Below are 41,219 nucleotides of genomic sequence, written 5' to 3' on the forward strand. Positions count from 1 at the left end.
CTCCCTTTTTACGTGCACCGGGCGAGAGTCAACCGCAAGGCAGCGCCCACTCGCTCCGAGGAGCTATCCGCTGGCAGGAGCACATAATCATTTTCAGTCAACCCCTCTCCGCTCCAAGCTTCCAGCTTTTCATGATGGCTAGGCTGCATTACATATGCCCCCCCCACCAATTCCACCGAACAACTCTTCATATCCTTGAACATGGACCGCTTGGTTTTATACCCAAACCTCTCCATCATTTCGGATACCCAATCTTTGTATTTTGGAACGACCCGCCCAGCAATATCAAAAAAGTTCGGATCATTTTTTGGATCAATTTGGCGACTCGCAGAAATTGCTGCAATCGCAGCTGAACCTAGATCAGCATCGGAAGAAGAATGCGACAACAAGTACCGCTCCCCTTCTGAATCCGGTAGAAAATTCCAATACCCGGAGTACGTTTCCAAGAAAATGAATTCATTATTTGACTTAACGTAGATACAAGGTTTTTTGGCAGGTCCGCTCATTCTCAATCACTTTATCAACGTTATGATTAATTTCACACCCTGGGAATGACCATAGTCGATCGCCCTATTTATTTGATCCCATTGCGCGGATGTCGTCTTCGCAGGAATGGCAACATGAAGCTCTCGTGAATTGATCATGCCGCTATTCAAGGGAACGTCTGCAAGCTTATATGATTCAAATTTGGCAGCAGCGTTGATGTTTCCTTTCAACGAGGAATATATCTGAGCAGGATTCGTCAATCTCGCAACTGTTGTCGTATCCAGCGTTTTGGCACTAATTGCAGTACCCGTCGAGGCCTCATAAAAGTCGAAAGTCTTGAATTTGGCTGGCAGCCGGGACCCCGAGGGCAATTGGGTCGCCAAGTAATTTTCCCACGGTAGCCCCTGCCCCTGAATGCCTTTACCCCATTCAATGCCTGTCGTAGCTCGATTCAGGACCTTCGTTCCTTTTGCCCCGGCGGCTATTTCCGCCACGCCAGGTCTAAATAAGCCTCGGATTGCTGAGCCAACGCCCATCAGCGCCCCGCCACCACTATCAATCGCCAGTCCCTCAGCAACACTGGCGGCGATCGTGTAATGCCAACTTCCATCGCGAGGATCGGGCGTCGCTTGAATCATAGGAGAATCAGCCGGCACGGCAAAAGGCACACCGTGCTGATCGAAGAACACAACGTTACCGCTCGTTGTTGCCAGTTGGATTGCCACGCCGCACAGGGGAGATGTCCGATCCGCGCAGGCGCTTGCCAGGTCTTTGTCGCGTTGCGCCGATATGCCTCCCAGTTCTCGCGCCCGATTGCAGGCATCTGGATTCCCGGGACCGCAAGAAGCGATTGCCGCGTCGAATTGGCGCTGTTCGGCAGCCCAGAACCCCTCGGGTTTCTGCCCGAGATAGTTGTTCTCGGTCTCGATCTGGGCGGCCAACGTCGCGACAGCGCTATCTCCACCCAATGCAACAGTAAGGCCAGCGACAAGGCTAGCGACAAGGTTGACGCGTGCTTCTTTCTGCTCGGCCGTCAACTCTTTCGCGTCTTGAGCAGAGAGCCCCTGGATGAGGTTGTTGAGGACCACGCTCGCAGCCGCCCCTGCCGCGGCAGCACTACAACTACTTCCTTGACCTGCAGCTCCAGCACAACCCACCAAGCCTTGTAACGCTGTCCGAGCCGCCTCGCTATCCAACGCATCAGCAATCTGCTTCACCTTGCCTGCGCCTAACGCCTGCAGATAGTTCGCCGCGGCGGACTGCAGGAATTGACCCGCGCTTCCAGTGACGTTTCCTCCCGCAGCGGCCGAAATTGCGGTCAACCCAATCCGATACGAGCCGTCCGGCCCCCATTTGGCTGCTTCTTCATACCGAGCCTTGAGATCTTTCTTTAGCGCAGGGTCGGTCTCGTCATCCATTGCCTTCTTGAGCGCATCAGCCTCTTTAGCCCGATTCGTCAAGAACTGTCCCGTCTGCCGACTGGCTTCCGACACGATTTCAAACCCCGCCTCGATCTTCTCCTTGTCAAAGATCGGCTTTAGCGTGTTCAACGTATCCGACGTATCCCGATTCAGCGCCGCAATCATCTCCGCCGCAGTCTTGCCTGTCAGCGCCCGCTGTCCTTCTTCATCGCGGATGATGATGGTGCCGCCACTGATGGCGCTTTGGGTCGTGGAACTGCTATTGCCGCTGGCCGCAACCACGGTCGGTAGATTGGCGGAAAAGCCCCCACTCGACGCCAAGGAAGTGCCTGCGTCCTTGGCCGCGCCGCCCGCCACCTGGTTGCCCTTGGTGGTGCCCAGCCCCGCCGACCCCTCTTTCGAGGCCCCGCCGCCAAACCCGAAGCCACCGCCTACCGCAATCTGATTGGCGCTGTAGCTGGCGGAGTTCTTGATGTCCTGCGTGACCAGGGTGCCCGTGCTGAGCTTGTTCAGGCCCTCCGCTACAGCCTTGTCACTGCTGGCGATGACGCTGCCGATCAAGGTCGTGTTGTTCTTGACGTCGATCAGGAACCCGCCGTCGCCCGCCCACAAACCCGTCTGTTCAGTGACAGACTTGAAGTTGCTGTTCATCTTGCCGGTGCCGAAGTTAGCGGCAGCCGTACTCTGGCCATAGCAATATGGCGGAATGCACAACGTGATATTCACGCCAGCGCTGGTCTGTTTTGAGGTGTACGTGCTTGTATCTTGCAGGCTCTCCAGCAACAGGTTGCCTCCGACCGAGGCCAGAATCTGCTCCGCCTTTCCGGATGCGCCTCTTAGCGTCGTGTCTCCGCCTGATTGCAATGCGAGCACGTTGCCCGCGGTGATGGAACTGTTGGTCCAGCTGTCGTCCCGGCCGTTCTCCTTGCCCCGTGCAATGGAGGCTCCCAACTCCACCGTCAAGCCGTTGGATGTGCCGGTGCTGTAGCCGATACCTATACTGAATCCGCTGCTCTTGCTATCCGTCTTCTGCTCGTAGAAATTCTTGGCCGCCTGCAGCAGGATATCGCCATCGGCCTTCAGAACGGCATTGTTACCCGCCGACAGGTTGGAACCTGAAACCGTGATGTCCGATGCGCTCCCCGCACCCTTTGCGACAATCGTCAGATCCCTGCCCGCGGCAATGTTCGAGCCGACCGAGGTGGACGAGCTTCTATCCGTAGTGCTGCTGCTCTTGCTGCTGCCGAAGCTAATCTTGATGCTGCCGCCGCCCATCTTGTCGATGGCACCGGCGTCCTTTACCGCGCCGGCGGCCTTGACTGCGTCATAGGCGTTACTGGCCGCAAGCGCTGTGGTTCCACCCGCCAGCGCGGTCATGACAGGATTGCCGGACTTTCCGGATGCTTCCGCCATACGTCCGGCCGTTTGCATGGCGCTGACCACAGGTGTGCTGGCCGTGACACTGAAGCCAGACTGCTTCATCTCGTGCACTTCACGCTGGCGCATCGTGTCGAAACTGCCAACGATACTGACGTCCCGGCCGATCATGGTGATGTCGCCTTGCCGTGCCAGGACATCGCTGCCAAGCACGTTCAACGAACCGCCCGCGTTGATCAGTACGTCCCCCGTCACACTGCCGATGGTGCTACCAGTATTCAGGCCACGCTTGGTGTCCATCCAATCCGTCGTCTGACGGGATCCGTAGCTGAGGCCTCCCAGTCCACCAAAGCCGGACTTCTTGATCTTCTCGTACTGGTATTCGTTGGCGGAGTTCTTTTCGGCAACGATATTGACATTGCGATCCGCCGACATAACCAAGTCGTTCTGTGCCGCCACATTGGAACCCAGCACATTCAGATCACGCCCAGCCACCATCACGGCGCTATCGCCGGTGAAGGTGGAAGACACCGCCTGGGTCCAAGACGCTTCCTTGACGCGGTGCGTCGTCTTACTGGAAAGGAACCCCTTCGTCTTGTAGTAAATCTCGTTATACGTATACCCGCTGGAATCCCCCGCCAGCACATTGATGTCGCGCCCCGCTCCCACCGCCAACTGCTTGTCGGAAGACACTTGCGCGGCAATGGCATTGATATCCTGCGCGGCCATCAACGTCAGATTTCCGGCAGCGGCAATGCGGGTTCCCACGTCTTCCGTCGTACGCATCTCCGACCGGTTCTTCTTGCCGAAGTTGAAGGATTCCCCATAGCTCGTCCCCGCGGCAATCAGATTGATATCGTTGCCGGCGCGAATGCTCGCGTCACCGCTGGCGACGATGGCGGCGGCCTGGGCGTTGACGTCGCGGCCCGCCTGCGCATTCAGCGTTCCGGCGTCGATACGGGCAACCCCGTCAACGATGGTGTTGCTGATTCCGCCACGCACGTTCGATTGGGTGCTGGCCGTGAGGTTGATGTCGCGGCCCGCGGTCAGCGTGACGCCGTCACCCTTGAGCAGCCCGGCCAGGTTGTCGATGTCGTTGCGCGCATTCAGGTTAACGGTCTTGCCCTGGATCGTGCCCACGGTGTTGCGCACGTTCTGCGCATCCACCACCAACGCGTTGCGCGCGCCGAGGGTGCCGCTGTTGTCCACGTCGCCCGTCGCGCTGATCTGCGTGTCGCGACCGGCGATCAGCGTGCCATCACCGCGCAGGTCGCCCGGCTTGACGGCCAGGTAGACCTGCGGCGCCAGCACCTTCTGCTGCGTGCCGTCGGGCAGCGTGACGGTCTGCTCCACCATCCAGACGATGTCGCTGGTCAGATGGCGCATCTGCTCTTCGGTGAGCGCGGTGCCCACGGCCAGGCCGAACTGGTTGGCGAAGTCGGCGCCGGCGGTAAGCAGCGCCTTGTACTGGGTTTCGTTGTCGGTGTAGTCGCCGACAAAACGCTGGCCGGTGGCCAGCATGACCTGCTCGGCCACCAGCTTCTGCTCGTAGAAGCCGTCGCCCAGGCGCTTGAGGATGTGGCCCGGGTCCTGCTTCAGTTTCTCCAGCAGGAAGTCGCTGGACACCACGGCGCGCGAACCGACGAACTGGCTGTCGGTGGCGATCAGGTAAGGCGCGTTGGGCGCCGTGATGACCTGGTACAGCTTGCTGGTCGGGATGGTCGGCGGCAGCACGACGACGGCAATGGTCTGGTTGCCGGGCAGCGTGATGCGCGTCAGCGTTGCCGGCGGCAGCGCCTGGACGACGGTGCTGGCCCCGGGCGCCGGGACGGAGGGCGTGACCGCGACGCCGCCCTTCGCGTCGCCCAGGCCGGTCTCGATGCGTTCGGCCAGGACGGTGGCGTTGTAGTCGGAACGGTTGTACTTGCGGGAGTCGTTCTTCTCGTAGGTGTAGGCCATGGTGCCGACACGATCGACCGTGCGCAGCCCCTCGGCGCCGACGTTGCTCAGCGCGCCGCCCTCGGTTTTCAGGGTGCCGCCGGCGAGAATGCGGCTCTTGTCGTTGACGATGTTGCCGGAAAAGCGCGCGTTGCCGCCGACGATGATCTTGCCTGGATCGCTCTCCGTGATGCGGGTCTCGCGCGTGATCTCGGTCACCTGGTAGAAGGTGAAGTCCTTGATCATGCGGCTGCCGCGGAAGTCGGCGTTGAAGGCCTTGATCTTCTCGTTCAGCGTGTCGTACAGCACCAGGTCGTGGTCGTACTGGGCCTGTTGCTGGGCCAGATCCGCGGGGCAACGCCAGCCGCAGTCATCGGGCGACGGCGGCCGCCGGATTCCGCTGGGGCGCTCCACTTCGAATACGGACCAGATCTTGGCGTCCGGCTTGTAGAGAAACTGGGCAGGATTCGTGTAGCAGTTGCCCGCGTCACCGCCACTGCAGTCATAGATCTCCGGAATGTACGCCAGGCCGATCGGCGCGCTGACACCCGCGCGCCCCTGCTGGTCCTCCTGGATGTTGCTGTAATCGAACGGCGGCCCATACTGGCTTTCCGGATAACGCGCGGACGGCATCAGCAGGCGCCGCTCGTCGTACTGCCCCATCCAGCTGGGGTCGCGGCCGCAGATGGACTTGACGGTGTTGCAGAACCACATGCCTTCGCCGTCGACGATGTCGGTGGTGCCGTCCAGGCGATAGAACCATTTGGCTTCGCGGCCGACCTCGACGCTTTCGCTGGCGAAGTGCAGGTTGCGGTTCTGGATGCTGGCCGCGGCGATGTCGGCGTTGCGCTCGACCTCGATGGTGGCGGACTCGTTGGACAACAGCGCGGCCTGGCCGGTGGCCTGGCCGGTGGCGTCCAGCGTGCCGCCCAGCCGCAAGTCGCCCGCGGCGTAGATCAGCGCGTGCTCGCGATTGGTCAGCGTGCCCACGCCCAGGTCCATGTCGCCGCGCGAGGCGATGACGGCGTTGGGTTCGTTCTGCAGCAGCGGCGTCTTGATGCCGATGCGATCGCCATAGATGCGGCCGGTGTTGAGGAGATTGCCGGCATTGATGAGCGTGTAGCCGCCGTCGATCAGGCCGGCGTTGGCCAGCAGGCCGCCGATGATCAGTTCGTTGTTGCGCACCGCGATCAATTCGCCGCCGGCGCGGTTGGTCAGCGTGTCGGCGGTGATCTTCAGGTCCTGGCCCGAATGGATCTTGCCGTCGTTGTCGAGGTTGCCGGTGACCAGCTCCAGCGAGGCGCCGGCGGTCAGCGCGCCGCCGCCGTTGGCCAGGCTGCTGAACGCGAGCTTGGCATTGGCGTCGGACGACACGTTGCCACGCGCGTTGTCGAGCGCGCCGGTGGTCAGGCCAAGGTCCTGGCCGGCGCCGATGCGGCCGGCCTGGTTGTCGATGGAACCGGCGTTCAGCGTGACCTGCTTGCCCATCAGTCCGAGGGCGCCGGCGGCCGTGCCGCCCGCGCCGGCGACGCCGTTGGCGAGGGTGTCGCGATTGCTCAGGCTGCCGGCGTTGAGGACCAGCGCGTTGTCGGCCTGGATCAGGCCGGCGTTGTTATCCAGCAGGCCCTGCGTCTTGAGCGTGAGGCCATTGGCGGCGACGATGCCGCGACGGTTGACGAGGCGCTGCGCGTCCAGCGAGGCCAGGCCTTGGGCGGCGATGGTGCCGCCGGTGTTGTCGATCGCGCCAGGGGTGGTGACATCCAGCGCGCCGCCGCTGGCGATCTTGCCGTCGGCGTTGGCGAGGCTGCCCGCCTTGAGATCGGCCGTGCCGCCATACAGGCCGCCGCCCTGGTTCTGCAGGGCGCCGCTGTTGGTGACGGCGAGCTTGCCGTCGGCTTGGGCGATACCGCCGCGGTTGTCGAGGCTGGCCGACTGGATGTCGGCGCTGCCGCCAAGCAGCTTGCCGCCCCGGTTGTCGAGCGCCCCCGCCGTCTCGACGCGCAAGGCGTCGTTGGCCTGCACCGAACCACCCTGGTTGTCGATGCCGTCGGCGCCGCGCAGCGCCACGCTCTGGCCCGAAACCACGCCGCCGGCCGCGTTGACCACGGAGCGGCCGCGCAGGTCCACCGCGCCGGCGCCGGCCAGCGTGCCGCCGGTGTTGTCGATGGCGCCCGCCACCTGGCCGTCGAGCGCCGCGCCGCTGGTGAGCTTGCCGCCCGTGTTGTCCAGGCCGGCCGCGCGCAATGCCACGGAGCCGCCATAGACCGAGCCGCCGCGATTGGTGACCGCGCCCGTGGCGTCCACGCGCAATGCGCCGCCGGCGACAAGCTTGCCGCCCGACAGCCCCAGGACATTCGCGGTGATGGCGGCATCGCCGCCCGCCACCAGCGTGCCGGGATTGAGCAACTGGTCCACCTGCGCGCTCAACGCGCCGAGCGGGCTGATGGAGCCATCGGCCTGCAGGCCGGCCGTGAGTCCGCCGCGGTTTTCCAGCTGGCGCGCCACGACGCTGGCGTTGCCCGCCGAGGACATGGCCTGGTTGTTGATGACCGTGGCGGCGGCGTTCAAGCCCAGCGCGCCGCCCGCGGCGACCGTGCCGTCGTTGACGATGTCGCGACCGCTTTGCACCGACAGGTTGGTGGCGGCCTGCAGCCGGCCCGACGGCTGGATCCGGACGTCGCCGTTGGCGCTGACCGTCAGCGTGCCGGTCAACGCCGCCAGGTTGCCGCCGATGTTCACGCCCACCCCGGCTTCCGTGCCGATCAGGCGGATGCTGTTGGCGTACATGCCGCCCAGCGCGGCGACGTCCAAGGCCACGCCGGTGCCGACGCCGGCGCCGGTCAGGGCGGAGACGTCGATGCCGTCATAGCCCACGCGAGCCGCGCCCGCGACCACGTTCAGGTCGTTGGCCCAGATCTGCGCGTTCAGTTCCAGCGTGCGCGCCATCAGGTTGAGCTGGCTGAGGTTGGCGCCGTACAGGCCCGCGCCTTCGATGCCCAGGCGGCCGCCCGTGATATCGAAGCCCAGCGTGCCATCCGGACCGATGACCGGCTTGCCGGTGGTCAGCGTGGCGCGGTTGGCGTTCAGGAAGCCGCAGCCGTTGCAGGTGATGCCGGCCGGGTTGGCGACGATGACGTTGGCCCGGTTGCCCGCCACTTCCAGCATGCCCATCAGCTGCGACGGGTTGGGCGCCGTCACCTGGTTCAGGATGGTGGCGGCGCGCTGGTTGCCCAGCATCGGGTTGCCCGCGACCTGCCCCGCCAGCTGCGTCTGGCTGGCCGCGCCGCTGTTGTTCAGCACCACGCCCGAAGGGCCGACGTTGAACTGGGTGTAGCGGTTGTTCGAGACGCCGCCGGCCGAAGGCGGCGCGATGTTGACCACCGGCACGCCATTGGTCACGCCCACCACGGGCTTCTGGCCCGGCACGCTCTTGTCGACGGAGATGGGCAGCGTCTGCGCCAGGACGGGCGTCCAGATCTGCGTGTACAGGACCAACCAGACAACTGCGGAGCGAAGCTTGGACATGGCGAGGCAACTCCCGGTAAGCGTGAAGCAACTTGTCGGACGGCGGGCGGGGCGCACGGGCCCCGCCCGGTCTAGAACTCGAACATCAGCGTGGCGGCGAAGACCGTGCTTTGGGTCTTCAGGTTGTCGGGCTTTTTCAGCGGCCAGCCGGCCGACAGGTCGTAGCTGGCGTTGACCGCATTGGCAACCCCGGGCACGGCGATGCGGCCGCGCAACCCCGCGACCGCGCCAACCAGGGTGCGGCTGGCCAGGTACTGCGCCGCCGGGCCGCCAACGCGGCCGGCGTCCAGGCCGGCGTACAGTTGCTGGCCCAGGTTGCCCAGGTTCAACGACAGGTCATTGCGCAGGGTCCAGCCGTCTTCCGCGGCCAGCGTCATCTGGCCATCGAAGCCGCGCACCGCGTAGCGGTTACCGATGGTGAAGTAGTCGGCGGGCACGATGGGCGTCTTGGCGCGCTGGATCTGCCAATTGGCTTGATAGGCGAGCTGCTGGCCGGCCACCTTGAAGGGCAGGTACAGGCCGGCATTGGCCGTCAGGATGGTGCTGCGGCCGTTCCAGTCGGGATCGCCGTAGACGTAGCCGGGCTGGTCGGAGAACTGGGGCAGCGTGCCGCGCACGCCGCCGCCGAGGTCCAGCACCATCTGGTCGATATAGTGGCGATGGCCATAGCTGAACTCGTAGCCGACCACGTCGCGCCGCTGCACCTCGATGTCGATGTCGTTGAGGGTGCTGTTGGCGCGCTTGCGCAGGAACTTCAGCATGGCGGTGCCCTTGTAGCTGGCGCCGCGGTAGGGCACCACCGATACGCCCGCTTCCACCTGCTTGCTGGTGCCGCCGTAGACGATGGGCTCGTCGAAGCCGGCCACGGTCTGGCGGTAGCGCGACTTGCTGGCGCCGGCGAATAAAGTCCAGTAGCCGAACGGGATGCTGTAGTTGATGGAAGCGGCGCGCGAGCCGGCGTCGCTGTTGCGCAGGTCGGCGTTGCTGTTCCAGGAGACCGACAACTGGTCGTACAGGAACAGCGGCGAATCGAGCGTGAGACCGGCGTTGACCTGGTTCTTGCCGGTGGACTCCATGCCGGCGTTGTCCCCGCCCACATAGGCGTGCCAGCGCTTGCCGGTGCCGGGCTTGATGATGATGTCCGAGTCGCCCAGTTCGGGACCCGGCGCCACGTCGATGGAAGCGTCGGCCTGGCCGGCCAGCCGGCGGATGTTTTCCAGCGCCTGGTCGAGGTCGCGCTGGTTGACCTCGCCGCCCGGCCAAGTGGGCAGCGCGGTGCGCCACCAGCCGGGCGCGCCCTCGCTCTTGACGCCCGAAACGCGGCCGGGCACGTAGCGCAGCGTCAACGTGCCCGTGGCCAGCGATTGCTCCGGCACCAGCACGCGGGCGGTGATCTGGCCGCGGTCGATCAGGCGCGCCATCAGGTGTTCCTGCAGCACGCGCAGCCCCTGCCCGCCGATGCACTGCCCCAGCGTGGTCTCGGCGTCGCGGCGCAACGCGGTCGGCGGGCCGGCGCCATCCCAGACCACCTGGCCGATCGTGAAGCAGGGCGATTCCTCGGGGAAGACGAGCGGTCCCTCGCCGGCGACGGCGGGCGGCGCCGACAGCACGTCCGGCCGTTCGGCGGCGCGGGCGCGCTGGGCGTCGAGCTCCTGCTCCTGGCGGCGTTGGATCTCGCTGGCGCGCGTGGCGGCCTCCACGGGCAGGGATTGCGCGGCCAGCGGGGGCAGGAAGGTCAGGAAGGCGATGGACGAAACGGACAGCGCCAGGCAGGGAAGCAGCCTCTGCCGGAGGCGGCTTCGCGATACGATGGTATGCACGTGTTTCTTATTGAAATTACCGGTTTCTTCCCATAACGGAGAGAAATCGGATTAATTAAGCGCATATTTCAATTTATGCCAGCTTTTTCACGGATTTTCTGGCGACAATCGAGAATATGCAACGCCGGAACAATGGTCATGCAGTTACATACCATTACGTCGACAAGTTAGCGTTCCGGGCGGCGGCTGGCGATGGGAACAGTCTGAAATCACCTGGAAACCCCACATTGCCGGCCACGCTGACGCAGCCCGCGCTGTGCCAAAATCGCGCCCATGCCAATCGACAACCGCCTGATTCCCTCCGCCCTCGCCGCCCAGACGGCGCAATTGCCCGCCGCCTGGCAGGCCGCCCTGCAGGCCCCGCGCGTCGCCGCGGCGCTGGAGGCCGTGACCGCCCATGTGGAAAAGCGCCTGGCCGAAGGCGCGGTGGTGTATCCGGCCGAACCGTTTCGCGCCTTGCACGGGCTGGCGCCATCGGATGTGCGGGTGGTGATCCTGGGACAGGATCCCTATCACGGTCCAGGCCAAGCCCAGGGGCTGGCGTTTTCCGTGCCCGACGATTGCAAGCGTCCGCCCAGCCTGCGCAACATCTTCAATGAGATCGCCCAGGAATATCCGGGCACGCCGCTGCCGGCCGGCAACGACCTCAGTCCGTGGACCGCACAGGGCGTGCTGCTGCTGAATACCGCGCTGACAGTGGAAGACGGCCAGCCCGCCTCGCACGCCAAGCGTGGCTGGGAAACGGTGACGGACGCCCTGATCGCCCGGGTCGCGCAGGATCCGTCGCCCAAGGTCTTCATGCTGTGGGGCGCGCACGCCCAGGCCAAGCAGGCGTTGCTTCCGGACAACAGTGGCCACCTGGTCCTGATGTCCAATCATCCCTCGCCGTTGTCCGCCCGGCGCCCGCCCGTGCCGTTCCTGGGCTGCGGCCACTTCCTGGCGACCAACCGGTGGCTGGCCGACCAAGGGAAAAACCCTATTGATTGGGGGCTGGACAAAAAAACAATTCCCCTGCAAGGCGAATTCGGGTTATGATCGCCGCACTGCACCAAACGAGTTCGGCATTTACCGCCTTGATTTAGCGGAAATTTCAGCAGTCTGCCGGGCAACCAAGCCCAGGCCCATGCCGAACATCATCGATTCCTGACCTCCTTTCCTTTCGCCCTGCGTTCCAAGCAGCATTACGGGAACGCGCCACGCGCACGGTTGATTCGGTCGGCACGATGCTCCATCAACCGTCGCCTGGATCCGGCCGCCTAATCCCCTGGCCCGACCAAGCACTGCGTCGCATTTGATCGCGGCAAGGGAAAGTTATGTCTTTCGAAAACCTGGGCCTCGCGCCCGCTCTGTTGTCGGCCCTGCAAGAAGCTGGCTTCAGCACCCCCACCGCCGTGCAAGCCTCGGCCATTCCGCAAGCGCTGGCCGGCCACGACCTGATGGTGTCCTCGCAGACGGGTAGCGGCAAGACCGCGGCCTTCATGCTGCCGGCCCTGCACCGCATCGCCCAGATGCCCGCCAACAAGGGCGTCGGCGTGCAAGTGCTGGTGCTGACCCCGACCCGCGAGCTGGCCCTGCAGGTCACCGACGCCACCGCCACCTACGGCCGCAAGCTGGCCGACCTGCGCACCGCCACCGTTGTCGGCGGCATGCCCTACGGCGCGCAACTGAAGGCGCTGTCGCGCCGCGTCGACGTGCTGGTCGCCACCCCCGGCCGCCTGATCGATCACCTGAACTCGGGCCGCGTCAAACTCAACACCGTTCACACGGTGGTGCTGGACGAAGCCGACCGCATGCTGGACATGGGTTTCATCGAGGATATCGAAACCATCATCGGCCGCCTGCCGGCCGAACGCCAGACGCTGCTGTTCTCGGCCACCCTGGACGGCACCGTTGCCAAGCTGGCCGCGCGCATGATGCGCGATCCGCAACGCATCGAGATCGCCGGCGCCAAGGAAAAGCACACCAACATCACGCAGAGCCTGCTGTACGCGGACGACGCCAGCCACAAGATGCAGCTGCTGGACCACGTCCTGCGCGACGCCTCGCTGGACCAGGCCATCGTCTTCACGTCGACCAAGCGCGGCGCCGATGATCTGGCCGACCGTCTGGCCGACCAGGGCTTTGCCGCCGCCGCCCTGCACGGCGACATGAACCAGCGCCAACGCACCCGCACGCTGTCGCAACTGCAACGCGGCCAGCTGCGCATCCTGGTGGCCACCGATGTGGCCGCCCGCGGCATCGACGTGCAGGGCATCAGCCACGCCGTCAACTTCGACCTGCCGATGCAGGCCGAAGACTACGTGCACCGTATCGGCCGTACCGGCCGCGCCGGCCGCAATGGCCTGGCGTTCACGCTGGCCACGCACTCCGAGCGCCACAAGGTGCGCCGCATCGAACACTACATCGGCCAGTCCATCACGCCCGAAGTGATCGCCGGCCTGGAACCCAAGCGCACCCCGCGTCCCTCGACCGGCGGCGCGCCGCGCGGCGGCAAGCCGTTTGGCAAGCGCCCGGGCGGCTTCGGCGGCGGCTACCAGGGTCACCGTGAAGGCGGTTCGCGTGAAGGCCGTTCGTTCGGCGGCCCGCGTGGCGAATTCAAGCCGCGTGAAGGCGGTTACCAGGGCGCCCGCGAAGGCGGCGCTGGTGGCTACCAAGGCAATCGCCCGTTCGGCGACCGCCCGGCCCGTTCGTTCAGCGATCGTCCCAGCTTCGGCGATCGTCCCCAGCGCGAAGGCGGCTACCAGGGCAATCGTCCCTTCGGCGACCGTCCGCAGCGTGAAGGCGGCTTCCGCGGCGGCGACCGTGATTCGCGTCCGAGCTACAACAACGACCGCGCCAGCTTCGGCGACCGTCCCAGCTTCGGTGATCGCCCGCAGCGCGACCCGCGCCCGTTCAACGAGCGCGGCCCGCGTGAAGGCGGCTTCCGTGGCGGCGACCGCGATTCGCGCCCGAGCTTCAGCGATCGCCCCAGCTTCGGCGACCGTCCGCAGCGCGAAGGCGGCTTCCGCGGCGGCGACCGCCCGGAAGGCGGCTTCCGTGACCGTCCCAGCTTCGACAAGCGCCCCGGCGGCCCCGCCAAGCGCTTCAACAAGCCGGCCGGCGCCCGCCGCGGCTAAGCCCTGAGGCTACCCAGCAAACCCCGCGCCTGTCGCGGGGTTTGTTTTTTGGGAAAATGCCTTATTCACGACGCCCTTCTTTCGCCATGCAACGCCCCGCTCCCGCCAACCTGCCCCCCCTCTCTCCCGCCGACCAGGCCCACAGCGACGCCGCCGCCGCGCACCTGCGCGCCGCGATCGCGGCCGCTTCAGGCTGGCTGCCGTTCGATCACTGGATGGCCGAGGCGCTGTATGCGCCGGGATTGGGCTACTACGCGGCCGGCAACGTCAAGCTGGCGCAAGCTGATGCACGCGCACCCGCAGGCGATTTCGTCACGGCGCCGCAATTGACGCCGCTGTTCGCGCGCACCCTGGCGCGCCAGGCAGCCCAGGTGCTGCGGCAGACCGATACCCAGGCGGTGCTGGAGTTCGGCGCCGGCACCGGCGCGCTGGCCGAAGGCGTGCTGCGCGAGCTGGACGCGCAGGGCTTGCCGGACACGCAGTACCTGATTCTCGAAGTGTCGGCCGACCTGCGCGCGCGCCAGGTCGAGCGGCTGGCGCCGTTCGGCGACCGGGTGCGCTGGCTGGACGCGCTGCCCACGGGCTTTCGTGGCTGCGTGCTGGCCAACGAGGTGCTGGACGCCATGCCGGTATCGCTGTTCCGTTGGAGCGACGACGGCGTGGTGCTGGAGCGCGGCGTGGCGCTGGACGCCGCACAGGATTTTGTCTGGGAAGACCGGCCAGCCCCGCCGCGCCTGGCCGACGCGGTGACGGCGCGCATGCCGGCGCTGCCGGGCTATGTGTCCGAGATCAACCTGCAGGCCGAGGCCTGGATCGACGGCTTGAACGGCTGGCTGGAACAGGGCGCGGCGCTGTTGATCGACTACGGTTTTCCACGCAACGAGTACTACCACCCGCAGCGCGCCGGCGGCACGCTGATGTGCCATCTGCGCCACCACGCGCATGGCGACCCGTTCACCGCCCCCGGCCTGCAGGACATCACGGCGCACGTCGACTTCACCGCCATGGCGGACGCGGCGCAGGCGGCCGGCCTGCAGGTGCTGGGCTATACGTCGCAGGCGCGCTTCCTGATGAACGCCGGGCTGATGGAATTGCTGGCGCAGCTGGATCCGACCGATGCGCAGGCCTACGCGCAAGCGGTGGCGCCCGTGCAGAAGCTGCTGTCGGAAGCCGAGATGGGCGAACTGTTCAAGGTGCTGGCGGTGGGCCGCGGCATCACGCAGCCGCTGATCGGCTTTGCGCGCGGCGACCGTCTCGGCAAGCTGTAGAAGAAGCGGCTTCAGGCGGCGCGCAGACGCTCCAGCCGCGCCTCGCGCACGCTCTGCTTGATGCGCGCCGGATCGCCGGCGCAGGCCCGGGCGATGGCGCCGGCATCCACGCCGCGCACCGCCTCGGCGCGTTCGCGCCAGGCGTCGATATCCACCGGCCGCAACACCGCCACCGTCTCGAGCAGATCGAAAAAGCGTTCGGGCTTGCGCAGCGCATCGACGCGCTCCATCAGCGCGAGCTGCGCGTCGGCCTGATCGGCGCCGGCGGCTTGCGCGGCCGCCAACCCCGTCAACATCTCGGGTAGAAGACGCGCGTAGTCGTTGCATTCGGTCGGCACGCGCAGGCGCCGGCCCAGGGCTTCCCGTTCGGGCGACAGGCGGCACAGCAGCGCATAGCGGCCGGGCAAGGACAGCTTGCGGGCGGCCGCGCGATCGACATCGCCGCCGGTTTCCTCGGACCCCTGCAATTCAGGCATCACGCGTTGCAGCGCGCCGGACTGCCGCAGCACGTCCAGCATGCGCGACGGCGCGGCGGCCATCAGGCCGCGCGACACTTCTTTCCAGACGCGCTCGGCCACCAGGGCATCGGCCTCGCCGGCCTCGACCATGCGGCGGCACAGCGCCAGGGTCTCGGGCGCGACGCTGAAATCGGCGAAGCGCGCGGCGAAGCGGGCCAGGCGCAGGATGCGCACGGGGTCTTCCTCGAAGGCCTCGCCGACGTGGCGGAACACATGCGCCCGCACATCGGCGGCGCCGCCGAGCGGGTCGACCAGCTCGCCGTTCTGCTTCTGCGCGATGGCGTTGACGGTCAGGTCGCGGCGGCGCAGGTCTTCTTCAAGCGTGACGTCGGCGCCGGTGTAGAAGGTGAAGCCCTTGTAGCCGCGGCCCGATTTGCGCTCGGTGCGCGCCAGCGCGTATTCCTCTTTGGTCACCGGGTGCAGGAACACCGGGAAATCGCCGCCCACCGGCATGAAGCCGCGCCGCGCCATGTCCTCGGGCGTGGCGCCGACCACCACCCAGTCGTGATCGCCGGGCGTCAGGCCGAGCAGCGCATCGCGCACCGCCCCGCCCACGATGTAGACCTGCAGGCCCGCTGTTGCCGCATCCCCCGTCATGGCAGGGTGGTGCTTTCCGCGCCCAGCGGCACCACGTTGCCCAGCCGCTCTTTCAGCGACTGCGACTGGCCGCTGAACATGGCGGCGTAGTAGACCGAGTTGGACATCACGTTCTTGACGTAGGTGCGCGTCTCGTTGAACGGGATGGTCTCGGCGAAGATCGCGCCTTCGACCGGATGGTTGAAGGTGGAGCGCCAGTTGTGCGGACGGCGCGGTCCGGCGTTGTAGCCGGCGCTGGCCAGCATCTGCGAGCCGTTCAGGTCGCGCAGCACCATGTTCAGGTAGTTGGTGCCCAGCTCGGTGTTGGTATCGAAGTCGTTGACGCTGTCGGGCGTGAAGTTGCTCATGCCGATCTTGCCCGCGACCCACTTGGCCGTGGCCGGCATCAGCTGCATCAGACCGGAGGCGCCGACGTGCGAGCGCGCGTCCATGATGAAGCGCGATTCCTGGCGGATCAGGCCGTAGACCCAGGCCGGGTCCAGCGCGATGGCGTTGGCCTTGGCGGCGACGCGGCCTTCGAACGGCGCGATGAAGCGCTGGCTGAAGTCGAATTCCTTCTCGGTGCGATCGGACGTGTTGACCACGCGGTCGTAGATGTTCTCGGCGCGCGCCAATTCGGCGGCGGCGAGCAGTTGGCGGTCGCTCATGCCGCGCAGCGCGTAGTTCCATTCGGGCACGGCTTCCTGGCGCCAGCCCAGGCGGAACAGCTGCACCGCGCGGCGCAGGCCCGGATTGGCGCGCGCCTCGGCGATCTCGCTATCGCTGATGGGCGCCGGACGCGGCGGCACGGTGATGCGGCGGCCCAATTCCTCGGCGGACAGCTGGCCGTAGAAGTCGAAGCGGTCGGCGATGGACGCGTAGGCCGCGTTGGCCTGGTCGCGGCGGCCGGTGGCGGCCATGCCGCGCGCCTTCCAGTAGACCCAGGACGGATCCTGGCGTTGCGCCTCCGGCATCTGGTCGATGGAGTCGATGACCCACTTCCAGTCGATCTTGGGCTGGCGCAGCGCGGCCCGCACCTTCCAGCCGGCGTTGTATTCCGTCATGCGGATGTGGCCGGCCTCGTGGTACCAGTCGTCGGCGCGGCTGTCCAGGTTGAGCGCGGCCACCAGCGCGTACTGGCCGCGGATCCAGGCCAGGTTCGACTTGGCCATGGACTTGGCCCATTCGCGCCGCAGGTAGGAATCGGCGACATTGATGTCGGAGCGGGCCAGGCGCGCCAGCGCGATGGTGACCAGCTCTTTTTCGTTGCGGCCCACCGGCAGGCGGTCCTGCCGCGTCAGCCAGCGCATCGGGTCCTTGATGAGGACGTCGTAGGTCTTCTGGTCGCGCGGCTCGAACATGTACTGCACGAACTTGCGCGCGTCGGTGGTCTTGTTGGCCTCGATGGCGTCGCGCAACTGCGGTTCGAGCTGATCCCAGCCCAGGACGTTGTCGGCGACCAGCTGGTCGTACAGCGTCCAGCAGGCGCCGCCCGGCGCGAACACGGCCATGGCCTGCGCGGCCGTGGCGCGCTGGCCGGTCATGTGCTTGGCGTTGAGGATGGCGCACTCGACCTGGGCGTTGCTGTTCTTGACCGGCGCGAGTTTGCGCACCAGGTCGAAATCGCCGCTGCGCGCTGCGGCCAGCAGCCAGTCGGCGCGCAAGCGGTCGGCCAGGTAGGCGTCGCCGTTGCCGTTGATGAATTTCTGCAGGTCGGTGTTGGGCCGGCCGCCCGCGGGCGGGCTCCACAACTGGTAGCGCAACAGCCAGTATTCCGGGTACATGCCGAGCGGGTCGGACTTGGCCTGGGGCACCAGCGCCCCCAGCACCGACCACTGCTTGCGGTTCATCGCTTCGCGCGCGGCCACCACCGCGGCCAGCGCCGGCGTATCGGCGGTGGGCGGCAGGCCCGCCAGCACGGCCGGCGGCACGGCGATGGCCGGCTGCGGCGCCTGCGCGGCGGGTTGCGGCTGGGGACTGACGGCCGCGGTGCGCTGCTGGGCGTCGACCGGCGCGCACGCGGCCGTGAACAGCGCCAGCAAGGGCAGCCAGCGGCGCAGGCCAGCGCGGGCGTCGGCGCCGCGCGGGGATTTCCCGCCGGTTTTCTGATACCGTCCGGATTGCGGGGCCCGGACTGCCGTCATGGAGTTGCGCGCGGCCTTCATGCGCGGACCTTGGCGGCGGCTTGCGGGTCGGCGCAGTGATAGGCGCAAAGACAGGCGTGGTGATACGCGCGGTCGTTGGCGCGGTTGCCGACGCGGTGGTTCGCGCGCAGGTTCGCGCCGTTATACGTGTTATCGCTGACCCGCATTGTCGCCTTCATTTTTCACCCCTGTTACAGCTACCGCATGACTACGCAAAATACTCCAGAGGATACCGCAAGCCAGCTACGCACGCGATTGCGGAAACTGCGTGCCGAACTGCCCGAAGACCAGCGCAGCCGCGGCGGCCTGCTGATGCGCGCGCGCCTGTTCACCTGGCTCAACGTGGCCCGCGACGAAGCCGTCCGCGCCGGCCGGCCCGCCCCCCGCACCGTGGCCGCCTTCTGGCCCATGGAAGACGAGCCCGACCTGCGTCCGTTGCTGGAGCAGTGGACGGAAAACGGTGTCACGGTGGCGTTGCCGGTGGTGCGTGAACGCAACGCGCCCCTGGCCTTCCTGCCCTGGACGCCCGACGCCGAACTGCGCGCCGGCCCCTACGGCATCCAGGAACCGGTGCACGGCGCCGAAGTGCTGCCCGACGTGCTGCTGGTGCCCACGCTGGGTTACACCGAATCCGCCGACCGCCTGGGCTATGGCGGCGGCTACTACGACCGCACCCTGGCGGCGCTGCGCGACCGCGGCCATGCCTTCACCGCCATCGGCGTGGCCTGGAGCTGCGGCGAGCTGGATGCCGACTACGCGCCGGCCGCGCACGACTTCCGCCTGGACGCCGTCATCACTCCGGACGGCTGGGTGCCGCATGTGCCCAACGAGCAACCGAGCCCGGGCGGCACCACGCTGCACCACTACACCCTGCGCTGACGCACCAGTCTCGCCCAAGGGCTTGCACCAAAACGGTGCAAGCCCTATGATCTGCCCCTGATATTGCCGATTGCCGCCTCGCGCGGCGTCCCCCGCGGGCGACCCCCGCGTCGCCCGCGCGGCCCGTCCGCCCTGCCGTCGTCACCCCTCGCCGCCAGGATTCCGACCCGTTTCACCCCGGCGTTGCCGCCATTCACCCCCAAGCGGGGCCTGCCGTCCCGCTTGCGCCATCGAACCCGCCGTTCATCCGGAGGGTAGCCATCCGCCGCCGACGAGAGGATATTTACCTCCAGGGCGGCCCCCGCGCGCCCCTGCCCAAGCTGGCATGCGGGTTGCTTATTCAGTCAGACCGGTCCTGTACGGACCGGACAACGGCCGCGCCCAAGCCGGCCGTCAGCATCTGCAACGGAGGAGCCATGAAGGACAGACCATCCCGTCCCGCCGCCTATGACGAAATGCGCGACAGCGCCGGCGGCATACGCTCCCATTACCAGGCCTTCGAGCGCTGGCACCAGGAGCAATCGGCGGAAGCCATGGCGGCGCGCCGCCTGGAGGCCGACCTGAGTTTCCGGCGGGTCGGCATCACCTTTTCGGTGGCCGGCGACGCCGCCGGCACCGAACGCCTGATCCCGTTCGACATGATCCCGCGCATCATCCCCGCCGACGAGTGGCGCGGCCTGGAAGCCGGCCTGAAGCAGCGGGTGCGGGCGCTGAACATGTTCATCCACGACATCTACCACGGCCATGACATCGTCCGCGCCGGCGTGGTGCCGGCCGAGCAGGTGTTCCTGAACGCCCAATACCGCCCCGAGATGCAGGACGTGGATGTGGCCGAGGACATCTACTGCCACATCGCCGGCGTCGACATCGTGCGCGCCGGCGCCGGCGAGTTCTACGTGCTGGAGGACAACCTGCGGGTGCCGTCCGGCGTGTCGTACATGCTGGAGAACCGCAAGATGTCGATGCGCCTGATGCCCGCCGCGTTCAGCCGCATCAAGGTCGAGCCGGTGGCGCACTACCCCGACCTGCTGCTGGACAACCTGCGCGAAGTGGCGCCGCATGGCGGCGACGATCCCACCGTGGTGGTGCTGACGCCCGGCATGTACAACTCGGCCTACTTCGAGCATGCCTTCCTGGCGCAGCAGATGGGCGTGGAGCTGGTGGAGGGCCAGGACCTGTTCGTCGAACAGAACACGGTGTACATGCGCACCACGCAGGGACCGCGCAAGGTCGACGTGATCTACCGCCGGCTGGATGACGACTTCCTCGATCCGCTGTCGTTCCGCGCCGATTCGGCGCTGGGCGTGCCGGGCTTGCTGTCGGTGTACCGCGCCGGCCGCGTGACGCTGGCCAACGCCATCGGCACCGGCATTGCCGACGACAAGTCCACCTACCTCTACGTGCCGGACATGATCCGCTTCTACCTGGGCGAGGAGCCGATCCTGTCGAACGTGCCCACGTGGCGCTGCGGGCGGCCGGACGAGCTGTCGCACGTGCTGGCCAACATGCATGACCTGGTGGTCAAGGAAGTGCACGGCGCCGGCGGCTACGGCATGCTGGTCGGCCCGTCGGCCACCCGCGCCGAGGTCGAGGCGTTCAAGGACCGCGTGCGCGCCAACCCCGCCAACTACATCGCGCAACCCACGCTGGCGCTGTCCACGGTGCCGACCTACGTCGAGTCGGGCGTGGCGCCGCGCCACGTCGACCTGCGCCCCTATGTGCTGTGCGGCAAGGACATCCGCACCGTGCCGGGCGGCCTGTGCCGCGTGGCGCTGACCGAGGGCTCGCTGGTGGTCAACAGCAGCCAGGGCGGCGGCACCAAGGACACCTGGGTTCTGGAGGAATAACGATGCTGAGCCGAACCGCCGACAACCTGTTCTGGATGTGCCGCTACACCGAGCGCGCCGAGAACACCGCCCGCATGCTGGACGTGAACCTGCAGATGTCGCTGCTGCCACAGGACGCACAGACGCGCGAAGGCTCGTGGAACGCCGTGCTGCGCATCTCCGAGCTGCAGCGGCTGTACCACGCCAAGCACGCCGTGGTGTCGCCGCAGGATGTGCTGCAGTACATGGTGCGCGATGCCGAGAACCCCTCGTCCATCTACAGCTGCATGCGCGCCGCCCGCGAGAACGCCCGCGCCGTGCGCGGCAGCCTCACCACCGAAGTCTGGGAGACCTACAACACCACCTGGCTGGAGCTGCTCAAGCACCTGCACACCGGGCTGCTGGAACGCAACCCGGGCGAGTTCTTCGAGTGGGTCAAGTTCCGCTCGCACCTGGCGCGCGGCGTCACCATCGGCACCATGCTGGAAGACGAAGCGCTGTACTTCCTGCGCATCGGCATGCACCTGGAGCGCGCCGACAACACCGCGCGCATGCTGGACGTGAAGTTTCACGAACGCGATGGCGACGGCACGCCGCAACAGCAGCAGGAAGGCCGCGGCGAGCAAGGCGCGTCCGGCTCGCTGCAAAGCGAGTTCTACCGCTGGTCGGCGCTGCTCAGTTCGATGTCCGGGCTGGAGATCTACCGCAAGGTCTATCGCGACGTGATCACGCCCGACCGCGTGGCCGAGCTGCTGATCCTGCATCCGGACATGCCGCGTTCGCTGCTGGCGGCGATGCGCGCGGTGGCCGACGACCTGGCGCGCGTCTCGAACCAGCGCTCGACCGAGACCGAGCGGCGCGCCGGCATGCTGTGCGCCGAGCTGCAGTTCGGCCGCGTCGAGGACATCCTGCACAACGGCCTGCACCAGTACCTGGAACACTTCCTGGACCGCATCAACGACCTGGGCAACCGCATCAGCCAGGACTTCCTGGTGCCGCTGTCGGCATGACAAAGGAGACAGGCATGAAACAGATCATCACGCACGTCACGCACTACCGCTACACCGCGCCCGTCACCTACAGCATCCAGACCCTGCGGCTGACCCCGCGCGACGACGAGCACCAGCGCGTGCTGCGCTGGCACATCGAGGCGCCCGGCGCGCTGGAGCAGCAGGTGGACGCCTACGGCAACATCACCCACACGCTGACACTGAACCGTCCGCACACCGAGATCGAACTGCGCGTGGTCGGGCAGGTGCTGGTCGGCTCGCTCGCGCAGGGCGCGCTGGGCGGCGAGGACAGCCGCCTGCCGGTGCACGCCTATTGCGTACAGACGCCGCTGACGCAGGCCGACGACACCATCCTGTCCTTCGCCCGCGACGTGCTGCCGGACGGCCTGAACGCGCCGGCGGACGTACTGACGCTGGCCAGCGCCATCTACGACCGGGTGGCTTACGAGCCGGGCACCACCGACGTCACCACCGCCGCCGGCCAGGTGCTGGCGCTGGGCCATGGCGTCTGCCAGGACCATGCTCACCTGTTCCTGGCCTGCGTGCGCGGCCTGGGCGTGCCGGCCCGCTACGTCAGCGGCTACCTGTACACCACCGCCGAACACGCCGCCAGCCACGCCTGGGCCGACGTCTGGCTGCCGGGCGTCGGATGGACCAGCGTGGACGTCACCAATCGCCAATTCGCGTCCGATTGCCACTGCCGCCTGGCGGTGGGACGCGATTACGACTCGGCCTCGCCCGTGCGCGGCGTGCGCAGCGGCGGCGGCGACGAATCCATGGAGATCAGCGTGCAGGTCCAGACCGCCTCCCAGCAATAAAACCCCGGCCGGCCGCGCCGCAATACAATTGCGGCGTGGTTTTCCTATTTTTCCGATCATGACCTACTGCGTAGCAGCCCGCCTCGATTCCGGCCTGGTGTTCCTGTCCGACTCCCGCACCAACGCCGGGGTCGACCAGATCAGCGTATTCCGCAAGATGACCGTCTTCGAGCGTCCGGGCGAGCGCATGATGGTGCTGATGACGTCCGGCAACCTGGCCGTCAGCCAGGCCGTGCTGAACGCGCTGGCGCGCCAGCACGACGAAGGCGGCGAAACCGTCTGGAACGCGCCCGACATGTTCGAGGCCACCCGCCGAGTCGGCGCCGCGGTGCGCGCGGTCTACCAGCGCGAGGCCGCGGCCCTGCACGAGCAGGGCGTGGACTTCAACGTCAGCCTGATCTTCGGCGGCCAGATCGGCGCCGAGCGCTGCCGCCTGTTCCAGGTGTATTCGGCCGGCAACTTCATCGAGGCCGGCTCCGAATGCCCGTACTTCCAGATCGGCGAGGCCAAGTACGGCAAGCCCATCCTGGATCGCGTGCTGCGCCCGGACACCACGCTGGACGAGGCCGCCAAGTGCGCGCTGATCTCGATGGACTCGACGCTGCGCTCGAACATCTCGGTCGGCCTGCCGCTGGATCTGCTGGTGTACGACACCAACGCGCTGCGCGTCACGCACTTCGCCAGCATCGACGAGCACAACGAGTATTTCCGCATGATCCGCGGCACCTGGGGCGAACGCCTGCGCCAGGTCTTCGCCGAGATCCCCGACCCGCTCTGGGCCAGCCCCGAGGACCCCGCCTCGCTGGTCCCCGCCAGCCGCGTCCACCAGCCCCTGCGCGCCGAACCCGTGGACGTGCCGCAGGCGGTCTATCCCGCGCCGCAGGTGCTGGCGGAGGATCCGGGGAAGGATCAGCCGAACTAGGGGACATAGCGGCTGCGTGCCAGACGCGCGAGAACCAGTCCTGCATTCTTGAAAATGCCCGCCTGCAATCGACGTTTTCCGCCATGATGCTTGCGGGCGCTCTCGGGCCGGCTTACACTTCTTTCAACGCATGTGAATTTTCATATGCCCACCTTCCGAAGCCCGCATGCAAGCAATTGCTGCGGGCTTTCGTGTTTTCTGCGAGCGCCTTTGACACCCTGCCAAAGGACTCGGAACGTGCATTACGTTGTTTATCTCGATGAATTCGGCCATGTCGGCCCTTTTCTTTCCCGCGACCATGCGCAGTACAAGACAAGCCCCGTGTTCGGCTTCGGTGGATTCCTGCTGCCGGCCGACGCGGTTCGCGAATTCGCCATCTATTTCTACAGGCTCAAATGCCGCCTGCTGCGATTCGAACTGGACCGGCAGGATCAGCCAGCCCATCGCTGGGAAAAAAAGGGCGCGCAACTCTACACGGTCCAGAATGTGAGCAGGTACAAAGAATTGCGGGTGTCGACGGGGCGATTGCTGAGCCAGATACGCAAGTCGGGGGGTTATGTCGTCTACGCCGGGGAATGCAAATCGGTCGAGGCACACGCCCACCGTGCCGCCGATCTGTTCAAGCGCCAATTGCTCCGCCTGATACGCATAGCAGACCACTTCTGCAGGGCGCGAAACGCCACGTTCCTGGTGATGTTGGATGAACAGCAGGCCGGCAATCTCTGGCGTGAACGCAATATGGAGGCCTGCACCCACGCCATGTTCGAAGACGAGAACGAGAAATGCAGAGCCATGATCGAGCCTCCGATCCAGGGTGAAAGCCATTTGTTCCAGACGCTGCAATGCGCCGACTGGATCTGCGGCTTGATGGGCAGGTTGCATGCCTACGAAACGGCCCCGGACCAGTATGAAGACTGGGCGATCTTTCATCGGTACTTCGATGCGCGGATGCGCGAAGCGACGCTTCCTGCCTGCGATCTGATCCGCCTCGACCGATGACACTGCAGGGCGCAGGACCCGTCCCACCGTATAAACCCGGCTTTCCCCTTCCCTAAGCCCGGCTTGTAAAACCGCAAATTCTCATCTTCCGGCTGGCGCGCCACACTGGCGCCAGCCCGCCATGCCTTGCCTTGCGGGTTGCGATAACACCGATAAGGACGAGACATGACCCCTATTTTCCCGCGCGCCTGGCGCCGCCTGGCCGGGCCGTTGCTGGCCCTGGGCTGCCTGGCCGGCGGTCCCGCCGCGGCCCAGAGCAGCTATCCCAACCACCCCATTTCGCTGGTCGTGCCGTTCGCGGCGGGCGGTCCCACCGACGTGGTGGCGCGCAGCCTGGGCGCCGCCATGTCGAAGACGCTGGGCCAGAGCATCGTCGTCGAGAACCGTCCCGGCGCGGGCGGCACGCTGGCAGCCACGCACGTGGCGCGCGCCGCGCCCGACGGCTATACCTTCCTGATCCACCACAATGGCATGGCGACGGCGCCGGCGCTGTACCGCAAGCTGCCGTTCAATCCGTTGACCGACTTCGCCTACGTCGGCCAGGTGGCCGACGTGCCGATGACGCTGCTGGGCCGCAAGGACCTGCCGCCGGGCGACATGGTCGAGTTCATCAAGTACGCGCGCGCCAACGGCAACAAGATCAACCTGGCCAACGCCGGGCTGGGCGCGGTGTCGCAGCTGTGCGGCATGCTGCTGCAGGAGGCGCTGGGCACGCAATTCACGACCATTCCGTACGCCGGCACCGCGCCGGCGCTGACGGCGCTGCTGGGCGGCCAGGTGGATGTGCTGTGCGACCAGACCACCCAGACCATTCCGCATATCAAGGCGCAACGTGTGAAGCTCTATGGCGTCACCACGCTGGACCGCATCAAGACCTTGCCGGATGCGCCGACCCTGCAGGAGAACGGCCTGAAAGGCTTCGAGGTCAAGGTCTGGCACGGCGTATACGGCCCCAAGGGCACGCCGCCCGAGGTGATCGCCAAGTTCAACGAGGCCTTGCGCGCGGCGCTGAAAGACCCGGCATTCACGCAGAAAATGGCCGAACTGGGCGCCGAGATCGTGCCTGAATCCAAGCAGACGTCCGCGGGGCTGCAGAGCTGGCTGCAGTCCGAAGTGGACAAGTGGGGCCCGGTCATCCGCAAGGCCGGGGTGTACGCGGACTGACCCGCCGGGCTCGCGCCATCGACGGGCGATGGCGCGATCTCGCCGATGGGCCGGGGCGGCAGGACGCGCCTGACGGCAGCCCCGTAGGGCGACCGTGACGACATCAAAAAAAAGGCCGGCATGCATGCCGGCCTTGCCGTTGCCGCGCGGTGCGCGGCGCGAGCATTACAGGCTCAGTTCCTTCCACACCGCCAACGGCGCTTCCGCGTGGTTGAGCGTGTAGAAATGCAGGCCCGGCGCGCCGTTGTCCAGCAGGTTCTGGCACAGCTCGGTGATCACGTCCACGCCGAAAGCGCGGATCGAGGCCTTGTCGTCGCCCAGTTCCGCCAGGCGCAGGCGGATCCAGCGCGGCACTTCGGCGCCGCACATTTCCGAGAAGCGCAGCAGCTGGGAGTGGTTCGTGATCGGCATGATGCCCGGCACGATCGGCACCCGCACGCCCTTGGCCTGGGCCCGGTCGACGAAGTCGAAGTAGGCATCGGCGTTGAAGAAGTACTGGGTGATGGCGGCATCGGCGCCGGCTTTGACCTTGGCCACGAAGCGATCCATGTCGGCCGACACGCTGGCCGCCTGGGGATGCATTTCGGGATAGGCCGCCACTTCGATGTGGAACCAGTCGCCGGTTTCCTCGCGGATGAAGGAAACCAGTTCGTTGGCGTAGCGCAGTTCGCCGGCGTCGCCGCCCATGCCCGAAGGCAGGTCGCCGCGCAGGGCGACCACACGCCGCACGCCTTCGTTCTTGTAGGCCTGCAGGATTTCGCGCAGGTCCTGGCGCGAGGCGCCGACGCACGACAGGTGCGGCGCCGCATCGCAGCCCAGGTTGCGCAGCGTGCGCACGGCATCGGCCGTGCCGGCGCGGGTGGAACCGCCCGCGCCGAAGGTCACGCTGACGTACTTGGGCTGGATCGCCAGCATCTGCTTGGCCGCGCGGACCAGCCGTTCCTGGCCGGCGAGGTCGCGCGGCGGGAAGAATTCCAGGCTGAATGCAGGGGAAGTCGAGTCGGACATATCGAATCAGTTATCCATAGCGCCACGCGCATCGCATGAAACAGGCGCCGCCCCCCCTCGGGGTGTCGCGGAGCCGGCTTTGCCGGTCCGCTGGCACGCCCCCTTGAGGGGGAGCGCGTAGCGCTCGGGGGTGGGAATTCAGGGGATCAGTTTGGTCAGCAGGCCCGAAATGATGCTGTACAGGATCGCACCGCCCACGGCCCACCAGAACCCGTTGACCTGGAAGCCCTTCAGCACGGAGCCGACGAACCAGAACAACAAGGCGTTGATGACGATGAGGAAGAGACCCAGCGTGACGATCGTGATGGGCAACGTCAGCAACACCAGCACCGGCTTGACCAGCATGTTGACCAGACCCAGCACCAGCGCGGCGATGAGCGCCGACCCGAAGCTGGCCACGGTGATGCCGGGCAGCAGGTAGGCCACCACCAGCAGGGCCACCGCGTTCAGGATCCAGACGAGTATCAATGCCATGTTCGACCTCCAGTATTGACGCTCCGCGGCCCCGTCATCGCCAGGCGAAACGGGGAACCCCCGCGGACCGGAAAGCCCGCGCCGACATGGCGCGGTACTTCCCTATTTTGCTACAAGCATCAGTAGCGGTAGTGATTCGGCTTGTAAGGACCTTCGACCGGCACGCTGATGTAGTCGGCCTGATCCTTGCGCAGCGTGGTCAGGTTCACGCCCAGCTTCTTCAGGTGCAGGCGCGCGACCTTCTCGTCCAGGTGCTTGGGCAGCACATAGACTTCGCCCGACTTGTAGGCTTCGTTGCGCGTGAACAGCTCGATCTGGGCGATGGTCTGGTTGGCGAACGACGACGACATCACGAACGACGGGTGGCCGGTGGCGCAACCCAGGTTCACCAGGCGGCCCTGGGCCAGCAGGATGATGCGCTTGCCGTCCGGGAAGATGACGTGGTCGACTTGCGGCTTGATCTCTTCCCACTTGCAGTCGGCCAGGCCGGCGACGTCGATTTCGTTGTCGAAGTGGCCGATGTTGCAGACGATCGCCTGGTCCTTCATGGCGTTCATGTGGTCACGCGTGATGACGTGGAAGTTGCCGGTGGCGGTGACGAAGATGTCGCCGTGGGCGGCGGCTTCTTCCATGGTCACGACCTTGAAGCCTTCCATGGCGGCCTGCAGGGCGCAGATCGGGTCGATTTCGGTGACCCACACCTGGGCGCGCAGGGCGACCAGCGCCTGGGCGCAACCCTTGCCCACGTCGCCGTAGCCGGCGACCACGGCGATCTTGCCGGCGACCATCACGTCAGTGGCGCGCTTGATGCCGTCGACCAGCGATTCGCGGCAGCCGTACAGGTTGTCGAACTTGGACTTGGTGACCGAGTCGTTGACGTTGATGGCGGCGAAGGCCAGCTCGCCCTTCTGCGACATCTGGTACAGACGGTGCACGCCGGTGGTGGTTTCCTCGGTCACGCCTTTGATCAGGGCGAGGCGGGTCGAGTACCACTTCGGATCACGCTCCAGCGTTTTCTTGATGGCGGCGTACAGCACGCGCTCTTCTTCGCTGCCGGGGTTGGCCAGCACCGAGATGTCCTTCTCGGCCTTGGTGCCCAGGTGCAGCATCAACGTGGCGTCGCCGCCATCGTCGAGGATCATGTTGGCGTTCTGGCCATTGGGCCATTCGAAGATCTTGTGGGTGTACTGCCAGTACTCTTCCAGCGTTTCGCCCTTGACGGCGAAGACCGGCGTGCCCGACGCGGCGATGGCGGCGGCGGCGTGGTCCTGGGTGGAGAAGATGTTGCACGAGGCCCAGCGCACTTCGGCGCCCAGGGCCACCAGCGTCTCGATCAGGACGCCGGTCTGGATGGTCATGTGCAGGCTGCCGGCGATGCGGGCGCCCTTGAGCGGCTGCTTGGCGGCGAACTCTTCGCGGATGGCCATCAGGCCGGGCATTTCGGTTTCGGCGATGGCCAGCTCGCGGCGGCCCCAGCCGGCCAGCGACATGTCGGCGACGAGGTAGTCGGAGAAGGATTTATCGGTTACAGCGTTCATGGTGTTGTAGGCTCCACGTGAAAAACGAACGGCGCACGATACGGCCGGACAACGCGAAACCACCACGACAATCGAGTGCTCGCCTTTTCCGCCATACGCGACAAAGGTGAGCGCCGTTGCTGTAACGCCGCGCATGGCGCGACGTTTGAACAAGGATTCCTGAGCCTGGCGAACCGGGTTCCGCGGGTCATGGGCCAGGGCATGGTCCATGACGGGAACCGCAGGGTCGTCGCAGCGCTCCTCAGGATTGCCGAGCATTGTACCGGTTTGGCCTGCCTGGGGGAATGCCCGGCGGGCGGGAGCGGCGGCAGGCCGCCCCGTCCCTGAACGCGGCTCAGCCCGCCTGGATCAGCGGTTTGGCCAGTTCCGCGCCCGGCGTCAGCGGCACCAGCGACGCCAGCAGGTCCGAGGCCACCGAATCCCAGCTGCGCGTCAGCGCATGCTCGCGCACCGCGTGCCGGTCCAGCGTCAGCGCGGCGCGGCAGGCATGCGCCAGGTCCTCGTCGAGGAAACCGGTGACACCTTGCGCCACCACCGCCAGCGGCGCCTCGCTGCGGAACGCGGCCACCGGCGTGCCGCAGGCCATGGCCTCCAGCATTACCAGACCAAAAGTATCCGTCAGGCTGGGAAAGACGAACACATCGGCCGCGCTGTAAAAGGCCGGCAAGGCGTCATCGTTCTGCATGCCGAGGAACACGGCCTCGGGAAAGCGCTTCTTCAGCCGCGCCTCGTCGGGACCGGCGCCGACCACCACCTTGCTGCCGGGCAGGTCCAGCGACAGGAACGCGTCCAGATTCTTCTCGCGCGCCACGCGGCCGACCGACAGGAAGACCGGCCGCGGCAGGTCCTGGAACGCCTGGCCGGGGGTCGGCTGGAACTTGCGCGGATCGACCCCGCGCGACCAGACGCGCAGGTTGGCGAACTCGCGCCGCACCAGGATGTCGCGCACCGTCGGCGTCGGCACCAGCACGCATTGCGACGGCCGGCGGAACCAGCGCAGGAAGCGCCACGGCAGCGCGGCGGGAATGCCCATGCGCGCCTGCAGGTAGTCGGGGAACATGGTGTGGAACGAAGTGGTGAAGCGCCAGCCGCGCGACAGCGCCATGCGCCGCGCCGCCAGGCCCAGCGGGCCTTCGGTGGCGATGTGCAGGGCGTCGGGGACGATGTCGCCGAGGATGCGGCGCAGTTGCCGCCCGGGCTGCAGGCACAGGCGCAGGTCCGGCTCGGACGGGGCCGGCACGGTGCGGCTGCCCTGGGGATTCACCACGATCAGTTCGTGGCCCCATTCGGTGAGGATCTGCTGCATGGTCGTCCAGGTGCGGACGACGCCGTTGACTTGCGGATGCCAGGCATCCGTAACCAGGACGATGCGCATGATGGGGCCGGAAGTGGGCAATAGCGCGATTTAGCCCGCGGCATGTGACATGCTCAAGACCGCGCCCCCCGCGGCCGGCCGCCGCCGCTAGTTGTTGCGGCGCGGATACCCCTGGGCCTTGATGCGGACCCAGACCTCGCGCTTTTCCTCTTCGGTCATGAAGACCCAGTTGGCCACTTCCATGGCGGTGCGGCCGCAGCCCCTGCAGATGTCGTCGAACAGCGTGGAACAAACGGCAACGCAGGGGGAATCCGAGGTCCGGAACGCGCGTTGCGCGTCCTCGGGCTCAGGCAATTCGGTCAGATCGGCAAAGGAAGCATTCATGGCCGAAGGTTACCACCAGGGTTGCGTCCCTTTTTGGATGTCCCTACCCCCTGCCGTGGCTTGATTGACAGCCGGCTAGCCGCGGTCCCAGCCAAAAAAATCGGACACCTCGCGCAACAAGGCGTCTGGCGTTTCCTCGGCCAGGTAGTGGGCGCCAGGCAGCGATCCGCCGGAGACGTCGTCCGCCACCGCGCGCCACAGGCCCAGCACGTCGAAATTGCGCCCCACCGCGCCGCGTTCGCCCCACAGGACGCGCAACGGCAGGCGCAGGCGCTCGCCCGCCGCGCGTCCCTGGCGGTCGTGCTCCAGGTCGAGCGTGGCCGAGGCGCGGTAGTCCTCGCAGATGCCGGTGGCCCAGCCAGGCAGGCGCGCGGTGCGCTCGTACTCGGCCATCGCTTCGTCGGAAAAATGCGCCAGGCCGCCGGGGCGGCCGCCCATGACCGACCGCAGGTAGAACACCGGGTCGCGCTCGATCATGGTCTCGGGCATGGGCGCCGGCTGGATCAGCCAGAACCAGTGGTAATAGGCCTGGGCGAAGGCGCGGGTGGTGTTCTCGTACATGTCCAGCGTCGGCGCGATATCCAGCAGCATCATGCGTCCGACGGCGTCGGCATGGTCCAGCGCCAGGCGGTGCGCGACGCGGGCGCCGCGGTCGTGGGCCAGCACGTCGAAGCGTTCATGCCCCAGGGCGCGCATCAGCGCCACCATGTCGGCGGCCATGGCGCGCTTGGAATGGGCCGCGTGGTCGGGCGACGCGGCGGGCTTGTCGCTGTCGCCGTAGCCGCGCAGGTCGGCCGCGACACAGGTGTGGCGGCGCGTCAGTTCGGGCCACACCCGGTGCCAGATGGCGTGGGTCTGCGGATGGCCATGCAGCAGCAGCAGCGGTGGTCCCTGGCCGTCGATGCGGGCGGCGATGTGGATGCCATTGACCTCGTGGCGGCGCACGGGAAGATCGAAGAAAGCGGTCATTGCGGTCTGTGCCTCTCAGTCTGTGGCGTTCATTGGCCGAGCCGGTCGCGCACGCGGCGCGCCACGTCTTTCATCCAGGGATGCCGGGCCCAGTGGCCAGCCTCGAAGTGTTCCACATCCGGCAACTGCTGTAACGAGGCGCCCACCATGTCCTGCCCCTGCGAGAACATGCGGCGGTGCCGCGCCGGCAGGTCGAAATGCCCGATCCAGCCGTCCGCGGCCCGCACCGTGCCCGCCAGCGCGTCGATCTCGACGCGGTTGCCGGCGGGATCGGACACCCGCGCCAGCAACGCATCGACCTCGGCCGGCGGCAGGCTCACCAGCAGCAGGCCGTTGTTGAGGGCGTTGAAATAGAAAATCTCGCCGAAGCTGGCCGCCACGACCGCGCGGATACCGTACTGCATCAGGCCCCAGACCGCGTGTTCGCGGCTGGAGCCGCAGCCGAAATTGGGCCCCGCCACCAGCACGGAGGCGCCGGCGTAGGCGGGCTGGTTCAGCACGCAGTCCGGCCGCGGCGCGCCGTCGGCGTCGAAGCGCAGGTCATAGAGCAGGCCGCGGTCCAGCCCGGCCTTGTCGATGATGCGCAGGAACTGCTTGGGCATGATCTGGTCGGTGTCCAGATTGGAGTACGGCAGGGGCGCGGCGACGCCGCTGATGATCTGGTTCATTGCAGGTTCTCCAGGTCGCGCACGTCGACGATGCGGCCGGCCAGCGCGGCGGCGGCGGCCATGGCCGGACTCATCAGATGGGTGCGTCCGGCGCGGCCCTGGCGGCCCTCGAAGTTGCGGTTGGTGGTGGATGCGCAGCGCTCGCCCGGCCGCAGCACATCGTCGTTCATGGCCAGGCACATCGAACAGCCCGGCTGGCGCCATTCGAAGCCGGCGTCGACCAGCGTGGCGGCGATGCCCTCGGCCTCGGCCTGGGCGCGCACCGCGCCCGAGCCCGGCACCACCATGGCGCGCACGCCATCCGCCACCCTGCGGCCGCGCACGATATCGGCCACCACGCGCAGGTCCTCGATGCGGCCGTTTGTGCACGAGCCGATGAAGACCCGCTCGATCGGCACGCCGGCGATCGGCGCGCCGGGTCGCAGGCCGATGTAGTCCACGGCCTTTTCCAGCGCCAGGCGCGCCAGCGCGTCCGGCTCGGCCTGGGGATCGGGGACCGTGCCGGTGATCGGCATGGCCTGGTCGGGGCTGGTGCCCCAGGTCACGAAGGGCGCGATCCGCGCCGCGTCGAAGACATGCTCGGCGTCGAACACGGCGTCGGCATCCGTGCGCAGCGTGGCCCAGTAGGCCCGCGCCTGCGCCAGCTCGGCGGCATCCAGGTGCCGCGCGCGGGCCGCGACATAGGCGTCGGTGGTGGCGTCCGGCGCGATCAGCGCGGCGCGCGCGCCGGCCTCCACGGTCATGTTGCACAGGGTCATGCGCGCCTCCGCCGAGAGGCCGTCGATGGCGCTGCCGCAGAACTCCACGGCGTGGCCGCGCGCGCCCTGCGCGCCGATGCGGTGCACCACGTAGATCACCAGATCCTTGGCCGAGACGCCCACGCCCAGGCGGCCATCGACGCGGATGCGCATGTTGCGCGCGACCCGGTAGACCAGCGTCTGCGTCGCCAGGATGTGTTCGACTTCCGAGGTGCCGATGCCGAAGCCCAGCGCCCCCAGCGCGCCGTAGGTGGTGGTGTGGCTGTCGCCGCACAGCACCACCATGCCCGGCAGGATCATGCCGTGCTCGGGCGCGATCACGTGCTCGATGCCCTGCAGCGGGTCGGTGGTGTCGAACAGCGCGATGCGCTGTTCGTCGCAATTGCGCTTGAGGTTGCGGGCCTGGCGCGAGGAAGCGTCATCCGGAATCACGCGCAACGCGGCCGGCACAGGGTGGGTGGGGATGATGTGGTCCACCACCGCCATCTGCTGCCCGGGCCGCAGGACGTCGCGGCCACGGGCGGCCAGGCCGCTGAAGGCCTGCGGACTGGTGTACTCGTTCATGATGTGCAGATCGACGTACAGCAGGATGTGCTCGTCGTCGATGCGGGCCACCTCATGGCTGGCCACCAGTTTGTCGTATAGCGTCATGCCGGGCATGTCGGTGCTTCCTTGCAAAAAGACGCGCCCGCGCGGGGACGCGATGAAACCTGCGGCGGCGCTCAGTTGGCCTCGATGCCGGCGTCCTTGACGATGCCGGCCCAGCGCGTCATCTCGCCCTTGACCATGGCATCGGTCTCGGCGGGCGTGGAAACCAACGGATCGAAGCCCTCGCGGCGCATGCGTTCGGACAGCTCGGGCGATTGCAGCGCCTGCGCCAACCTGGCGTTGAGCGTGTCCACCACCGCCTGCGGCGTGCCGGCGGGCGCGCTGATCACGAACCAGGTGGTGAAGGCGTAGCCGGGCAGGCCGGACTCGGCGATGGTGGGCACGTCCGGCAGCAGCGGCGACCGCGCGGTGCCGGTCACGCCCAACGCCTTGAGCTTCTTGCCATCGACCTGCGGCTTGGCCGCCGACAACACCGGAAAGCTCATCTGCACCTGGCCGCTGATGGTGTCCACCATGGCCGGGCCGCCGCCCTTGTAGGGCACGTGCAGCATCTGCGTGCCGGACACCGACTTGAACAGCTCGGCGGCCATGTGGAAGGTGCTGCCGGTGCCGGCCGAGCCGAAGCTCAGTTCATTGGCGGGGCGCGCGCGGATGTAGTCGAGCAGTTCCTTGACGTTGTTCACCGGCAGCGACGGCGCCACGGTCAGCACGTGCTGCGACGTGCCGACGGTGCCGACCGAGCGCAGGTCGCGCGCCGTGTCGAAAGGCATGGTGCGGAACAAGGCCGGATTGATCGCCAGCGACATGGTGTTGATGGCCAGCGTGTAGCCGTTCGGCTCGGCGCGGGCCACCGCGGCCATGCCGATGTTGCCGGAGGCGCCGGCGCGGTTCTCGACGATCACGCTCTGGCCCAGGGCCTTGCCCCAGGCGTCGGAGATCAGGCGGGCGGCGATGTCGACGCTGCCGCCGGGCGCGAACGGCACCATCAGGGCGACGGGCCGCTGGGGAAAGGCGTCGGCCGCGGCGGCCGGCGCCATCCAACAGGAAGCGACGGCAAGCACGCCCAGGCTGCGCAACAGGTGGGGAATCTTCATGGGTCGGGTCTCCTCGTGGACGGCCGCGTCGGGCGGCTCTAGATGTCGGTCAACCCAGTGTATAAGTCCAATTCATTCTTATAATTAGCTAAATACCTAAATCTTTATTAAATCTGATTTATAAATAACGCCATGGATGCGCTCTCCGACCTGGCCTTCTTCTCGCTGCTGGTCAAGCACGGCAACCTGTCCGCGGCCGCGCGCGAGCTGGGGCTGACGCCGCCGGCGGTCAGCACGCGGCTGGCCAAGCTGGAACAACGCCTGGGCGTGCGCCTGCTCAATCGCAGCACGCGCCGCGTCAGCGTCACGCAGGAAGGCGAGCTGTATCTGGCGGAAGGCGGCCGCATCCTGGCGGACCTGCAGGCGCTGGAGCGCTCGGTCTCCAGCAGCCGGGCGCAGCCGCAGGGGCTGCTGCGCCTGAACGCCACCTTCGGTTTCGGCCGCGCCTACGTGGCCCCGGCCGTTTCGGATTTCGCCCGGCAGTACCCCGAAGTCGAGGTGCAGTTGCGCCTGACCGACCGGCCCCTGAACCTGATCGAGGAAGGTTTCGACGTGGCGGTGCGTTTCGGCGACCTGCCCGACGCGCGCCTGACGGCCCGCAAGATCGCCTCCAACCGGCGCCTGCTGTGCGCCTCGCCGCGCTACCTGGAGACCTTCGGCGAGCCGCGCGCGCCGGGCGAGCTGCAGCGCCACCGCTGCATCGTGGTGCGCGAGAACGATGTCGCCTATGGCACCTGGCGGCTCGAGTCCGGCCAGCGCGCCGAGACCGTGAAGGTGCGCGGCCCGGTCAGTTCCAACGACGGCCAGAGCGCGCTGGAATGGGCCCTTGACGGCCACGGCATCGTCATGCGGTCGGAATGGGAGACCGCCGACCACCTGCGGGCCGGCCGCCTGCGGCAGATCCTGACGGAATGGTCGACGCCGCCGGCCGACATCCACGTGCTGTACCCGGAGCGCCTGAACCTGCCGGCCAAGACGCTGGCCTTCGTCGATTTCCTGGCGCAGCGCTTCGCCCGCCACCTGCGCGCGCCGGGCTCGCAGGCCGCGGTGTGGTGACGCGCACTGCGCGAGCGCTCAGATCTCGTCGATGGCGGTGCTGGCCGGCATGTCGCCGATGGCGTAGCGGTCGCGCGTGGTGACGTAGAAGCTGGCGCCAAAGCGGCCCACCGGAAAATACTCCTGCAGCCGCACGCGCCAGGTGTCCGTGTCGATCAGGCCGTCGCGCGCATGCAGCCAGCGCACCTGGCCGATGAAGATCTGGCGGCTGGCGGTTTCCAGGGTCTCGAACAAGGTGCATTCGAACGCCACCGGCGCCTGCGCGATGCGCGGCGGCGCCACCCGCTGGCTGGGCGCGGCGTCCAGGCCGGCATGCGCCAGCTCGCTGACGTCCGCCGGCAGGCGGTCGCCGCAGCGGTGCATTTTCTCGGCCATGGCCTCGTCGGTCAGGTGCACCACGAACTCGCGGTCCCGGGCGATGTTGCGCGCGGTGTCTTTCAGGTTGCCGTCCTCGAGCCGGTTGATGCTGACCATGACGATGGGCGGATCCTCGCCCAGCATGTTGAACATGCTGAAGGGCGCGGCGTTGACCACGCCGGTCTCGGACAGGGTGGTGATCAGCGCGATCGGCCGCGGCACGATCAGGCTGGCCATCAGCTTGTAGCGCTGGTATTCGGTGATTGAATCGAAGTCGATGTCCATGTCAGGTCATTCCCAGCATCTGGGCCAGGGTTTGTGCGGGCTGCGGGCGCTCCAGGCTGATGCGCCGCTCCAGGTCCGCGAGATGGTTGTCGTTGATCTTGACCGCCTCGGCCACCTGCCCCCGTTCCATCAGATCGACGATCTGCACGTGTTCGCCATGCTCGCAGGCCGCGTTGCCGGGCGGTTCATACAAAGCCACGATCAGCGAGCAGCGCGACACCAGTTCGGCCAGATAGCCGTGCAGGATCCCGTTGCCGGACAACTCGCCCAGGCGCACATGAAAGGCGCTGGCCTGCCGCGCCCAGGCGGGCTGGCCGGCGCGGTGCAGCAAGGCGTGCTCATCGCGCAACTGCTTGCGCAGCGAGGCGTAGTCGGCCTTGGTGGCGCGCGCGGCCGCCAGCGGCACGAGGGCCGCTTCCAGCGCGCGCCGCGCCTCGAAGATCTGGCGCGTGTCCTCGGCCGTGGGCTCGGCCACCACCGCGCCGCGATTGTGGTGCAGGTCGACCACGTGCTCGTGCGCCAGGCGCTGCAGCGCCTTGCGCGCGACGGAGCGCGACACGCCGAAGATGTCACACAGCGCCGCCTCGGGCAGCTTGGTGCCGGGCGTCAGCCGCTGGCTCATGACGCTTTCATAGACCGCCTCGCAGATGCGGCGCTCCATGTCGGCATCGGGGGCCGCGTCCTCCAGGTGTTCGGACACGGCGGCGGCGGCGCGGCGCGCAGGCGTCGCCTTGGGACGGGATTTGGCGGGATCGCGGGTAGGCATGGCGGACTCGGTGGCAACGAAGGCAAGGGGTCGATCAACGGGAAGGCAGTCCGGGCGCCGGCGACAGGCCATCGACGTGCCGGCAGATCTGGCCGGGCGTGGCAAACCAGATCTCGCCCCGGTCGCGCGCGGCCGCCAGCGGGGCCAGCGCCCGGCGCAGGTGCCGCAGGCGATAGGGCTGCCCAACGATGTAAGGATGCAGCGCGATGCCCATCACCAGAGGCTGGCGCTGCGCCTGGAGCCGCATTTCCTCGAACTGGTCGAGAATCATATCGGCAAAGTCGCGTGCGTCCATCTTGCGGCCCATGATCATGGGAATGTCGTTCAGCTCCTGCGGGTAGGGAATCGCCCACAGGTCGCCGGCGCGCGTGCGCATGCGCGTGGGCTGGTCGTCGTGGCACCAGCTCAAGGTGTAGCGATAGCCGGTCTCGGCCAGCAGGTCCGGGGTGGCGCGGCTCTCCGAGATCCAGGGCGACAGCCAGCCGGCCGGGGCGCTGCCGGCGTGGCGGCCGATGCGGTCGCGGCAATGTTCCAGCAGCGCCCTTTCCTCGGCCTCGCCCAGCCCTCCCTGCCGATGCGCGTTGCTGTAACCGTGGCCGATCAGCTCATCGCCACGCGCCAGGCAGGCATCCACCAGCTCGGGGCAATGGTCATACAGCGCGGTGTTGATCAGCGCCCCCGCGGGCAGCCCCAACGCGTCGAACAGTTCCAGGCAGCGCCACGCGCCGACCCGGTTGCCGTACTCGCGCCAGGCGTAATTGAGCACGTCCGGGTGCGGCGAGGCCGGGCCCAGCTCGGCGCCCAGCCCCTCGCCAAAAGCGAAATGCTCGATGTTGAACCCCAGGTAGACGGCTAGCCGCGCGCCGTTCGGCCAGGCGTAGTCCGCGCGCTCCGTGATGGGCTGGTAGGCGAAGCGGTCGTGGCCGGCCAGCGGCGCGGGCGTCCAGGGCGCGGCAAGCCCCGCATTAGTGCCTTGAAGCAGGGATGGATTCATTTTGGTGCAAATCCTGATGCATGATTGTGAACAAAACCCTGGATTTTTGAAAACAAAAACAGGATCCAACGTCGACAAACCACCGGCTTCCCCCTGGCGCATGCCCCCGTGGGTCGGGTGGCATGGATCTTGCATCGGGAACGGCAGCAGCACCTCTCCCATGCAAGATCCATTCCACTTTTCCAGGAGTGCCCCGATGCGTCCCACCCGCCGTTCCTTCATGCTCCGCGCCACCGCCGCCGCCTTGTTCGCGGCGGGCCTGGCCGCGCAACCCGCGCTGGCCGCCGATCCGATCAAGATCGGCCTGATCACCGCCCTGTCGGGGGAATCGGCGCGCGCCGGCGAGGCCTTGACGCGCGGCATGACCATCGCCATCGACGAGATCAACGCCAGGGGCGGCCTGCTGGACGGACGCCAGGTCGTGCTGGTGCGGCGCGACGACGAAGGCAACCCGGCCAAGGGCATGGCCGCGGCGCGTGAGCTGATCTACAAGGAAAAGGTCGCCGTGCTGTTCGGCGGCCTGGACACGCCGGTGTCGATGGCCATCGTGCCCATCGTCAACCAGGAAAAAGTGCCCTTCATGGGACCCTGGGCCGCCGGCACCGCGATCACGCACAACAAGGGCAACCCCAACTTCGTGTTCCGCGTCTCGGCCATGGACGAGATCGTCGACAGCGCCATGGTGCAGTACGCCCGCAAGACCTTCCAGAGCGCCAAGCCGGGCATGATCCTGGTGAACAACCCCTGGGGCGAATCGAACGAAAAGGGATTGGATGCCGCGTTGGCCGCCGCCAAGATCACGCCGGCGGGCGTCGAGAAATTCCAGCCTGCCGACCTCGACATCACGCCGCAGCTGAGCCGCCTGAAGGCGGCGGGCGCCGACACACTGTTCCTGGTGGGCAACGTCGGGCCGTCGGCGCAGGTGGTGAAGTCGCTGGACCGCATGGGCTGGAAGGTGCCGGTGGTGTCGCACTGGGGCCCGGCCGGCGGCCGCTTCACCGAACTGGCCGGCCCCAACGCCAAGAACGTGCACTTCGTGCAGACCTACAGTTTCTTCGGCAAGCAGGGGCCGGTGGGCGAGAAAGTGATGCAGGCGCTCAAGGCCAAATATTCGGACATCAAGGGCCCGCAGGACATCACCCCGGCGGTGGGCGTCGCCAATGCCTATGACGGCATGCAACTGGCGGCGCTGGCGATCACGCAGGCCGGCTCCACCGACGGCGATGCCGTGCGCCAGGGCTTCTACAAGATCGGCAAGTACGACGGCCTGATCAAGACCTACGAGCAGCCTTTCACGCCGGCCTCGCACGACGCCTTGCGCGAAGACGACTACGTGTGGACGCACTTCGTCGACAACCGCATCCTGCCCGTCAAGGGCGCGCAATAAGCGCCGGGGAGACACGCATGCTGTGGATGTCCGCCATCGTCAGCGGCCTGGGGCTGGGTAGCATGTATGGGCTGATGGCCCTGGGCTTCTACCTGACCTACGCCGTGTCCGGCACGGTCAATTTCGCCCAGGGCAGCTCCATGATGCTGGGCGCGGTGCTGACCTATACCTTCGCGCAGACGCTGGGCTGGCCGCTGCTGGCCGCCCTGCCGCTCGCGCTGGCCTTGTGCGCGTTGTATGGCCTGGTGGTCGAGCGGCTGGCGGTGCGGCCATTCGCCAGCCGCGGCTCGAACGCCTGGCTGATGTCGACGGTGGCCCTTGGCATCGTGCTGGACAACCTGGTGATGTTCACCTTCGGCAAGGAGCCCCGCAGCTTGCCATCCCCGCTGGCGCAAGCGCCGCTGGAAATCGGCGGACTGGGCCTGGGGGTCTATCCGCTGCAATTGCTGATTCCCCTGGTGGGACTGGCATTGGCCGCCGCCCTGCATGCGCTGTCGCGCCGCACACGCTGGGGCGTGGCGCTGCTGGCCGTGGTGCAGAACCCGAACGCCGCGCGGCTGATGGGCATTCCGGTGCGGCGCGCCATCATGGCGGCCTTTGCCGTCTCGACCCTGTTCGCGGGCGTGGCGGGCGCGCTGGTCGCGCCGCTGTTCAACGTCCAGGCCGACATGGGGACGCTGTTCGGCCTGAAGGCTTTCGTGGTCGCCATCCTCGGCGGCATTACCAGCGCCTGGGGCGTCATGCTCGCCGGCCTGCTGTTTGGCGTGGCCGAAGGGCTGATCACCGTCGCGCTGGGTTCCGGCTACACCCAGATCATCAGCTTCGCGCTGGTCATCGCCATTCTGGCCATGCGGCCCAACGGATTGTTCGGCCGCGCGGCCGTGAGGAAAGTCTGATGGCCAGGCAATCTGCGCTGTTGCGGCCGATGCTGGCTGTCTATGTCCTGCTGGCCATCGCCAGCCTGGCGTTGGCGGCCTATGTCAATGGCTACTATGTTTTCGTAATCGGCAACGTGGCCCTGCTGGCGCTGGCCGGCATCGGCCTGAACGTGCTGCTGGGCCTGACCGGCCAGATGTCGTTCGGCCATGCCGCGTTCTACGCCATCGGCGCCTATACGGTGGCGATCCTGACCGGCCAGGCGGGCTGGAGTTTCTGGCTGGCGTGGCCCGCGGCCGCGCTGGTGGCGGGCGCATTCGGGCTGCTGCTGGCGCTGCCGGCGCTGCGGGTCCAGGGGCCCTACCTGGCGATGATCACGATCGCCTTCGGCTTCATCGTGGAACATGCCCTGGTCGAGGGTGGCGAGCTCACCGGCGGCCAGAACGGGTTGATGGGCATTGCCCAGCCCGCGCTCGGCGGGCTGGGCGGCGACCGCGGCGTGGCGATGCTCGCGATCGTGGCCGTGTTCGCCGCGCTGGCCGGCTATGCCCTGCTTGCGCGCGGCAGCTGGGGAGCGGCGATGCGCGCGGTCAAGGACAGCGAGACGGCCAGCGAATCCATCGGCATCAACCCCTTGCTGGTGAAGGCCGTGGCCTTCATGGTGTCGGCGGCGGTGGTGGGCCTGGCGGGCGGCCTGTATGCGCCGCAGGCCGGCATGATCACGCCGCACAACTTCAACTTCATGCAATCGATCCTGTTCGTGCTGGCCGTCACCATCGGCGGCGCCGGCTCGCTGGCGGGCCCGTTGCTGGGCGCGGTGGTGGTCGGACTGCTGCCCGAACTGCTGTCGAGCCTGGAGGAATATCGCCTGTTG

General features: G+C 67.1%; 32 protein-coding genes and 1 riboswitch. Of the genes, 14 read left to right on the forward strand and 18 right to left on the reverse strand.

The genetic code is table 11. The annotated features are described in order from the left end of the window. Window positions 1–8: 8 nt before the first annotated feature. The 3 genes from AOZ49_RS31620 to AOZ49_RS04590 form a co-directional block, all read right to left on the reverse strand. A complete protein-coding gene (locus AOZ49_RS31620) occupies window positions 9–506 on the reverse strand; it encodes a contact-dependent growth inhibition system immunity protein (protein ID WP_082380334.1) in 498 nt (165 codons plus the stop codon). Window positions 507–512: 6 nt separating this feature from the next. Continuing rightward, the gene (locus AOZ49_RS04585) at window positions 513–8,747 is read right to left on the reverse strand and encodes an endonuclease toxin domain-containing protein (RefSeq protein WP_231690243.1); all 8,235 of its coding nucleotides are present in this window, start codon (window positions 8,745–8,747) and stop codon (window positions 513–515) included. Window positions 8,748–8,818: 71 nt separating this feature from the next. Further along, window positions 8,819–10,567 carry a ShlB/FhaC/HecB family hemolysin secretion/activation protein gene (locus AOZ49_RS04590; protein ID WP_054474489.1) on the reverse strand — a complete coding sequence of 583 codons (1,749 nt, stop codon included), beginning with the start codon at window positions 10,565–10,567 and terminating at the stop codon, window positions 8,819–8,821. Between the two features lie 273 nt (window positions 10,568–10,840). Here AOZ49_RS04590 and AOZ49_RS04595 point away from each other — a divergent pair, with 273 nt between their 5' ends. From AOZ49_RS04595 to AOZ49_RS04605, 3 genes are all read left to right on the forward strand, one after another. Continuing rightward, window positions 10,841–11,602, forward strand: a complete 762-nt coding sequence (locus AOZ49_RS04595; RefSeq protein WP_054430741.1) for a uracil-DNA glycosylase — start codon at window positions 10,841–10,843, stop codon at window positions 11,600–11,602. A 278-nt stretch (window positions 11,603–11,880) separates the two neighbouring features. Continuing rightward, complete coding sequence (locus AOZ49_RS04600) at window positions 11,881–13,683, forward strand: DEAD/DEAH box helicase (protein ID WP_054430742.1); 1,803 nt, start codon at window positions 11,881–11,883, stop codon at window positions 13,681–13,683. A gap of 86 nt (window positions 13,684–13,769) precedes the next feature. Next, window positions 13,770–14,951, forward strand: a complete 1,182-nt coding sequence (locus AOZ49_RS04605) for a class I SAM-dependent methyltransferase (RefSeq protein WP_054430743.1) — start codon at window positions 13,770–13,772, stop codon at window positions 14,949–14,951. Window positions 14,952–14,962: 11 nt separating this feature from the next. Here the strand turns inward: AOZ49_RS04605 and AOZ49_RS04610 are convergent, their stop codons facing one another. Genes AOZ49_RS04610 through AOZ49_RS32345 form a run of 3 tightly spaced genes read right to left on the reverse strand, consistent with a single transcriptional unit; the run spans window position 14,963 to window position 18,368 of the window. Beyond that, window positions 14,963–16,066 carry a tRNA CCA-pyrophosphorylase gene (locus AOZ49_RS04610; RefSeq protein ID WP_054474490.1) on the reverse strand — a complete coding sequence of 368 codons (1,104 nt, stop codon included), beginning with the start codon at window positions 16,064–16,066 and terminating at the stop codon, window positions 14,963–14,965. Further along, window positions 16,063–18,189: a lytic transglycosylase domain-containing protein gene (locus AOZ49_RS04615; protein WP_054431095.1), complete on the reverse strand. Its 2,127-nt coding sequence runs from the start codon at window positions 18,187–18,189 to the stop codon at window positions 16,063–16,065. The genes AOZ49_RS04610 and AOZ49_RS04615 overlap by 4 nt, the downstream gene beginning before the upstream one ends. Before the next feature lie 17 nt (window positions 18,190–18,206). After that, a complete protein-coding gene (locus AOZ49_RS32345; protein WP_156333354.1) occupies window positions 18,207–18,368 on the reverse strand; it encodes a hypothetical protein in 162 nt (53 codons plus the stop codon). Between the two features lie 25 nt (window positions 18,369–18,393). On the opposite strand from AOZ49_RS32345, the gene AOZ49_RS04620 reads away from it, so the two are divergent. From AOZ49_RS04620 to AOZ49_RS04650, 7 genes are all read left to right on the forward strand, one after another. Continuing rightward, window positions 18,394–19,068 (forward strand): 5-formyltetrahydrofolate cyclo-ligase, encoded by a 675-nt coding sequence (locus tag AOZ49_RS04620; protein WP_054474491.1) that lies wholly within the window; start codon window positions 18,394–18,396, stop codon window positions 19,066–19,068. A 416-nt stretch (window positions 19,069–19,484) separates the two neighbouring features. Further along, entirely contained in the window at window positions 19,485–20,915 is a 1,431-nt protein-coding gene (locus AOZ49_RS04625) for a circularly permuted type 2 ATP-grasp protein (protein ID WP_054430746.1), read from the forward strand. A gap of 2 nt (window positions 20,916–20,917) precedes the next feature. After that, window positions 20,918–21,904: an alpha-E domain-containing protein gene (locus AOZ49_RS04630; protein ID WP_054474492.1), complete on the forward strand. Its 987-nt coding sequence runs from the start codon at window positions 20,918–20,920 to the stop codon at window positions 21,902–21,904. A 14-nt stretch (window positions 21,905–21,918) separates the two neighbouring features. Next, window positions 21,919–22,722, forward strand: a complete 804-nt coding sequence (locus AOZ49_RS04635; RefSeq protein ID WP_054430748.1) for a transglutaminase family protein — start codon at window positions 21,919–21,921, stop codon at window positions 22,720–22,722. A gap of 58 nt (window positions 22,723–22,780) precedes the next feature. Further along, window positions 22,781–23,644: a proteasome-type protease gene (locus AOZ49_RS04640; protein WP_054430749.1), complete on the forward strand. Its 864-nt coding sequence runs from the start codon at window positions 22,781–22,783 to the stop codon at window positions 23,642–23,644. A gap of 237 nt (window positions 23,645–23,881) precedes the next feature. Continuing rightward, window positions 23,882–24,643: a DUF3800 domain-containing protein gene (locus tag AOZ49_RS04645; RefSeq protein WP_082380321.1), complete on the forward strand. Its 762-nt coding sequence runs from the start codon at window positions 23,882–23,884 to the stop codon at window positions 24,641–24,643. A 165-nt stretch (window positions 24,644–24,808) separates the two neighbouring features. Beyond that, window positions 24,809–25,807, forward strand: coding sequence for a tripartite tricarboxylate transporter substrate-binding protein (locus AOZ49_RS04650; protein WP_054474494.1), 999 nt, complete (start codon window positions 24,809–24,811; stop codon window positions 25,805–25,807). Between the two features lie 165 nt (window positions 25,808–25,972). Here AOZ49_RS04650 and metF read toward each other — a convergent pair whose 3' ends face one another. The 9 genes from metF to AOZ49_RS04695 form a co-directional block, all read right to left on the reverse strand. Beyond that, on the reverse strand, window positions 25,973–26,815 hold the full coding sequence (gene metF / locus AOZ49_RS04655; RefSeq protein WP_054474495.1) for a methylenetetrahydrofolate reductase [NAD(P)H]: 843 nt from the start codon (window positions 26,813–26,815) through the stop codon (window positions 25,973–25,975). Between the two features lie 138 nt (window positions 26,816–26,953). After that, window positions 26,954–27,289 (reverse strand): phage holin family protein, encoded by a 336-nt coding sequence (locus tag AOZ49_RS04660; RefSeq protein WP_006391891.1) that lies wholly within the window; start codon window positions 27,287–27,289, stop codon window positions 26,954–26,956. Between the two features lie 119 nt (window positions 27,290–27,408). After that, complete coding sequence (gene ahcY, locus AOZ49_RS04665) at window positions 27,409–28,827, reverse strand: adenosylhomocysteinase (RefSeq protein ID WP_054430752.1); 1,419 nt, start codon at window positions 28,825–28,827, stop codon at window positions 27,409–27,411. A 101-nt stretch (window positions 28,828–28,928) separates the two neighbouring features. Continuing rightward, a riboswitch (S-adenosyl-L-homocysteine riboswitch) is annotated at window positions 28,929–29,076 on the reverse strand. Window positions 29,077–29,161: 85 nt separating this feature from the next. Then, window positions 29,162–30,202 (reverse strand): glycosyltransferase family 4 protein, encoded by a 1,041-nt coding sequence (locus AOZ49_RS04670; protein ID WP_054474568.1) that lies wholly within the window; start codon window positions 30,200–30,202, stop codon window positions 29,162–29,164. An 87-nt stretch (window positions 30,203–30,289) separates the two neighbouring features. Continuing rightward, window positions 30,290–30,526 (reverse strand): DUF1289 domain-containing protein, encoded by a 237-nt coding sequence (locus AOZ49_RS04675; RefSeq protein ID WP_006391895.1) that lies wholly within the window; start codon window positions 30,524–30,526, stop codon window positions 30,290–30,292. Window positions 30,527–30,601: 75 nt separating this feature from the next. Next, entirely contained in the window at window positions 30,602–31,495 is an 894-nt protein-coding gene (locus tag AOZ49_RS04680) for an alpha/beta fold hydrolase (protein WP_054430753.1), read from the reverse strand. Window positions 31,496–31,524: 29 nt separating this feature from the next. Then, window positions 31,525–32,163, reverse strand: coding sequence for a 3-isopropylmalate dehydratase small subunit (gene leuD / locus AOZ49_RS04685; protein WP_054474496.1), 639 nt, complete (start codon window positions 32,161–32,163; stop codon window positions 31,525–31,527). Beyond that, a complete protein-coding gene (gene leuC / locus AOZ49_RS04690; protein ID WP_054430755.1) occupies window positions 32,160–33,581 on the reverse strand; it encodes a 3-isopropylmalate dehydratase large subunit in 1,422 nt (473 codons plus the stop codon). The genes leuD and leuC overlap by 4 nt, the downstream gene beginning before the upstream one ends. Window positions 33,582–33,643: 62 nt before the next feature. Then, complete coding sequence (locus tag AOZ49_RS04695; RefSeq protein ID WP_054474497.1) at window positions 33,644–34,624, reverse strand: tripartite tricarboxylate transporter substrate binding protein; 981 nt, start codon at window positions 34,622–34,624, stop codon at window positions 33,644–33,646. Between the two features lie 132 nt (window positions 34,625–34,756). On the opposite strand from AOZ49_RS04695, the gene AOZ49_RS04700 reads away from it, so the two are divergent. Next, window positions 34,757–35,680 carry a LysR family transcriptional regulator gene (locus AOZ49_RS04700; protein WP_054474498.1) on the forward strand — a complete coding sequence of 308 codons (924 nt, stop codon included), beginning with the start codon at window positions 34,757–34,759 and terminating at the stop codon, window positions 35,678–35,680. Between the two features lie 18 nt (window positions 35,681–35,698). On the opposite strand, the gene AOZ49_RS04705 is transcribed toward AOZ49_RS04700, so the two are convergent. The 3 genes from AOZ49_RS04705 to AOZ49_RS04715 are packed head-to-tail and all read right to left on the reverse strand — an operon-like array spanning window position 35,699 to window position 38,082. Continuing rightward, on the reverse strand, window positions 35,699–36,322 hold the full coding sequence (locus tag AOZ49_RS04705; RefSeq protein ID WP_054430758.1) for a flavin reductase family protein: 624 nt from the start codon (window positions 36,320–36,322) through the stop codon (window positions 35,699–35,701). A 1-nt stretch (window position 36,323) separates the two neighbouring features. After that, window positions 36,324–37,088, reverse strand: a complete 765-nt coding sequence (locus AOZ49_RS04710; protein ID WP_054474499.1) for a GntR family transcriptional regulator — start codon at window positions 37,086–37,088, stop codon at window positions 36,324–36,326. Between the two features lie 34 nt (window positions 37,089–37,122). Beyond that, a complete protein-coding gene (locus AOZ49_RS04715) occupies window positions 37,123–38,082 on the reverse strand; it encodes a polysaccharide deacetylase family protein (protein WP_054474500.1) in 960 nt (319 codons plus the stop codon). Window positions 38,083–38,278: 196 nt separating this feature from the next. Between AOZ49_RS04715 and AOZ49_RS04720 the strand changes: the two genes are divergently transcribed. From AOZ49_RS04720 to AOZ49_RS04730, 3 genes are all read left to right on the forward strand, one after another. Further along, the gene (locus AOZ49_RS04720) at window positions 38,279–39,469 is read left to right on the forward strand and encodes an ABC transporter substrate-binding protein (RefSeq protein ID WP_054430761.1); all 1,191 of its coding nucleotides are present in this window, start codon (window positions 38,279–38,281) and stop codon (window positions 39,467–39,469) included. Window positions 39,470–39,486: 17 nt separating this feature from the next. Then, a complete protein-coding gene (locus AOZ49_RS04725; protein WP_054430762.1) occupies window positions 39,487–40,365 on the forward strand; it encodes a branched-chain amino acid ABC transporter permease in 879 nt (292 codons plus the stop codon). Next, a partial coding sequence (locus AOZ49_RS04730; RefSeq protein WP_197286701.1) for a branched-chain amino acid ABC transporter permease occupies window positions 40,365–41,219 on the forward strand: 855 nt, incomplete at its 3' end. The genes AOZ49_RS04725 and AOZ49_RS04730, both read left to right, overlap by 1 nt.

The organism is Achromobacter sp. 2789STDY5608615 (assembly GCF_001298995.1).
Taxonomy (GTDB): Bacteria; Pseudomonadota; Gammaproteobacteria; order Burkholderiales; family Burkholderiaceae_B; genus Achromobacter; species Achromobacter insuavis.

Bases quoted from the DNA above. Each gene is read 5' to 3' on its own strand.
- AOZ49_RS31620 (WP_082380334.1), bottom strand. From the start codon at position 506: ATGAGCGGACCTGCCAAAAAACCTTGTATCTACGTTAAGTCAAATAAT.
- AOZ49_RS04585 (WP_231690243.1), bottom strand. From the start codon at position 8,747: ATGTCCAAGCTTCGCTCCGCAGTTGTCTGGTTGGTCCTGTACACGCAG.
- AOZ49_RS04595 (WP_054430741.1), top strand. From the start codon at position 10,841: ATGCCAATCGACAACCGCCTGATTCCCTCCGCCCTCGCCGCCCAGACG.
- AOZ49_RS04600 (WP_054430742.1), top strand. From the start codon at position 11,881: ATGTCTTTCGAAAACCTGGGCCTCGCGCCCGCTCTGTTGTCGGCCCTG.
- AOZ49_RS04605 (WP_054430743.1), top strand. From the start codon at position 13,770: ATGCAACGCCCCGCTCCCGCCAACCTGCCCCCCCTCTCTCCCGCCGAC.
- AOZ49_RS04610 (WP_054474490.1), bottom strand. From the start codon at position 16,066: ATGACGGGGGATGCGGCAACAGCGGGCCTGCAGGTCTACATCGTGGGC.
- AOZ49_RS04615 (WP_054431095.1), bottom strand. From the start codon at position 18,189: ATGACGGCAGTCCGGGCCCCGCAATCCGGACGGTATCAGAAAACCGGC.
- AOZ49_RS32345 (WP_156333354.1), bottom strand. From the start codon at position 18,368: ATGAAGGCGACAATGCGGGTCAGCGATAACACGTATAACGGCGCGAAC.
- AOZ49_RS04620 (WP_054474491.1), top strand. From the start codon at position 18,394: ATGACTACGCAAAATACTCCAGAGGATACCGCAAGCCAGCTACGCACG.
- AOZ49_RS04625 (WP_054430746.1), top strand. From the start codon at position 19,485: ATGAAGGACAGACCATCCCGTCCCGCCGCCTATGACGAAATGCGCGAC.
- AOZ49_RS04630 (WP_054474492.1), top strand. From the start codon at position 20,918: ATGCTGAGCCGAACCGCCGACAACCTGTTCTGGATGTGCCGCTACACC.
- AOZ49_RS04635 (WP_054430748.1), top strand. From the start codon at position 21,919: ATGAAACAGATCATCACGCACGTCACGCACTACCGCTACACCGCGCCC.
- AOZ49_RS04640 (WP_054430749.1), top strand. From the start codon at position 22,781: ATGACCTACTGCGTAGCAGCCCGCCTCGATTCCGGCCTGGTGTTCCTG.
- AOZ49_RS04650 (WP_054474494.1), top strand. From the start codon at position 24,809: ATGACCCCTATTTTCCCGCGCGCCTGGCGCCGCCTGGCCGGGCCGTTG.
- metF (WP_054474495.1), bottom strand. From the start codon at position 26,815: ATGTCCGACTCGACTTCCCCTGCATTCAGCCTGGAATTCTTCCCGCCG.
- AOZ49_RS04660 (WP_006391891.1), bottom strand. From the start codon at position 27,289: ATGGCATTGATACTCGTCTGGATCCTGAACGCGGTGGCCCTGCTGGTG.
- ahcY (WP_054430752.1), bottom strand. From the start codon at position 28,827: ATGAACGCTGTAACCGATAAATCCTTCTCCGACTACCTCGTCGCCGAC.
- AOZ49_RS04670 (WP_054474568.1), bottom strand. From the start codon at position 30,202: ATGCGCATCGTCCTGGTTACGGATGCCTGGCATCCGCAAGTCAACGGC.
- AOZ49_RS04675 (WP_006391895.1), bottom strand. From the start codon at position 30,526: ATGAATGCTTCCTTTGCCGATCTGACCGAATTGCCTGAGCCCGAGGAC.
- AOZ49_RS04680 (WP_054430753.1), bottom strand. From the start codon at position 31,495: ATGACCGCTTTCTTCGATCTTCCCGTGCGCCGCCACGAGGTCAATGGC.
- leuD (WP_054474496.1), bottom strand. From the start codon at position 32,163: ATGAACCAGATCATCAGCGGCGTCGCCGCGCCCCTGCCGTACTCCAAT.
- leuC (WP_054430755.1), bottom strand. From the start codon at position 33,581: ATGCCCGGCATGACGCTATACGACAAACTGGTGGCCAGCCATGAGGTG.
- AOZ49_RS04695 (WP_054474497.1), bottom strand. From the start codon at position 34,624: ATGAAGATTCCCCACCTGTTGCGCAGCCTGGGCGTGCTTGCCGTCGCT.
- AOZ49_RS04700 (WP_054474498.1), top strand. From the start codon at position 34,757: ATGGATGCGCTCTCCGACCTGGCCTTCTTCTCGCTGCTGGTCAAGCAC.
- AOZ49_RS04705 (WP_054430758.1), bottom strand. From the start codon at position 36,322: ATGGACATCGACTTCGATTCAATCACCGAATACCAGCGCTACAAGCTG.
- AOZ49_RS04710 (WP_054474499.1), bottom strand. From the start codon at position 37,088: ATGCCTACCCGCGATCCCGCCAAATCCCGTCCCAAGGCGACGCCTGCG.
- AOZ49_RS04715 (WP_054474500.1), bottom strand. From the start codon at position 38,082: ATGAATCCATCCCTGCTTCAAGGCACTAATGCGGGGCTTGCCGCGCCC.
- AOZ49_RS04720 (WP_054430761.1), top strand. From the start codon at position 38,279: ATGCGTCCCACCCGCCGTTCCTTCATGCTCCGCGCCACCGCCGCCGCC.
- AOZ49_RS04725 (WP_054430762.1), top strand. From the start codon at position 39,487: ATGCTGTGGATGTCCGCCATCGTCAGCGGCCTGGGGCTGGGTAGCATG.